The following is a 57,671-nucleotide window of genomic DNA, read 5'->3' on the forward strand; positions in this document are numbered from 1 at the left end:
GCGACAGCCGAGCAGCGCATGCTCGCTGGCGGCGTCGACCCCGACACCGTCGCGGGGGGGGGGGGGGGGGCCCCCCCCCCCCCCCCCCCCCCGGCGGGGGGGGGGGGGGGGCCCCCCCCCCCCCCCCCACTCGTGTCGAAAGGTTCTACTGAATGACGCAGGTACTCAGTCGCCGGGCGCTCAATCGCGCCACCCTCGATCGGCAGTTGCTGTTGCGCCGCTCCGAGTTGTCCGTCGTCGACGCGGTGCGGCACCTGGTCGGGCTGCAAGCCCAGACCCCCCACAGCTGGTACGTCGGATTGTGGTCACGGCTGGCCGGATTCGTCCCCGAACAAGCCGCCGAGCTGCTCACCGACCGCGAGCTGGTTCGCATTGCCTTGATGCGCTCGACGATTCACCTGGTCACCCCGGACGACGCCGGTGCGCTGCGTCCACTGATCCAACCTGTCCTGGATCGTGATCTCTACCGCAACCACACGCACGGCAAGCCCATCGAGGGCATCGACATGGCGAAACTGATGGCCGACGGTGTCGAGCTGCTCGCCCCGGAACCGTTGACCAACAAGCAACTCGGCACATTGCTCGGTAGGCGATGGCCGGACCGCGCGCCCGCCTCGCTGGTCTACGCCATCCGCAACCAGGTGCCCCTGGTACAGGTGCCGCCACGCGGCGTCTGGGGCCGCAGCGGGCCGATCGCGCACACCACCGCCGACGCGTGGATCGGCACCGACCACACCATTGTCCCTTCGCTCGAGCGCATGATCCTGCGCTACCTGGCCGCCTTCGGCCCCGCCAGTGTGAAAGACATGCAGATGTGGTCCGGCCTCACCCGACTGCGCGAGATTGTCGACCGGATACGGCCGAACTTGAAGACTTTTCAGGATCAACACGGCCAGCAGCTGTTCGATCTACCCGATGCGGTGCTCCAGGACTCCGACACTCCGGCACCGCCGAGGTTTCTGTACGACTTCGACAACGTCTTGCTCTCCCACGCGGACCGCACCCGTGTGATCACCGAGGAGCACGGCGAGCAGGGGTACCGCACCCAGCGCCCCGTTCCGCAGATCCTGCTGGTCGACGGATTCACCGCAGGCGACTGGACGATCAACCGGGACAACGGATCCGCGACGATCACCATCCGCCCCTATAGCCGGCCGTTCAGCACACACGATGCGGCCGCCGTCACCGAAGAGGCGCACGCGTTGCTGACATTCACCGACCCTGACATCGAGACCCGCAACGTCGTCCTCGACGGTCCCCGTCCGTGATCGGGCGGTTGCGCGCGAGATGGCATCCGGTCCATCGCTATCCGGATCTGTGGTCGACGAAGGCGTTGTCGGTGAGAACGGGAACGGTGCTATCGGCATCCCGTTCGATCGCGATGGCCACATCATCGGCGAAACCCATCGCGGCGAGTTCGCGGCCCGACGCACAGTCGGTGATCAGGGCGCCGACATCGGATGTTCCAACGAATACGGTTGCCGCCGTGCGTGCTTCGGGCGACGGCGTAGTCAGGCCGCGCTCGATCAGCGCGGCGGCGAGCGCACCGGCACCGAGCCAGTCCTCGAGCGCCGGACGCACAGTATCGGTGCCCGGCCAGTGCTCGCCCGCCGGGACGATCACGATCGGCTGATCGGGACTACCCCACTGCTGAGCCACGAGCCAGTCGGCGACCGCGCTGACATTGCGCAGACAAGCGGCGACGACCGGGGTCCCCGCGACGGTGGCGGCGATGGTGGAGCCGTTGGGTGAGGGCAGTACCAGCCGCGGCGTGAACGGTGCACGCCGGATCGCCGCCGGAGACAACGACCACGGACCGGTCTCCCGCCGTCCGACGGCGAGTTCGGCGGAGTTCTCCTCGGCAAACGCCCGCGCCGAATCATCGCGCCATCGATACGGGAACACCGTGGTGCCCGCGGCGGTAGCCACCGACACCGACGTCGTGAACGACAACACATCGATCACCACGAGGCACCCAGCGCCGGGCCCGAGTACCTCTGCCCCGACCAGCCCCCACTCCACCCGAATTCCGAACCCGTCCTGCCGTGCCCACTGCGGTGCCGATCGCACGCTGACCTCCCGATAGCCGAATCTGGAAGTGCACCACGGATATCGACGGCACGCCACCGCTGGTCTCCTGGCCGAGGTGTTCAGCGGAGATAGGACGGAGTGAGGTCGAGCATGGAGGGTGGGCGGAGGCGGCGGAGGGTGCCGTCGATGCTGGTGATGTAGAGGGACCAGGCGCCGGTGGTGGGGTCGGGGGCCAGGCGGGCTGAGGTGGGGCCGATGGGGGGTGGGCCGGGGAGTGGGCCTCGCGGGGTGGTCCAGCCGGTGGCGAGGGTGCACCAGGCGCCCGTTGCCGGGTCTACCTGGTAGACGCTGCCGGAGTAGTCGCCGGTGACGAAGGTGAGCCCGGCGGCGGTCACGTCGAGGTCGTCGAGTGCGGGGAAGAGGCCGTCGTTCACGGTGGCGATGGGGGTGGGGCGGTCGGGGGCGTCGAGCGGGACCCGCAGGAGTTGGGAGGTGAGGACGTCCTCGGTGATGACCGACCGGTGGTCGGGGGCGAGCGCGAGGCCGTTGGGGCGGGGAACGGGGGACCAGGCGAGGGTGAATTCGCCGGTGCTGGGGCGGTAGCGGCTGATGCCGACCGGAGGCCAGGGGACGGAGAGTTGGGAGATGAGCAGGTCGCCGTCGGGGAGCAGGAGCAATCCGTTGGGCTGCACCAGGTTCGGAAGCAGGACGGTGACTTCGCCGGTGCCGATGTCGAGTCGGCTCAGGGTGCCGCCGCCGTTCGGTGTGGTGCCGTCGCCGGTGATGAAGTAGAGGTCCTCGCCGATCAGTCGCAGCCCGGCGGGGTTATCCAGGCCGGTGCGGACGGTGGTGACCTGCCCGTCGGCGGCAACATGCAGGAGCTCGCCGCGCACGATGCCGCTCACGTAGAAGCCGCCGCGGCCGTCGTATTCGAGATTTTCCAAGCCGCCGAGATCGGCCGCCAGCACCTCGGCGTACCAACCGTCGGCGCACGACGGCGCACCGGCCTGTGCGGTACCCATCGGGCCGATCCCGAGGGCGGCGGCGACCGTGATTGCTGCTGCGAGACAACGGGTCCGCCGCCGACGGGTGGTGAGTTCATTCGATCGACCGCGCATGGTCGAAGCCTACTGCTCGACCGAGCAGGTGGCCGTTCAGTCGGTTACGGTGCGCAAGGCAGCGAGCAGATCGGAGGCATCGGCAGCGATCGCCGCGCGCTCCTCGGCGGTCAGTTCGACGGTGTCGAGTTCGGATTTCCAGTGCGCGAGCCGGTCGGTGTCCTCGGCGACGACGGCGAGCTCGGCGAGGGCAGCGTAGGCGCGGGCCCGGTCGAGCGCGGTCGCGGTGGCGCCGAAGCGGTGCAAGCCGGCTTCCATGGCGCGCGTCGCCGCGCGGTCGTCGTTCTTGAAATCGCGCAGGATGCGGGCATTGTCGAGAACCCGGGCCAGGCCTTGCAGCTCGCGCGAGCCGCCGTAGTCGAGTTCCATCGGCTCGTCGCGCTGGATCACCAGGACCGTGTTGCCGACCGGGTCGACCAGGGAGAACCGGGATTGACCAGGGCGGAACCTGGTGATCCGCGGACAACCCTTGCTCGGAATCTTGCCGTAATGGGCGCGCAATGCGGCGGTGTACTCGGCATGGCGCGCGGCCACGTCATCGACCATTACCAGCGCGCCCGCATGCTCCACCGGCAGCTCGATGCCCGGCGGAGCGGGTGCGAAATGCAGGGCGCAGCCGTGTTGTTCGATCGCGCCGTACACATAGGGGCGGGTTTGCTCGTGGGTCACGGTGTAGCCGAGCGCCCGGTAGAACTCGAGGGTGCTCGGCAGGTCGCCGCTCCACAGCAGGGGCACCGCGGTATCGGTCATCGTCGGCCTTTCGCCAGAGAGTCGATTCGCCTGCGAGGTTACGAAGAATTTCGCGAAAGCGCCCATGCCCTTTTCGGTCACCCGCGCCTTCTCCGAAGGCCATGTGCGGCTGCGGACCGGCTCGCGTCCGCGACCCTTAAGCTGTGGGCATGACGAACCGCCTCGGCGAACTGGCGACCGCGAACTACGTACTACTCACCACCTTCCGCAAGGACGGCACTCCCGTGGGAACGCCGCTCTGGGCGGTGGCTCGCGAGGACAAACTGCTTGTCTGGACGGTCACCGACAGCTGGAAGGTCAAGCGGGTCCGGCGCAACCCCGAGGTGACGGTGCAACCCTGCAATGTGCGCGGGGACGCGCACGGTGCCATCGTGACCGGCACCGCCCGGCTGCTCGACGCCGCCGAGACCGACGAGCTCCGGTCGGCGATCCGCCGGAAATACTGGCTGACCGGCCCGCTCGTGATCCTCGGCAGCAACCTGCGCCGGGGCAAGGCGGGCACGATCGGCATCGAGATCACTCCCGCCTGACTTGCGCTGATCCCATAGGTAGAACCGCCGGTATCGGATACTGTGGTTGCTCGGCAGCATTTGGCGAAGGGATCCACATGTCCGACAAACGCAACCGAGCCGTCATCGTCGCGGGAGCACGGACCCCGTTCGTGCGCGCGTTCACCGACTTCACTCGCCTCGACAGCATCGCCCTGGCCGGCGCGGCCGTCCGCGGGCTGATCGAGCGGACTCAGATCGCGCCCGGTGAGATCCAGTCCATCGTCTGGGGTGGGGTGGTCCTGCCGAGTCATGCGCCGAATATCGCGCGGGAGATCGCCCTCGACCTGAACCTGGACTTCGGTTGTGAGGGGTACACGGTCACCCGCGCGTGCGCGTCCGGTTTGCAGGCGGTGACCTCGGCAGCCGCGGCGATCGAACGCGGCGAGTACGACATCATGATCGCCGGTGGTAGCGATTCCACCAGTAACGCCGAGATCAAACTGCCGCAGAAGGTCGTGCACGCGGTCGCGCCGGTGGCACTCGGCAAGCCCACGCCGATGGACTACCTCGATGTGGTCCGACAGCTCGCGCCGTTCACCGACATCCTGCCGCGCCAGCCCAAGATCTCCGAGCGCACCACCGGCGAGGTGATGGGCGAGTCCGCGGAGAAGATGGCCCGCATCAACGGGATCTCCCGCGCTGATCAGGATGCTTTCGCCGCCCGCTCGCACCAGCGTGCCGCGGCCGCGATCGCCTCGGGACGATTCGATGACGAGGTCGTGCCGGTCACCACACCGTCGGGCACGCTGATCGAGACCGACGGCCTCGTCCGCGCGAACACGAGCATCGAGAAACTCGCCACCCTGAAACCGGTGTTCGAGAAGAACGGCACGGTCACCGCGGGCAACGCGAGCCCGCTCACCGACGGTGCGTCGGCGGTTCTGCTGATGAGCGAGGAGAAGGCGCGCGCCCTCGGGTTCACCCCGCAGGCCGCCTTCCGCTCATGGAGCTTCGTCAGCGTCGACCCCGCCGATCAGGTACTCATCGGCCCCGCGATCTCGATGCCGCGCGCCCTCGACAAGGCGGGCATGACCCTGGCCGACATCGACCTCGTCGACATCCACGAAGCCTTTGCCGCCCAGACTCTTTCGGTGCTGCGCATGCTGGAGAGCGCCGAGTGGGCCAAGGCTCGCCTCGACCGCGACGAGCCGGTCGGCACCGTGGATATCGACAAGCTGAACGTGCACGGCGGCTCGATCTCCCTGGGCCACCCTTTCGGCGCGACCGGTGCCCGAATGGTTACCACCATGGCCAACGAGTTGGTGCGCACCGGGAAAGAGACTGCGCTGCTGGGGATTTGCGCGGCCGGCGGGATCGGCGCGTCGGCGGTGCTCGAACGCGTCTAGCGGAGGTCAGGCGGGCGCACCGGGGCGGGGACGGTGCGCCCGGACGTCCACGGGACGTCCGTCGGGGTCGCCTGCGGTCATCGTCCACTGCGTGGGCAGGGTTTCGATCGGGCCGACCGGGAGGCCCGCCTCCACGAGGCGATCGCGAACCTCGCGCAGTTGTTCCAGCGTCCTCAGACGCAAACCCCATCCCGCGCGGCCGAGTGGATCGCGATCGGTGAGCGGCGCGGTCGTGGTCTCCACGAGCATCAGGTGGTCGGCGCCGCCGACATCGATGACGGCGATCCGCGGATCGGCCGGGGTAGCAGCCCGCTCGAAAGCCAGTGTCGCGCCGAGATATTCGGTGTAGTACCGCACGAGCCTGTCGAGATCGGCGGTGGTGAGCGTCAGATGATTGATTCCGAGGAGGTCAGGCATGGTCGTTCCAGACTAGCGGCGTAGCGCGGCGGAATATCGGCTCAGCGCGGCGGCGGCATCGAGCATGGCGAGGCCCTGGGCGGTGAGGGTGGCTTGCCAGTCGGTGAGTGCGGCCGCCAGCGCTTCGGTGCTGCCGGCGGCGCGGATCTGGCCGATGACGGCGGCGATGTGGTCGAGGCGGTAGTGGCCTCGGCGCAGGATGTGGGCCAGTTCGGCGTCGCGGAGGTCGGTGGGGCCGTAGTGGCGGTAGCCGGTGGCGGGGTCGCGGGTGGGCGTGAGGATGCCTGCTGCTTCCCAGGCTCGCACGGTGGCGGGGGTGACTCGGAGGTGGTGGGCGAGTTCGCCGATCGTTCTGGTGTTCTCGGAAAGTTCTGTGCGAGAGCTCGATTCGTCGATGAGGTGATCTACCGCTCGGCGGACCGAGGTGAGGGTCTCGCGGTCTCGGAGGAGTTGGCTGTGCCCGCGGTCGACGATCGTGAGGGCCTTGTCGAGGTCGTTCTCGTGGAGTGCGCGCATGATGCTGCCCGCAGTCGCGTGGCCGTAGGCGGTGATCAGGGTGAGGAAGGTGCGCAGCGCGCTCGCGTGCAGGTCGGTGTAGATCCGGTAGCCGGTGGGGGAGCGCTCGGCCGGAGGGAGGTAACCGTCCTGCTCGTAGTTGCGGATCGCCTGGGTCGAGAGGCCGTGCTCGCGGGCCAGGTCGGATGGTCTCAGGTTTCTCACTGGTTTGAGACTTTACGGGAGGAATGACAGAAGAATCCAGGTCATGTCTCCACCGTTGTTTCAACGATACGATTGATACACATGACTCAGAGAATGAGCGACTTCGTCCCTTCCTCCTGTGAACTGCTGGCGCTGGGGGAGCCCGCCCACCGCGAATCCGGTTTCGCGCTGCTCCGCAACGAGCTGTTCGCCCAGTTGGCCGAGCACGGATTCCGCTCGATCGCCCTGGAATCCGATCGTGTCGCCGCCCTCGCCGTGAACGACTACGTGCGCGGCGGGCCGGGCAGCCTCGACGACGTGCTGCGGTCAGGCTTGTCGCACGGCTTCGGCGAGATGGCGGCCAACCGTGAACTGGTCGCCTGGCTCCGCACGTACAACGCGGAGCGGCCCGCCGCCGAGCACATCACCTTCCACGGTTTCGACGCCGCCATGGAAACCATGAGCGCCCCCAGCCCGCGCCGCTACCTCGAATTCGCCCGCGACTACCTGGAGCTCGACCTCGACATCACCGACCTCGTCGGTGAGGACGAGCGATGGAGCCGCACCGAGGCGATCATGGATCCGGCCGAATCCCCGGGCGCCACCGTCGAGGCGGATCGGTTGCGGGTGCTGGCCGACGACCTACTCGTCACCATGTACTCCCGGGCGCCGGAACGGATCGCGGTCACCTCGTACGCCGAATGGCGCAGGGCCGCAATCCATCTCATAGCGGCACTGGGGCTGCTGCGCTATCACAGGCAGGCCGCGCAGCCGCTGGACGCGTCGGCACGCTGGTCTCGGCTCTCGGCCACCCGCGACGCCCTCATGGCCCAGAACCTCCTGGATATCCGCACCGACGAAGCCCGCCGCGGGCCGACCGTGGTCTTCGCGCACAATCTGCATCTGCGCCGCACCCCGAGCAGCATGCGAATGGGCCCGATGGATCTGACCTGGGCTGGTGCGGGGGAGATCGTCGGCGCACTCCTGGGTGACCGGTACGCGGTGGTGCTCGGCAGCCTCGGCCGCAGTGACATCCTCGCCCTCGGTGACCCCGCGCCGGGTACCTACGAACGCGCGCTGCAGGACGGCATCGAGACCTGGGGACTCACCCCCGCATCCGCCGTCGCGGTCGCCGGAACCCGCACCGATACGACTCCGGCGCAGGGCTACTTTCCGCTCGATGCCGACACCGTCGCCGGCGCCGACGCCATTCTGCACCTGAGCGTGGGCGAGCCGTCGTCCGACAACGGCTACGAGCGGTACCTCGATCACGCGCGCCGCGAGGCCGCTCACGCCATGGCAGCCCGGTCGTAGTGAGCGCGCGCCGCGCCGGTGTCGGTCAGATCGCGGTGTCGCGCACCAATTCCTCCAGGTAGGAGGCGACACCGTCGTCGTCGTTGGTCGGGAGCACCCGGTCGGCGAGCGTGATGACCTCGGGTACCGCGTTGGCCGGAACCAGCGCGGTACCCGCCCACGTCAGCATGGCCACATCGTTGAGCGCGTCGCCCGCGGCCGCCACCTCCGACCGGTCGATGCCGTCGAGCGCGCACAATCGGGCCAGGGCGCTGGCCTTCGACACGCCTTCGGCGGCCATCTCCATATACGCGGCACCGGAGTGGGTCAGCTCCACTCCGGTGATCCCGACCGCCACCGCCGTCCGGTACAGCTGCGCGCCGGGTAGCTCGGGATGACGGGCCACGATCTTCACCATCGCTTCGAGGCCGGTCGGCAAGGTCTCCGACAACTCCATGTCGTGCGGGTGCCGGTGATGATCGGTGAACTTGCACAGGGCGGCGTAGGCGGGCTCGGCGACGAACCGGGTCGCGCCGACGTTGGCGAAGACGACACCGGGAATCAGGTCGCGGATCTGCGCCATCACCGCGCCCGCCGCGCCGGTATCGATCGAGACGGTGTCGATGATCTCCGGTGTGCCGTCGGCGAGGTCGAGCAGCACAGCACCGTTGGCGCACACCGCCTTACCGCGGAAACCGCACGACTGCGCCAACTCGTGCACCGAATGGCGCGCACGCGCCGTCGCCCACACCACCTCGATGCCCGCCGCTTGCGCACCGGCCATGGCCTCGGCGGTGCGCGGTGAGACGGTGCGATCGGAACGCAGCAGTGTGCCGTCGAGGTCGGTGGCGAACATCCGGATACGAGTCACCCGGTCATGCTTTCACGCGCCGCGCCGCCGACCAGGACGGGTCGGGTCGGGCGTCGAGACGGGTTGGACCTTTCTCCGCCTTCGTGCCGGCAAGGCGCGAAGGCCGCCGATCGTTGCGTGCCGGTACCCGCTAGGTCGCTTGGCTCACCGAGGACATGTGAAAGTCGGGGATGCGCAGTGGTGGCATCGCGGTTCGGGTGAACCAGTCCTTCCATTCCCGGGGCAGGGTGATCTCGGTGGCACCCGCTTCCGAAACTCTGCGCAGCAGGTCGAGGGGACTCTCGTTGAAGCGGAAATTGTTGACCGCGCCGGTCACCTGACCGTCCTCGACGAGGTAGACACCGTCGCGGGTGAGGCCGGTGAGGAGCAGGGTGGCGGGGTCGACCTCGCGGATATACCAGAGGCACGTGAGGAGCAGGCCACGCTCGGTGCGGGCGATCATGTCGTCCAGCGACGCGTCGCCGCCACCGGTGAGCAGCAGATTCTCACCGGGAATCGTTGCGGGGGCGGAGAATTCGGCTGCGGTCGCGCGCGGATAGACCAGCGATTCGATGACGCCTTCGCCGATCCAGTCGACACGCTGGGCGGACAGACCGTTATCGAACACCGACAGCGATTCCGACGACGACGGAGTCGCCACGAACGGCCGGTATTCGAGACCGCCGGCAGTCGGGTCGGAGTACAGGGTGAGCGGAATGTCGCTGAGCCGCTCACCGATTCGCGTGCCACCGGCGCGGGAGAACGCGGTGTGGCCCTCGTGCGCGCCACGGCCCTCCATGCTCCACGCCAGATAGATCATCAGATCGGCGACCGACGACGGCGGCAACAGGGTCTCGTAGCGGCCGGCGGGCAGTTCGATGCGGCGCTTGGACCAGTCCAGGCGCCGCGACAGCTCGGTGAGCAGGCCCGGGGTGTCGACGTCGGTGAAATCGGCGGTGCCGACACCCACCCACGCGCTCGCCAGATCCTTGCCCTCGCCGCGCTTGCCGTTGACCTCCACCGAACCGGTGGGCTGACTGAACCGGCGCCGGACACCGGTCGAGGTGCCCAGCCAGGTGGTGTGCACCTGATGGTGGGCGAAACCGTAGAGGCGGTCGCTGCCGTCGAATCCGGTGGACAGGTCGCGCGCCAACCCGGCGAACACCTCGATCTCGGTGGCGCCGGGCGCCTGATCCCAGGTGGCGGTGTCGTCGTCGGTGGGTTCGAGCAACGGCATCGCGTCGCGGGCCGGGGCGGCCGTGCGAGCTGCCTCCTCACTGGCACGCACCACGGCTTCGATCTCGGTGGGATCGACGCTGGTGGAGCTGATGGAGCCGACCCGCGCGGTGTTCGGGCCGTCCCGGAACACCGAGATCACCGCCCACTCCCGTGAAATCGACGAGCCGTTGGTGGTCATCGAGTTGCCGGCCCACCGCAGCGACGCCTCGTGCGCATCGGTGACGATCACGATCGCCTCGTCAGCTTTCGACGCCGCCAGCGCACGCTCGACCACCGCGCCCGCCGGGAACAGACCCTCGTTCACTGACCGCCCTCCGTCCGGGTATTGAGAATGTTGACCCCGCGCACCAGCACCGACGGGCAGCCGTGGCTCACCGCCGCCACCTGACCGGGTTGTGCCTTACCGCAGTTGAACGCGCCACCGAGCTGCCAGGTGCTCGGTCCGCCGACCGCTTCCATCGACCCCCAGAAATCGGTGGTCGTCGCCTGGTAGGCGACATCGCGCAGTTGCCCGGCCAGCTCGCCGTCGCGAATGCGAAAGAATCGTTGGCCGGTGAACTGGAAGTTGTAGCGCTGCATGTCGATCGACCAGCTCTTGTCGCCCATGATGTAGATGCCGTCCTGCACCCGGGAGATGAGTTCCGCGGTGCTGGTGTCATGGTCGGGATCGGGCTGCAACGACACGTTCGCCATCCGCTGGATCGGAACATGGTGCGGCGAATCGGCATACGAGCAACCGTTGGAGCGGTCGAGGCCAAGCCGTGGGGCGAACACACGGTCGAGCTGGTAGCCGACCAGGACGCCGTCGCGCACCAGATCCCACTGCTGGCCGGCCACGCCCTCGTCGTCGTAGCCGACGGTGCTCAAGCCGTTGACCTGGGTGCGGTCGCCGGTGACGTGCATGATCGGCGTGCCGTAGCGCAGCGTGCCGAGCTGATCGGGAGTAGCGAACGAGGTACCCGCATAGGCGGATTCGTAGCCGATCGCGCGGTCGTATTCGGTGGCATGGCCGATGGATTCGTGGATCGTCAGCCACAGGTTCGTCGGGTCGATCACCAGATCGGTCGGGCCCGCGACGACGCTGGGCGCCTTCACCTTCTCGGCCAGCCAGGCGGGGATCCGGGCGAGTTCGCCGGTCCAGTCCCACGTTCCGTCGGCACCGGTGACGTACTCCCAGCCACGGCCCGCGGGCGCGGCGAGGGTGCGCATCGTCTCGAACACCCCCGAGGCGGAATCGACGGTGACAGCCTCCAACTGGGGGTGCAGGCGCACTCGCTGCTGGGTGATCGACGAACCCGCGGTGTCGGCGTAGAACGTCTGCTCCTTGACCTGCAAGACCGAGGCGGTGACATGGTCGACACCGTCGGCCGCGGACAAGCGCTCCGAATAGTCCTGCAGCAGCGCCACTTTGTCGGCCGTCGGCACCGTGAACGGGTCGAGGTCGTAGGCCGAGACCCACGAGACATCGTCATAGCGTGGCTCGTCGGCCAACTCGACTCGTTCCCGATTCAGCGCACGCAGCGCCCTTGCCACGGTCACCGCCCGGCGCGCGACCTCGGCGGCGATCTCGGGTGTGAGCGCGGCATGCGAGGCGAAACCCCAGGTGCCGTCCACGATCACGCGCACCGCCAGCCCCAGTTCGGTGGCGTCGGTGACCGCTTCGACGCGACCGTCGCGTAAGCGGATCGACTGGGTGACCAACCGTTGCACGCGCAGATCGGCATGCTCGGCGCCGGCCGCGCGCGCCGCCGACAGCGCGGCCTCGGCCAGGGTGCCGAGCCCGAGCGCGCGGAATTCCTCGTCCACATCTCTGGAAGTCGTGGTACTCACCGGGCCTACGCTAACCGGTGCCACCGACACATGTGCGCCGCAACCACATCCGGCTACGTCATGTCGGTCGATACATCCGCTGCTTGCCTGCATGTCGTGCAAGGACGCTCCGTGCGATTGTGTGCGAAAAGCCGCGTCCGGCAGCCGTTGCCGTGACGCGCGGACTGCGGTCCTCCCGCGAGCGGTGCTGGAAATGCCGTAGGGTGCCCGCCGTGCCGCCATCTGCCCTGCGCGATCGAAAAAGGGAACGAACCCGACGTGCGATCCTCGTGGCCGCCGTCGAATTGTTCGAGGCCAGAGGGTATGAGGAAACGACCGTTGCCGACATCGCGGCCGAGGCCGAGGTCGGCACCCGGACCTTCTTCAACTACTTCGCGAGCAAAGAAGAACTGCTCTTCCCCGAGAGCGACGAACGGGTGCGCGCGGCGGTCGCCGCCATCGCTACCCGACGGCCCGGCGAGCGACCGGTGGAGGTGTTGCTGCGGGCACTGCGCGCCGCGGGCGACAACCCCGGCGAACACCTCGTCGACGACATCAGCTCGCGAGTGGCCGCGCTGCGGGCGCGGGTCTCGCGGACTGTCCCCTCGGTGAGCGGTCGCGCCGCGCACGCGCAACTGGTCGCGCAGCGCGAGATCGCGCACCAGTTGCATATCGCGTTCCCGCACGAACTCGACGAGGTCGGCGCCGCGGCGCTGGTCGGTGCCGTGGTCGGCGCGGTGTCGGGCGCGCTGACCGTGCTGTTCCAGCAGCCTCAGCACGGCATCGACGACGGTGAACGACTACATCGCAAGATCCACGAGACCACCTCGCGGGTCCTGCAGCCCTGGCTCGCCGCCGCCGCGCCACCCGAACCGGTGCACTAGCCGAACTGCTGCCACCCCAGGCGGATCACCATCACCACCACGACGACCAGCAACACGATCCGGACGAACCCGGCGCCCCTGGCCAAGGCCATCCGCGAACCGATCAGCGCACCGGCGACATTCGCCACCGCCATGCCCGCGCCGAGACCCCACAGGATATGGCCGGTCGAGCCGAGGAACAGCAGCGCACCCACGTTCGACCCGCAATTGATCACCTTCGCCATCGCCGCCGCGCGCACGAACTCGGTGCCGAGCAGTGTCGCGAAGGTGATGATCAGGAAGGTGCCGGTCCCTGGTCCGAGCAGCCCGTCATAGAGGCCGATCAGACCGGCGGCGAGGCCGACCACCAGGAACACCTTGCGCCGCGTCGGTGGATGGGTGGCCATCGTCATGCCGATCGACGGTCGCATGGTCACGAACACCGCGACCCCGACGAGCACCACCATCACCAGTGGGATGAACAGGTCGCGGTCGATCAGCGACACCGCCGCCGCACCGCATGCGGCCGTGATCGCGGCGATCACCGCAGCGGGCAGGAGCACCTTCCATTGCATCGGCACCTTGCGCGCGAAGGTCGCCACCGCGGTCGCGGTGCCTGCGAGGGAGGCGAGCTTGTTGGTGCCGAGCGCGGTCTGCGGTGTGATGCCGGGGACGACGAGGAACAGCGTCGGCAGAATGATCAGCCCACCGCCGCCGACCACGGCATCGACCCAGCCCGCCGCCGCCGCGGCCACCAGCAGGACCGTCCAGTCTCCGAGTTGCACACGTCCAGGCAATCAAGATCACGACCGGAAAGCCAGCCGGGGCTACGCTGGGCCCCGTGCGCCGGTTCAGCCTGTGGCTACGCGGACGACCCATCGTCGCCGACTCGATTCTGGCGGGTTTGCTCCTGCTGCTCGATGCCCTCGGGGTGGGCGACGAACGCAACAAGGTCGTCTATCTGATCTTCTCGGTGATCCTGCCGCTGCCGCTGATCCTGCGCCGGGTGTACCCGCGTGCGGTGGCGGCGGCGATGCTGGTGCTGTCGTTGCTGAACACCCTGATCGGCTACCTGACCGATGATCAGGCGGCCGACCACGTCGCGCTGATCGGGCTCGGGGTGATGCTCTACACGCTCGTCGCCTACGTCGGCCGGCGTGACGGGCTCATCTATCTTGCCTTCGTCGCGCTCGACCTGGTGTTGTCGGTTTCGCTGCTCAACGAGCCGAGGGGCGGAGATCTGGCGATGGCCGCGCTCATCTACGCACTGTGCTGGACACTGGCCGAGTTCAACGGCGCCCGGCACGCGTATGACGCCGAGGTCGCGGCCCGCCTCGCGGTGGCCGATTACGACAAGGAGCGTCGAGCACACGAAGCGGTCGCCGCCGAACGCACCCGTATCGCCCGCGAACTACACGATGTGGTCGCGCACGCGGTGAGCGTCATCATCGTCCAGGCCGACGGCGCCACATACGCTCTGCGCCAAGACCCCGAAACCGCCGAACGCGCGCTTGCCACCATCGCGGGTACCGGTCGCGACGCCCTGCGCGAGCTGCGCCGCACCGTCGCGCTGCTGCGCACCGAGCACGCACCGGAACTGCTGCCACAACACGGCAGCGCGGGTATCGCGAAGCTGGCCCAGATGATGCGCGAGGCGGGCCTGGCCGTTGACCTCGAGTTGAGCGGTGAGCTCGACGACATCGCCCCCGAGGTGAGCCTCGGCGTGCACCGCATCGTGCAGGAATCGCTCACCAATACCCTGCGCCACGCAGGCGCGGAGCCGAAGGCGGTGGTCCGGGTACACCGGCGCGACGAGGACGTCCTCGTCGAGATCACCGACAGCGGCGGTGTCCCCGCGCAGGTGAGCCCTGGCACCGAGATTCCCGGCACGGGGATGGGACTGGTCGGGATGCGCGAACGGGTCGCGGTGCTCGGCGGCACCTTGACCGCGGGCAGGCTCGACGACGGCCGCTGGCAGGTCCGGGCGGATCTTCCGCTGCGCACCGAAACGGAGTGACCCCCGCGCTCCGAAAAAACCGAGGAACGCTGCGCGGCTGTGCCTATTAGGGTGGGGCAATGCCGATCAGCGTGCTCGTGGTGGACGATCAGGAACTCATGCGGATGGGCCTGAAAATGGTGCTCGGCGCGCACCCCGACATCGAGGTGATCGGCGAAGCGGGCAACGGTGACGAGGCTGTGCGGCGGGCGAGCGACCTGCGCCCCGATGTGGTGCTGATGGATGTGCGGATGCCGGTCGTCGACGGGGTGACCGCCACCGCGCGGATCGTGGCCGCGGGGGAGGGTGTGCGGGTACTCGTGATGACCACCTTCGACCTCGACGAACACGCTCTCGGTGCGCTGCGCGCCGGTGCGAGCGGATTCCTGCTCAAGGACACCCCACCCGAGGACCTCGTCTCGGCCATCCGCAGCGTCGCCGCCGGTGACGCGGTGGTGTCACCCAAGGTCACCAAGCGGCTGCTGGACCGGCTCGTCGCCGAGGACCCGGCCAGTCTGCGCGACCCGAAGATCCTCGACGTCCTCACCGCACGCGAACGCGAAGTGCTCGAACAGATCGCGGTCGGCCGCTCCAATGCCGAGATCGCCGCGGCGCTGTTCCTGTCGGAGGCGACGGTGAAAACACATGTCGGCCGGGTGCTCACCAAACTCGGCTTGCGCGATCGGGTGCAGGCGGTGGTGCTGGCCTACGAAACCGGGCTCGTGCGGCCCGGTGGCTGAACTCGTCGGGGCGCACGGGAGAAAAATCGGGCGCTCGTGCGTTGAAGGGATAGATCGTCCGAAAGGATCGCCATGACCGCCCTGCTGTTCGTCCTCTATCTCGTCGTCGAGATCGCCGCGCTCGTCGGTCTCGCCCAGCTGATCGGCATCGGCTGGGCGCTGGTCGTGCTCGTCGCGGTGTCCGGCGTGGGTTTGGTGCTGCTCGGGCGGCAGGGCAGGCGGGTGTTCGATCGGTTCCGGCGGGCCTCCCGCGGTGAGGTGACCGCCGAGAGCGCGGTGGCCGACGGGGTGATCGTCGCCACCGGATCGGTGCTGCTGTTCGTGCCGGGCCTGGTCACCGGACTCGTCGGCCTGCTCGCACTGTTCCCGCCGACCAGGGCGTTGCTGCGACCGGCACTGGAGAAGCTCGGTACCCGGCGCTTCGGTCCGCTGCCCTCGTTCGCGCCCTCGCCGTATCGTGGGATGGTCGTCGATGCCGACGGTGATGTGGTCGACGGCACCGTGGTCGGGCAGTGGTACGACGACGGTCACACCGCGGGCCCGCGCGCGCTCGGCTCCGCCTGAATCGAGACTGCCCCAACGGACTTGCCCGCTCCCGGCGGCGAAGGGTCTACAGTACCGACATGGCCACCGAGCAGATCACCGTCACGGTGAGCGAGGAACTGGCCGACGCGGTGCGTAGAGCGAGCACCGCTGCCGGACAGTCGATGTCGGACTTCACCACCGCCGCATGGCGGTTGGAACTGATCGCCGTGGAGGCGGGCGGGCACTGTCGGGCCGGGTTCGGCGACGCCGAAGTGCGCGCCGCACTGTCGCTGCCGACCTGACCTCGCTCGCCGCCGAGCGGAGACTGTCCCTGCCGAGGTGACGATCCGTCGATACGGCAGACTGGGGCACCGTGAGTACCCAGTTGCTGATCGGCGGTCGTTTCTACAGTTCCAGTTCCCCGGACGCGACCGCGATGGCGGTCACCGACGGCACCGTGGTGTGGCTCGGCGCCGAGGCGCCAGGGCGCGCGATGCATCCCGATGCGGAGATCATCGACCTCGACGGTGCGTTCGTGGCGCCCGCGTTCGTCGACCCGCACGTGCACGTCACCGCGCTGGGACTCCAGCTGACCGGGCTCGACGTGCGTGGCGCCGGATCCCTGGCCGAACTGCTCGAGACGGTCCGAGCGCACGCCGCGAACCAGCCGGACGGGGTGATCATCGGCGAAGGCTGGGACGACACCGGCTGGCCCGAACAGCGTCCGCCGACGGTCGCCGAACTCGACGCGGCCGCCGGTGCGGGCAGGCTCGTCTACCTGGCGCGCGTCGACGCGCATTCGGCCGTGGCATCCTCGGCGCTGCTCGACGCGGCCGGTGACCTCGGTGACGGATATCAGCGTGGGGACCTGCTGCGCGCCGACGCCCACCACCGGGTGCGCACGGTCGCACTCGCCGAACTCACTCGCGCCCAGCGTGATTCGGCCCGTAAAGCCGCTCTCGACACGGCGGCCGCACACGGCATCGTCGCGGTCCACGAATGCGCGGGGCCCGATATCTCCGGCCGCGACGACATCGCTGAACTGCTCGCTTTCGAACACGGCGTGGCCGTGCGGGCCTACTGGGGTCAGGCCGTGCGCACCGCGGACGAAGCGCGCGCGCTGCTCGACGAGCTCGGTGTGCACGCGCTCGGTGGCGACCTGTTCGTCGACGGCTCGCTCGGCTCGCACACGGCACTGCTGCGTGCGCCCTACGACGACGCGGCGGGCTGCGGCAAGAGCTTCCTCGACGAAGACGCGGTCGCCGCACACCTTCGCGCGTGCACCGAGGCCGGGATCCAGGCGGGCTTCCACGCGATCGGCGATGCCGCCATGGACACCGTCGTCGCCGGATTCGCCCGGGTGGCAGCCGAACTCGGTGGTCCGGCGATCGCCGCCCGCGGGCACCGGGTGGAGCACGCGGAGATGACCGACGCCGCCGCGATCGCACAACTCGCCGCGCTCGGCGTGATCGCGTCCGTGCAGCCCGGCTTCGACGCCGCCTGGGGCGGACCCGACGGGATGTACGCGACCCGCCTCGGCGCCGAGCGCGCCGCCGGGCTCAACCCGTTCTCGGCGATGGCGGCGGCGGGTATCTCCCTCGCTATCGGCTCCGACGCGCCCGTGACCGCCATGAACCCGTGGGAACAGGTGCGCGCGGCCGTCCACCACCGCACCTCCGGCCACGGACTGTCCCCGCGCGCGGCCTTCGCCGCCGCCACCCGCGGCGCCTGGCGCGCGGGCGGTGTGCGCGACGGCCTGGCGGGCACGCTGGTCCCCGGCGCACCGGCCTCCTACGCCGTGTGGGACGCGGGCGACCTCGTGGTCGCCGCGGCCGCCGACACCGTGCAGCGCTGGTCCACCGACCCCCGCTCCCGCGTTCCCGGCCTCCCACGCCTCGACCTGGGCGCCGACCTGCCGACCTGCCTGCGCACCGTGCACAACGGCACCACGATCTACACCGCCTGACCCGCCGTCGACGCCGCGCCAGCAACCGAATCACGGAGCAGCACACCATGATCGAACCCGCCACGGGCCATCCCGACGCTACGACTCCCGACGTCGCCGACACGGCCCGGGGCCAGCGCTACCCGATGTTGCTGCGGATGCTGGCGGCGACGGCCGGTGGTTTGTTGCTGTTCGGCAGCTTCCCACCCCGCCCGTTCTGGTTCCTCGCGCCGGTCGCCATCGCCCTGCTCACCGTCGCGGTGCGCGGGCCCGGCAAGCTGCGCGGCGGGTTCGGGTACGGAATGCTCGGCGGGCTGGCGTTTTTCGTGCCGTTGCTGCCGTGGACCGGGATCTATGTGGGGCCGGTGCCGTGGCTGGCGCTCTCGACGGTGTGCGCGGTGTACTTCGGGCTGTGGGGTGTGCTCGCCCGGTGGCTGAGCGTGCTGCCAGGCTGGCCGGTGTGGCTCGCGCTGGCGTGGACCGCGAGCGAATGGGTCAGGTCGAGTTTCCCGTTCGGCGGATTCCCTTGGGGGCGTGTCGCGTTCGGGCAAGCCGACGGCTGGTACCTGCCGCTGGCCGCCTATGGTGGTGCGCCGCTGGTCGGCTTCGGCGTCGCCCTCACCGGCACCGGTCTCGCCGCGTTGGCGCTGCGCCTGCGTGCCTGGGCACGCACTCCCGCGCCGCGCGCGAACACCCGCGCCGTGCGCACCGGATTTGCCACCGTCGTGGTGGCCGTGGCTGTCATGCCCCTGGCCGGAGTGATCCTGCGGCCGACGCTGCCGGCCCCGGACGCGGGCACCCGGACGGTCACGGTCGCCGCCATCCAGGGCAGCGTGCCGCGGCTCGGGCTCGATTTCAACGCCCAGCGCCGCGCGGTGCTGGACAACCACGTCCGGCGTACCGAGGAGCTGGCCGACGCCGTCACCCGCGGCGAGGCCGCGCGGCCCGACATCGTGATCTGGCCGGAGAACTCCTCCGACATCGATCCACTGCGCAATGCCGACGCCGCCGCCGAGATCACCGAAGCCTCGGTGCGGATCGGCGCCCCGATCCTGGTCGGCGCGGTCCTGGTGAACGGTGATCGCACGACCACCAACTCGGTGATCGTGTGGAACGGGACGGCGGGTCCGGGGGAGCGGCACGACAAGAAGATCATCCAGCCGTTCGGCGAGTACCTGCCGATGCGTGGTTTCTTCCGTTTGTTCTCTTCCTATGCCGACCGTGCGGGCTATTTCGTGCCGGGTAATGGTGACGGAGCGGTCACGGCCGCCGGCGTGCCGATCGGCGTGGCGACCTGTTACGAGGTCGCTTTCGATCGGGCATTCCGGGACTCTCTCGCCGCGGGCGCCCAATTGCTGACGGTGCCGACCAACAACGCCACGTTCGGTGAGAGCGAGATGACCTATCAGCAACTCGCCATGTCGCGGGTGCGGGCGGTCGAGCACGGGCGTGCGCTCGTTGTCGCAGCAACCACCGGGGTCAGCGGAATCATCACCGCTGACGGCGTGCTCATCCAGCATACCGAGCAGGTCGTCCCCGCCGCACTGGTGGCCCAGTTACCGTTGCGCGACACGACGACAATCGCTACCCGAATCGGTGCATGGCCCGAACTGGCGTCCGTTATCCTGACCGCGATCGGCGTCGGACTGGTGCTTCTTCGACGCTACAGGGCGAATCCGACGCAGGCAGTGCGAAGTTCGGACAATTCTGAATAAGCGGTTTGTTTCAACCCGGGGGAAGCGGCACGAAGTTGCTGCTACAGGGGTGTAATTCGTTGAGCTCGAAATAAATTCAGATCGGCAGCCATCCGGCTGCCGGAGTACTCCGAATCATGGGCGTGGAAAAGCCACGCCCTGGGCCGTCGTGTGCCCGGGCGCTGCTCGGGGAGTTGTGACACAAGGCAGAAACGGAGTGCTTGATGAGTTCTTTGGCCACCGACCACGTCAGCTCGAGCGTCACCGACGAGGACCCGGGCCAACCGTTCGCCCTCTCGCCCGGTCAGACAGCACTGTGGTACGCGCAACGGATCCGGCCCGACATTCCGCTCACCATCGCTCACTACGTCGAACTGCACGGCGATCTCGACGTCGGCAGGTTGCTGTACGCCGTGGAACGCTTCGGCGCGGAATCCCAGGTGGGACATGTCCGCCTACTCGAGATCGACGGCGTGCCCCACCAGCGGGTCGACCCGACTTGGCGGCCGGGCTGGGGCCGAATCGACCTGCGCGGCGAATCCGACCCACGGGCCGCCGCGCTGGCCTGGATGAACACCCACGCCAGCACCCCGGTCGATATGGAGCACGAACCCCTCACCATCAACGTGGTGTTGCGAATCGGTGACCTGGAATGGTTCTGGTACGAACGCGGGCACCACATCGTTATCGACGGTTACGGTGCGATGAACGCGCTCTCGCGCACCGCCGAGATCTACACGGCCGTCGGCGAGCAGCGCGAACCGTCGGTCTCCCGGGCCGCCGCGCTCGTCGCGCTCTACGCCGACGAATCCCGCTACCGCGAGTCCAGCCGGTTCCGGGCCGACCGCGAGTACTGGACCGAACAGCTCGCCGGCGTGGGCGAACCGATGACACTGTCGTCGGTCACCGCCGCGGGCGATACCCACGACGCGGGACGCCACCGTGCCACGGCAGTGCTCGACGCCGACCTCGACACCCTGCTCACCGACGCGATCGCCACGCACGGATCGGCCAACTCGGCGCTCATCGTCGCCGCACTGGCCGCCTACGTCCGCTCGGTCACCGGTGACTCCGATGTCGTACTGAGCCTGCCGGTTTCGGCCCGCACCACCGTCGCGCTGCGCCGTTCGGCGGGCGTGGTGTCGAACGTGGTGCCGCTGCGGGTCCGGTTCGACGAGCACACCACCGTCGCCGACGTCGTGCGCCAGACCGAACTGCAGATCACCGGCGCCCTGCGCCACCAGCGCTACCGCTCCGACGACATCCGTCGCGACTGCGGCTACTCCCGCGACGCGCGCGGCTTCTTCGGGCCGATGGTCAACATCATGTTGTTCCACGACGAGCTGAAGTTCGACGAAATCGCCGGTCAGCTGCACGTTCTCGCCACCGGCCCCGTCGAAGACCTCTCGATCAACATCTACAACGTCGACGGCGGCCGCATCCAACTCGACTTCGAGGCCAACCCGAAGCTCTACGGCGAGTCCGAGAACGCCGCCCACCACTCCCGCTACCTCGACTTCCTCGCGCGCTTCCTGGCCGCCGAGCCGACCACCCCCACCTACACGCTCACCGCGATCACCGCCGCGGAGAACGACAGTGTGTTGCGCGAGTGGAACGCCACCGAGATGCCGATGCAGGCCGCGACGCTGGTCTCGCTGTTCGAGGATCAGGTACGCCGTAGTCCGCACGCCATCGGTCTCGAATTCGCCGACCGCACACTCGGATACACCGAACTCGGCGACCGGGTGAATCAGCTGGCGCGCGAACTGATCGCCCGTGGCGCGGGCCCGGAGACCACGGTCGGCGTGTGCCTGCATCGCAGTATCGATCTGGTCGTCGGGATCTACGCGGTGCTCGCGACCGGCGCGGCCTACCTGCCGCTGGATCCCGATCACCCGGTCGATCGCATCGAAGCGGTAGTGGCACAGGCGCATCCGGTGTGCGTGCTCACCGCCGACCGCGACGGGGTCCGGCTGCCCGCGGGCGCGGTCCGGGTCGATCTCGACACTCTCGACGTCAGCGGCAACGACGTCGCGCCGATCACCGATGCCGACCGCACCGCGCCGCTGCGGCCCGATCACCTCGCCTACGTCATCTTCACCTCCGGCTCCACCGGTAAACCCAAGGGCGTCGGCGTCACTCATGCCGCGATCGTGAACCGGTTGCGCTGGATGCAGGCCGAATACCCCATCGACCACACCGACGCGGTCCTGCAGAAGACTCCTGCCACCTTCGATGTGTCGGTCTGGGAGTTCTTCTGGCCGCTGCAGGTCGGCGCGCGCCTGGTCGTCGCCGCGCCCGAAGGGCACCGTGACCCGGCCTACCTCGCCCGGATCATCACCGAAAGGGCCATCACCACAGCACATTTCGTGCCGTCGATGCTGTCGCTGTTCGTCACCGACCCGCGGGTGCGCGGCGGGGCGGGGCTGCGCCGGGTGTTCTGCAGTGGTGAGGCGCTGCCCGGCGCCACCGTCGGCGATTTCCATGCCGCGCTGCACGGTCCCGACGGTGGACCTGAGCTGCACAATCTCTACGGGCCCACCGAGGCCGCGGTCGACGTCACCTACTGGCCGTGCCCGGCCGACGCCACCACGGTGCCGATCGGTTCACCGGTGTGGAACACCCAGACCTACGTGCTCGACCCGCATCTGCGGCCGGTACCGCCCGGTGTCGTCGGCGAGTTGTACCTGGCCGGTGCGCAGCTGGCTCGCGGCTACCTGGGTCGCCCCGACCTGAGCGCCGACCGGTTCGTCGCCAACCCCTTCACCCCGGGGCAGCGGATGTACCGCACCGGCGACCTGGCCCGCTGGCAGATCGACGGCGGTGTCCTGGAATACCTGGGCCGCACCGACTTCCAGGTCAAGATCCGCGGACTGCGCATCGAACTCGGCGAGATCGAATCGGCGCTGCTCGCCCAGAACGGCATTGCCCGTGCGGTCTGCGTGGCCCGCACCGCTCGCACCGGTGACGACGAACTCGTCGCCTATGTGGTCGCCGCGAAGGGCGCTCACGCACCCGAACCCGCCGTGCTCCTCTCGGCACTGCGCCGCGGCCTGCCGTCCTACATGGTGCCCTCGGCGCTGGTCGTGCTCGACGAACTGCCGTTGAGCGCCAACGGCAAGGTCGATCGCAAGGCGCTGCCCGCGCCGGAGGTGGGTGTACGGGTCACCACCGGTGCCGCCGCGCCGCAGACCGAACTGGAATGCGCACTCGCGGAGATCCTCACCGAGGTTCTCGCCTTGGACGGCACCGCGATCGGTGTCGAGGACAGCTTCTTCGACCTGGGCGGCAACTCCCTGGTCGCCGCGCGCGCGGTCGCCCGGATCAACACCACCCTGGATGCGAACCTCACCATCCGGGAAATGTTCGAGTCACCCACCATCGCCGCGCTGGCCGGCTATATCAGCACCCATCGGCCCGAAACCTCCACGCCGAAACTGGTTCCCGCGCGCAGGCCCGAACGGGTGCCGTTGTCGCTGGCCCAGCAGCGGCTGTGGATCCTCAACCGGTTCGCCGAACACGCTGCCGCCTACAACATGCCGCTGGCCTTGCGGCTCACCGGGCATCTCGACCTCGATGCGTTGCGCGCGGGTCTGCGCGACATCCTCGACCGCCACGAGAGCCTGCGGACCAGTTTCCCCGAAGGTCCCGACGGTCCGTACCAGCTGATCCACCCGGCGGCCGGGGTGGAACCCGAACTCTCGCCGACCGACGTGTCCGCCGCCGAGATCCCCGCGCTGGCCGCGCAGATGGCGGGGCGCGGTTTCGATCTGCGGACCGAGACACCGTTGCGGGTCGCGCTGTACCGGGTCGGCGCCGAGGATCACCTGCTGCTGGTGGTGCTGCACCACATCAGCGGTGACGGCTGGTCGGTCGCCCCGTTGGCCAGGGACTTGATGGTGGCGGTGTCGGCGCGCGCCGGCGGTGCCGCACCCCGGTGGGCGCCGCTGCCGGTGCAGTACGCCGATTTCGCGATGTGGCAGCGGGAACTGCTCGGTGAGGAAACCGACCCCGAAGCGCCCATCGCCCGGCAGCTCGGGCACTGGCGCGGCGCGCTGGCCGGGCTGCCCGATCAGCTCGACCTGCCCCTCGATCGGCCGCGGCCACAGCAGCGTGGCACCGGCGGGGACACCGTCGAATTCGTGATCGATGCCGAAACTCGGCGTGCCGCAGCCGAACTCGCGACCGGTCGCGGGGTGAGCATGTTCATGGTGCTGCACGCGGCGCTGGCCACCCTGCTGGCCCGGCTGTGCTCGAGCACCGACGTCACCATCGGTACGCCCATCGCGGGCCGGTCCGATCCGGCGCTGGACGAGCTGGTCGGCATGTTCGTCAACACCCTGGTGTTGCGTACCGACGTGGACCTAGGCGCCGGGTTCGACCGCATCCTCGACCTGGTTCGCGAGGCCGACCTCGATGCCTTCGCCAACCCCGACGTGCCGTTCGAACGGCTCGTGGAACTGGTCAACCCCGATCGCTCGACCACCCGGCACCCGCTGTTCCAGGTGATGCTGTCCTACGACCGCACCCCCGAACTGCGCGTCGAATTGCCCGGTGTCACAGCGGAACTGGTGCCGATCGAGGTCGGCGTCGCCAAGTTCGACCTGCAGCTCGAGGTCCGCGACAACCACGACGACGGGCCGCTGCACGCCGAATTCGGCTTCGCCACCGACGTTTTCGATCGCGCCACGGTGGAGGCCATCGCCCGGCGTTTCACCAGGCTGCTGGCCGCGGCCGTCGCGACCCCCACGACGGCCATCGGCGACCTCGACGTGCTCGACCGCCGCGAGATCGCCCGGCTGGTTCCGGTGGCCGGTGCACCGGCCGAACCGGCGGGCACGCTGGCCCGGCTGCTCGGCGACACCGCGCAACACCTGCCCGACTCGGTGGCGGTGCGCTACCTCGGCTTCGACACCACCTACCGGGAACTCGACGAACGCTCGAACCGGTTGGCGCGCAGCCTGATCGCGCACGGTGCCGCACCCGAAACGGTGGTCGCCGTCGCGCTGCCGCGCAGCCTCGAGTCGATCATCGCCATCTGGGCGGTCGCCAAAACCGGCGCCGCGTACGTGCCCGTCGACCCCGCCTACCCGGCCGAGCGCATCGCGCACATGGTCGGTGACTCCGGCGCGACGCTCGGGCTCACCCTGCCCGAACACCTCGCCGGGCTGCCCACCGGCACCGGAAAGCATCGTCGGGCACCGGAATGGATGGTGTTCGGGACGGCCGATTTCGAGGCCGACTGCGCGGTGCGTTCGGCCACTCCGCTCTCCGATGCCGACCGCAGGCACCCGATGCGGGCGGGTCAGCCCGCGTACCTCATCTACACCTCGGGCTCGACCGGTACCCCCAAGGCCGTCGTGGTCACCCACGCGGGTATCGCCTCGCTCGCCAGCGAACAGATCCAGCTGTTCAAGGTGACCGACCACGCGCGCACCATGCACTTCTCCTCGCCCAGCTTCGACGCCTCGGTGCTCGAACTGCTGCTCGGGTTCGCCGCGGGTGCGACGATCGTGGTTGCCCCGGCCGACCTCTACGGTGGTGCGGAACTGGCCGCTTTCCTGCGCTCGGAACGCATCACCCACGCGTTCATCACCCCCGCCGCGCTGGCCACCGTGCCCCCGGGCGACTTCTCTGCCCTCGGCACGGTCATCGTCGGTGGTGAGGCCTGCTCGGACGAGCTCGTCGACGCCTGGGCCACGAAGTATCGGATGCACAACATGTACGGCCCGTCGGAGGCCACCGTCGCGGTCACCGCGAGCGCGGCCATGGTGCCGGGGGAGCCGGTGCCGCTCGGCGCGCCCGTGCGTGGCATGCGCTTGTTCGTCCTCGACGGCCGGATGAACCCGGTGCCGCCGGGGACACCGGGCGAGCTGTACGTCTCGGGGCCGGGCCTGGCCCGCGGGTACCTCGGCAAGCTGGCACTCACCGCGCAGCGATTCGTCGCCAACCCACACGGACGAGTCGGCGAAAGAATGTATCGCACAGGCGATCTCGTGGTCGCCGACATGACCGGACGCCTGCGCTTCCTCGGCCGCGCCGACGACCAGATCAAGATCCGTGGTTTCCGCATCGAGCTGCGCGAAATCGACCATGTGCTGCGCGAACACCCGGGCGTGCGGTCCGCGCTCACGGTCGTCCACGTCGACGAGCAGGGCCAGCAGCGGCTCGCGTCCTATGTCACCGCCGACGGCCCGATCGACCCGGCCGCCCTGCTCGACACGGCCCGCGGCAGGCTGCCCGGCTACATGGTGCCCGCCGCGCTGGCGGTGCTCGACGCGATGCCGGTGACCCCGGCCGGCAAACTGGACCGAAAGGCGTTGCCCGCACCGGAATTCGTGGTCAACGGTGGGTCGCGCGCGCCGCGCACACACCTCGAGATGCGGGTAGCCGCGGTGTTCACCGAGATTCTGGGCCGCCAGATCCCCGGTGCCGAGGACAGCTTCTTCGACATCGGCGGCAACTCGCTGCTGGCCACCCGGCTCGCTGCCGCGCTGCACGCCGATTTCGAGGTGGACCTGCCCGTCCGGCAGATCTTCGAGGCGCCGACGGTGGCGGGCATCGCCCGGCTGATCACGGAAGCGCCCCGGACGCAGCGGGTGGCGCTGGCGGTACACACCCCGCGCCCGGGACGCATACCACTGTCGTTGCCGCAGCAACGGCTGTGGTTCCTGAACCGATTGTCCCCCGAATCGAGCGCCTACAACATCGCTTTCGTCTTGCGAATCGGCGGAGATCTGGACGTCGACGCACTGCGGGCTGCCCTCAGCGACCTGGTGGAGCGCCACGAAGTACTGCGCACGGTCTTCCCCGAAGATCTCTCCGGCGCGCAGCAGGTGATCCTGCCGCTCGCACAGGCCATGCCTGCGGTCGAGGTCGTCGACACCGCACCGGATCAGGCGCACGCGGCGCTGACCGCGCTCGCGCGCAGGGGCTTCGACCTCACCCGGCTGACGCCGTTGCGAGTGTCGTTGCAGCGCACCGCATCCGACGAGCACCTGCTCGGCGTCGTCGTGCACCACATCGCCGCCGACGGCTGGTCGCTCGGCCCGCTGACGCGCGACCTCGCCCTGGCCTACGTGGCCCGGACCGGCGGCACCACGTCCGAGCGCGCGCCACTTCCCGTGCAGTACGCCGACTTCAGCCTGTGGCAGCGGTCGGTACTCGGCACCGAGGACGATCCGGACAGCATCACCGCCACCCAGCTCGCGTTCTGGCGCGAAACCCTGTCCGAGCTGCCCGACGAGTTGCCGCTGCCGTTCGACCGCCCCCGCCCCGTCGAACCGACGGGGACGGCGGGCACCGTGACCTGCGAGGTCTCGGTGCCGCTGCAACACGCACTGGACGAGCTGGCCAGCGACACCGGTGTGAGCCAGTTCATGGTGGTGCGCTCGGCGCTGTCGGTGCTGCTGCGCAGCGTCACCGGCGGACGCGACATCCCCATCGGTACCCCGGTCGCCGGGCGCACCGACATCCAGCTCGACGACCTCGTCGGCATGTTCGTCAACACCCTGGTCCTGCGCTCCGATGTCGACCCCGGCCGCAGCTTCACCGAACTGCTGCACGCCGACCGCGACGCCGAGCTGGCCGCCCTCGCGCACGCCGATGTGCCGTTCGAGCGCGTCGTCGACGCGCTCGGCCGGGAGAGCAGGGCGAGCAACCGGCACCCGCTGTTCCAGGTCGCGCTGAGCATGCAGGACAACCGCACACCGTCGCTGGAACTGCCCGGACTGCGGCTGGCCGCGCAAGAGCTCGACATCGCCCTGGCCAAGTTCGACCTGGAACTGCGGGTCGCCCCCGCCGACGACGACGGGCTGCGGTTCGAGTTCGTCTACGCCACCGAACTGTTCGACGCCGCCACCATCGAGACCCTCGCCGACCGGTTCGTGCAGATCCTGACCCAGGTGACCGCCGACCCACGGCAACTGGTGTGCGATCTGGACCCGCTCACCGTGCTCGAGCACCGAGACCACGTCCCCGCGCAGGGACCGGCCCCCGTCACGCCGGTCGTCCTGGCCGACATCCTCGAGCGTGCCGCGGCGAAGTATCCGCACCGGCCCGCGCTGCGGTGGTTCGCCGACGGCAGCGTCGCCGGGGAAGTGGGCGAGCTCGACTACGCCGAAGTCGCGAGCCGGGCACACCGTCTCGGCCGCGCGCTGATCGCCCGTGGCATCGGCACCGGCGACCGGGTGGCGGTCGGTCTGACCCGTTCACTGGACTGCGCCCTCGCCATCTTCGGCGTCGCGGCCAGTGGTGCGGCGTTCGTCCCCGTCGACCCCCGCTATCCGGCCGACCGGGTGCGGCACATGCTCACCGACTCCGGTGCCCGCGCGGTCATCACCGCCCGCGCCGACGCGGACGCGCTGCGCGAGGCCGCCGGGCCGATCGACACCCAGTGGTTGCTGATCGACGGCGACGAGCTGAACACCGAGCTGGCAGGCTACGACGACGTCCGGATCAGCGACGCCGAGCGGATCCGTCCGGTGCGCACCGCCGACCTGGCCTATCAGATCTACACATCCGGTTCCACCGGCCTGCCCAAGGGTGTGACCGTCACCCACGGCGGTCTCACCAGCCTCGCGCTCGACCTGCGCGAACGCATGGGTCTTGACCGGTTCTCCAGAACGTTCTTCTTCTCCACGCCCAGTTTCGACGTCTCGGTGCTCGACATGCTCCTCGCCGTCTACTCGGGCGCCGAAATGGTGATCGGCCCGATCGACATCTACGGCGGTGACGAACTCGGGGCCCTGCTGGAACACGAACAGATCACCCACACCTTCCTGACGCCCGCGGTGCTGGCCTCGATCGATGCCACCCGCTGGCCGCTGCCGATGCTGCGCGGCCTGATGGCCGGTGGCGAGGCGGTACCCCCGGACCTGGTGCAGAACTGGGCACCGGGTCGGCGGTTCGTCAACGCCTACGGGCCCACCGAGTTCACCGTCATCGCCGCGATGTCGGAGCTGCGGGTCGGTGTCCCGGTAGCCATCGGAACGCCCGTGCGCGGTTCGCGGGCCCTCGTCCTCGACGAACGGTTGCGGCCGGTCGTCACCGGGGTACCTGGCGAGCTCTACATCGGTGGCGCGGGCATCGCCCAGGGCTATCACGAGCGCTACGGCCTGACCGCGGGACGATTCATCGCCGACCCGTTCGGCCCGGCGGGCAGCCGGATGTATCGCACCGGCGACGTGGTGCGCTGGACCGCGGGGGGTGAGATCGACTACCTCGGTCGCAGCGACCACCAGGTCAAGGTGCGCGGTTTCCGGATCGAACTCGGCGAGATCAGCGCCGTCCTCGGCAGCCACCCCGAGGTCCGCTTCGCACACACCGAGGTTCGGCGGATCGCGGGCGATGATCGGATCGTCGCCTGGATCCAGCTGAACGAGGGCATCGACCCGGCCGAACTGGCGGGGGTGAAGCGTCACGCGATGGTCCGGCTGGCCGGGCACATGGTGCCCGCGTCGCTGAACCTGATCGACCGGGTGCCGCTCACACCGGTCGGCAAGCTGGACCGCACCGCGCTGCCGGAACCGGAATTCACCGCCGCGGCGGGGCGGGCACCACAGACCGACGCCGAGCGGACGGTCGCGCGGGTATTCGAGGATCTGGTCGGGGCGAGCGAGGTTCGCGCCACCGACAGCTTCTTCGACATCGGCGGCAACTCGCTGCTGGCCACTCAATTGGTGGCCCGCCTGGCCGCGGCCAGCAATGTGCGCCTGGAAGTGCGCACCGTGTTCGCGGCGCCGACCGTCGCCGAACTCGCCGCGCTCATCGAATCCGGACCGTCCGGCGACGAACACCGGCCCGACCTGGTGCCCCAGCAGCGGCCGGAGCGGATCCCGCTGTCCGCGGCGCAGCGCCGGCTGTGGTTCCTCAACCGCTTCAACGCCGGCTCCGCGGGCGAGACCAACTCGTCGGGGGCCTACAACATCCCGGTCGTGCTGCGTCTGCACGGCACCGTCGACCTCGATGCACTCATCGCCGCTTTGCACACGGTGCAACGTCGGCACGAGACGCTGCGCACGGTGTTCCCGGAAAGCTCAGGGGAGCCCGAGCAGTTGGTGCTCGACCCGGCGATCGCCGCCGTCACGCTGTTCCACGCGACGGCCACCGCGAGCGAGGTCGACACCGCGGTGACCCGTTTCGTCACCCCGGGATTCGACCTGTCGGCCTCGGTGCCGATGCGGGCGGCGCTGATCAGCGTCGACCACACCGGGCAGTCGGCACCGGCCAAGGCCAAGTACGCCGTGGCGCGTTCGACGGAGCACGTGCTGGTGCTGGTCGTGCACCACATCGCGATGGACGGCTGGTCGCTGGAGCCGCTCGCCGCCGAAGTAGCCGCCGCCTACCGTGGCATCCAGACCGGTGAACCGTTCGGCGAACAGATCCCGGAGATCCAGTACTCCGACTACACCCTGTGGCAGCAGGAACTCCTCGGCACCGAGGACGATCCGGACTCGCTGGTCAGCAAGCAGCTCGACCATTGGCGCGGCGTGCTCGACGGCCTGCCCGAACTGCTCACCGTGCCCGCCGACCGGTCGCGCCCGCCGGTGCCCTCCTATCGGGGCGGCACCGTCGACTGCGCGGTCGACGCGGCGACCCACCGGGCGCTGCGCGGCATCGCCACCGCGAACAACGTCAGCATGTTCATGGTGCTGCACGCGGCACTGGCGGTCCTGCTGCACCGGGTGACCGGCACCTCCGACATCGCCGTCGGCACCGCCAGCGCGGGCCGCGGGCATCCGGCGCTCGACGCGATGATCGGCATGTTCGTCAACACCCTGGTGCTGCGCACCGAGGTGGCCGACGAGCGCGCGTTCGTCGACCTGCTGCGCACCGTCCGCGACGGAGACCTCGACGCCTTCGCCAATGCCGACCTGCCGTTCGAACGGCTCGTCGAAGTGGTCAATCCGGCGCGTTCCCAGGCGCATCACCCGCTGTTCCAGGTGATGCTGTCGGTGCGCAACAGCCCTGTGCGGATGCTGGAACTGCCCGGCCTGCGGATCGAAGCGGTCGACGCCGACGCCGGTGTCGCCAAGTTCGACCTGCAGTTCACCTTCACCGAAACCCAGACCGACAACCGGGTGGGCGACGGCATCAGCCTGTCGGTGAACTTCGCGGCCGACCTGTTCGACGAGGTCACCGCGCGCAAGCTCGGCGACCGTCTGGTCCGGCTGCTCACCGCCGTGGCCGCCGACCCGAACACCGCGGTGGGCGACCTGGCATTGCTCGACGCGGTCGAGTGGACCGCGCTCGCGCCGGTGCACGGCACCCGCGCCGAGCAGGCGGTGACGCTGCCCGCGGTCTTCGGTGCCGCCGTCGCTCGTTCCCGCGACGGTGTCGCGCTGTGCGCCGGCGACACAGTGGTCACCTACGACGCGCTCGACCGGTGGACCAACCGGCTCGCCCGGGTCCTCATCGGTCAGGGTGTCGGGCCGGAAACCCTGGTGGCACTGGGTATTCCGCGTTCGGTGGAATCGGTGGCGACCATGCTGGCCGTCGCCAAGGCGGGTGCCGCGTTCGTGCCGGTCGACCCGAATTACCCGCCACAGCGGATCAGTCACATGCTCACCGATTCCGCTGCGGCACTGGGTTTGACGCTGCTCGAGCACCGCGATCTGCTGCCCACCGACACCCGCTGGCTGGTCCTGGACGACCCGCAGACCCGGGCCAGCGTGCTCGGCACCGACGACTCGCCGATCACCGACGCCGATCGGCTTCGCCCACTGCGCCTGCACAATCCGGCGTACGTGATCTACACCTCGGGCTCCACCGGTACACCGAAGGGTGTCGTCGTCACCCACGGTGGTCTGTCGAACTTCGCCGCCGAGACCGCCGACCGGTTCGATGTGCGTCCCGGCAGCCGGGTGCTGCACTTCGCCACCCCGAGCTTCGACGCCGCGATGCTCGATATCCTGTTCGCGCTCGGTGGTGCGGCGACGCTGGTGATCTCCCCGGTCGGGGTGGTGGGCGGCGAGGATCTGCGGCAGGTGTTCATCCGGGAACGGATCACCCACGCGTTCATCACCACCGCCGCGCTCGGCACCGTCGATCCGTCTGGCGTGCACTCGCTCGCCCACGTACTCACCGGCGGTGAGGCGCTACCGCCGGACCTGCTCGCCCGCTGGGCGCCGGGGCGCAATTTCTACAACGTGTACGGCCCCACCGAGACGACCATCGTCACCTTGATGCCGCAACCGATGAGCCCGCAGGGGCCGATCACCATCGGTGGGCCGATCCGCGGTGTCGCGGCGACGGTGCTGGACCGGCGACTGCATCCGACACCCATCGGTGTCACCGGTGAACTGCAGTTGGCCGGCTCGGCCCTGGCCCGCGGCTACCTCAACCGGCCGGGTCTCACCGCCCAGCGGTTCGTCGCCGATCCCTATGGCGCACCCGGCGAACGGATGTACCGCACAGGCGATCTGGTGCGCTGGCGGAAGGGCACGAAGTCGGCGCTGGACGTGGAGTACGTCGGCCGCACCGACCATCAGGTGAAGGTCCGCGGTTTCCGGATCGAACTCGGCGAGATCGACGTCGCGTTCGCCCGGCACGCCCATGTCGAGCTCGCGCTCACCATCGGGCACACCACGCAGGCCGGCGCGACCGCCCTGGTCTCGTACGTGAAGGCGCGCAACGGGACCGCACCGAGCGTGCCCGAACTGCTCGAGCACGTCGCCGCGCACGTGCCGAACTACATGGTCCCGCAGGCGATCATGCTGCTCGACGAAGTGCCGCTGAGTCCCGTCGGCAAGCTCGATCGCGCCCGGCTGCCCGAGCCGGTGTTCATCGCGGCCGGTGGTTACCGCGCACCGGTGACCGCCGCCGAGACAGCGCTGTGCACGGTGTTCACCGAGGTGCTCGGGGTCGAGCGGGTCGGCGTGGACGACGGGTTCTTCGAACTCGGCGGCAACTCCCTGCTGGCCACCAAAGTCGTTGCGGCACTGCGTGAGCAGGGCTACGAGATGCCCGTCCAGATGATGTTCGGCGACGCCACCCCCTCGGCCATCGCGGCCAAGCTCGACGACATCGACCCGGACGCGGTGATCGAGGCGGCGACCAGCCCGGTGCTGGCCATCCGCCCGTCCACCAGCCCGCACGACACCCCGCTGTTCTGCGTGCACCCGGCGATCGGTCTGGCCTGGTGCTACGCGGGTCTGCTCGCCCATCTCGCCCCGCAGCGCCCGGTGTACGGCCTGCAGGCCCCGCACGTGTCCGGCGACGATGGCTTCACCTCGATTCCCGAGGCCGCCGGACACTATGTCGCCCATATCAAGTCGATCCAGCCACACGGGCCCTACCACCTGCTCGGCTGGTCGCTCGGCGGCCTGATCGCGCAGGAGATCGCCGTTCAGCTGCAAGACGCGGGCGAAGACGTCGAGCTGCTGGCGATGATGGACAGCTACCAGCTCGGCGACCGCTGGCTCGACACCTCGATGCCGAGTGTCGCCGATATCCTCGGCGAGTTCGGCGCCGATCTGGTCGACGGCGCACCGTTGCCCGCCGACCTCGACCTGCACGAAGCGGCGGATCTACTGCGGGCACAGGCGGGCCCGTTCGCCGCGCTCTCGGTGGACCACCTGCAACGCCTCTACACGGGGTACGCCGACGGCACCGTCATGGCCAACCGGTTCCGGCCGCGCACCTTCGACGGCGACCTCGTGTTCTTCACCGCCGTGGCGGACGAGATCAACGCCGCCGATCCGAGCCGGTGCGCGCAGGCCTGGCAGCCCTTCGTCACCGGCAACATCCATAACCACGACCTGCCCTGCAGGCACGCGGCGATGACCACACCGGAATCGCTGGCGGTGATCGGCCCCGTGCTGCATCGCCACCTCGACGCCGTCCCGGAGATCACCGTGTGCGGCACCGGCCAGAAGGAGATGCGACCGTGAGCCTCGCGGTAGAAGTACGCGGCCTTGCCAAGAGTTACGGCAAAGTGCGCGTACTGAAGGAGATCGACCTGGAGATCCCGGCGGGCACCGTGCTGGGTCTGCTCGGACCCAACGGCGCGGGCAAGACCACCACGGTGCGGATCGTCACCACACTGTTGCGGCCCGACGCCGGTTCGGTGCGGGTCGCCGGTATCGATGTGTTGGCCGACCCGGCCAGCGCGCGCACCAGGATCGGGTTGTCCGGCCAATACGCGGCGGTCGACGCGAACCTGACCGGCTACGAGAACCTACGCATGGTGGCGCGGCTGTACGGCATGGGCCGCAAGCAGTCCGTCGCCCGCGTGGAGGAACTGCTCACCGCGTTCGGACTCGACCACGCGGCGGGCAGGCGGGCAGGCACCTACTCCGGTGGCATGGCGCGTCGGCTCGACCTGGCCGGCGCGCTGGTGGCGCGGCCGCCGGTGGTGGTGCTGGACGAACCGACCACGGGCCTCGATCCGCGCGGTCGCCTGGACATGTGGCAGGTGATCGGGGATCTCGTCGACGACGGCACGACCGTCCTGCTCACCACCCAGTACCTCGAAGAGGCCGACCTGCTCGCCGACCGGATCACCGTTATCGACAAGGGCACGGTCATCGCCCGCGGTTCCGCCGACGAACTCAAGACCTCCATCGGCGGTGACCGGCTCACCGTCACCCTGGCCGCCGGGCAGAGCCCGTGGCCCGCGGTCACGGTCCTGCAGCAGGTCGGCGTCGGCGAGCCCATCCACGAACCCGGCAGCGACGAGGTGTCGGTGGTCGTCGGTAACGGGTCACGCACGATGGTCGAAGCGCTGCGCCGCCTCGACGACGCCGGCGTCTGCGTCCTCGACGCGAACGTCGTACGCCCGACTCTCGACGATGTCTTCCTTTCCCTCACCGGCACCCCGGCGGCGCCGATCCCCGAACCCGAAACCGACGACGTGCAAGAGGAGGTCCTGTCGTGAGCGAGCGCAGCGAGCGGTTGATAGACACTGCTGCCATGGCAGTCATGCCGGAGCCGAGTGTCAGCGAGGTGCGGGCATGAGCGCTCCCGACGTCACCGTGGACGAGTACGAAACTCGCGATCTGCCGATCCAGCCGAACACCCCCCGTCCCTCCGCTTCCGAGGAGCGGGAACCACGGGCCCGGTTCGTGCGTGACAGCGCGATCGTCGCCTACCGCAACCTGCTGACCATCCTGCGAGTGCCGACGCTGCTGGTCACCGCCACCATCCAGCCGCTGATGTTCGTGTTCCTGTTCGCCTACATCTTCGGTGCCTCGCTCGGCGGCGACCAGTACCGGGAATTCCTGCTGGCGGGCATCTTCACCCAGACCGTGGCGTTCAATGCCGCGTTCACCACCGTCGGGCTGGCCGGTGACCTGCAGAAGGGCATCATCGACCGGATGCGGACGTTGCCGATGTCGCGGCTGGCGGTCCTGATGGGGCGCACCCTCTCGGACCTTGTCGTCAATATCGTCAGTTTGGGCGTGATGTCGATCTGCGGGTACATCGTCGGGTGGCGCATCCACGGCAGCGTCGGCGACGCGGTGATCGCGTTCGCGATCATCTTGCTGTTCGCGTTCGCGATGTCGTGGGTCGGCGCGCTGACCGGTCTGGTCTCCCCGACGGTGGAAGTGGCACAGAGCGCTGGGCTGATATGGCTGTTCCCGCTGACGTTCATCTCCTCGGCGTTCATCTCCGCCGAGACGCTGCCGGGCCCGCTGCGCGCCATCGCCGAATGGAACCCGATCACCGCGGTCTCGGCAGCGGGCCGCAAGCTCTTCGAGAACGACTCACCCCCGAGCTTCGTCCCGGCGACGGGCTGGGCGGCCGAGAACTGCATCCTCTACGCGATCATCTGCTCGCTGGTCATCCTCGCCATCGCGATGCCCGCGGCACTACTGCAGTACCGCAAGGTCGCCAGTCACTGAATTCTTGGCGCGCCGAGAACGCCGAAGGCCGCCTTCCCGAATCGGGTAGGCGGCCTTCGGCGTCGTGTGTTCGAACTTCTACCCGCGGCGACGGGTCTTCAGGAGGTCGAGGCGCTCCTTGAGCAGTTCCTCGAGCTCTTCCTTGCTGCGACGTTCCAGCAGCATGTCCCAGTGGGTGCGCGGCGGCTTGACCTTCTTGGTCTCCACGGAGGTGCCCTCCATGAGCTGACCTTCTTGGCCGTTGCGGCACAACCAGGTGGGCGGGATCTCCGCGTCGTCGGCGAACGGGACGTCGAACTCCTCACCGTTGTCGGTGCGGTAGCGGGCGATCCGGCGCGGGGCCAGGTCGTGGTCGCGATCGGTCTCGTAGCTCACCGCTCCGAGCCGGCTGCCCCGGAGTACGCGATCTGCCATGTGTGCTCCTGTATTTTTTGGCGGCCGGGGCCGCGGTTTTCGGCGCTGAACTCCGCCTCTTCCCTCCCTACGGGTACTCCTTCGTCGCACCCTTCGGTCAGTCCATCGGCGGAGGCGCGCCGAAAACAGGTCTTGGTATTACTTCAACGCACGGGAAGTCTGAACTGTTCCATTGTAGTCGCAGGGCCTTCACGTCCGAGCTACCCCCGAATCAGCGCCCGACGGTAGTTCGGTACCGAGGGGGTGCCCGCTCAGCGAGACCTGAACCGGCGAATCGCTTCGCGGGCCGATAGGGTTTCCGATCATGTCGCGCAGTCGCCTGCTGTCCTGCCTGTGGTGCGGGCGGGAGATCGTGGATTCGGAGTCGGGTCGGCGTCGCCGCTATTGCCGCCAATCGTGTCGCCAACGTGCCTATGAGCACCGCAGCAGTCTCAAGGGGACCGGGATCCCCGAGGACGCGGTCGTGCTCACCGCGCAGGAGGCCGCCGATCTTGCCGATCGGTGGTTCGCGGCGCGGTGTGCGGCCGAGGATGTGGCGACGGCGGTGGGGGAGGGTGCCTCCCCGGCGGAGTTGTCGGAGTTGAGCGCGACCCTGGTGCAGTTGGCCCGGGAAGCCGAACGGCTGCGCTGAACGCGCGAAATCCCGTGTTCCCCACGGTAATCAGTGGGAACACGGGATGGGTGGGCGACAACGGCGCTAGGTCGACAATGTCTCTCTGGCGCGCAGGTACACGGCCGTGACGCCCCCTGCGACGAAGAGCGCGAGGGCCGCGGCGGCACCGGCGGTCGCGAGGTCGGGGCTGGTGATGGCCTGTCCGCGCAGGGCCTGCCACGCCACGAGCGTGAGCAAGCCGAAGTAGCCGAGGACGGCAACCACGAGCAGGGCGGCGCGGGTCTTTTCGGTGCGCAACCAGGGGTAACGGGGCGCGAGGGCGACCAAGACGACGGCGAGCAGCAGCAGGACCTGGATGCCGTGCAGGCCGACGAAGTGCGGGATGCGCAGGTCGCCGCCGATGGTGCTCCAGTGGGTGATCGGCATACCCGCGGCACTGTCACGTGCGGTATCGCCGGGCCGCACCGTGTGCCCGGCGACCAGCCCCACCACGGTGCCGTCCGCTTGGCGGACGAGCTGCGGCCCGGTGAACCCCATCAGGTACCCGAGCGCCATCCCGGTCACCGCCAGCCACAGCCCGGCCTTCAACGCGATCCGGGTCGGCCGATCGGCGAGTTTCTGCCAGGAAATGATCACCGCCAGGACAAGATTCGCGAGGAACAACCCGGGCACACCGGAGGCGAACACTTGCTGTCCGATCTCGTTGACCGGGTCGGTGGAGTCGTTGAAATGGCTGAACGTCCCGCGCGCCGCCTGCATCGCGATGAACCCCACATCGGCGACCCCGGTGATCGCGAAGACGGTGCCCAGCCACCAGGTGGCCCGCCGCCCGCGATGCGGCAACCGCAGAATCCAGGCCAGGGTCACGCCGTAGAGGGCGAAGGCGAGGCCGAACTTGGCCGGCTTGAGCCACACCGACTCGCCGACCAACAGCCGGTCGTCCACCACCATCCCGACGATCGACACCACGACCAGCGCGGCCATGAGCGCGGAATTCACCAGCAGCGGGCCGTGCCAGGGAGCACGGTCGGTGCCATCGCGCGCAGTGCGGAAACCGATGCGGGACAGAGTCTGGGTGAGGTCGATCGTCGCCATGAATCGAAGGTAGAAATCCGGTGCGCCACACCACGTCCCGCTGCGGAACGGTTCGATTCCGATACCCGGGTACGGGTCGGCCTACCCCAGTTCTAGGGGTTGTCTCAGATTCCCATGCGCCAGATGGCGGCATCGACCGCGCGGGGCGATACGAGCGCGAGGGCCTGCAGGACACGGGTGTAGGTCGGGTACAGCTCGACCGGGCGGGTCCGGATCGCGGTGGTGATCCAGTCGGCGGCCTCCTCGGCCGACAGTGCCGCCGCGTCGGCGTATTTGCCGGTGGGCGCGATCATCTCCGTGCGCACCAGCGGGTAGCCGATCGTGGTGACGTGCACGCCGCGGCGCCTTGTCTCCGCGCCGAGACTGCGTCCGAACGCGCCGAGCGCCGCCTTCGACGCGTGATAGGCGGTGAACAGCGGCATCGACCCGGCGGCCACACCCCACGTCGCGACATTGACGATGTGCCCGGCGCCCGCGTCGAGCATCGACGGCAGCAGCCCCATCGTGAGCCGCGTCGCCCCGAAGTAGTTCAGTGCCATGGTGCGCTCGTAATCGTGGAACCGGTCGGTGGTGTCGGCGGCCCCGCGGCGGATCGAACGGCCCGCGTTGTTCACCAGCACGTCGACGGTCCCGAACTGCTCGAGCAGAGCTTTGGCCAGTGCGTCGTTCTGCTCGGCGTCGGCGAGGTCGCAGGTGATCATCTCGGCGTCGCCGCCTTCGGCGCGGACCGCATCGCGCACCTCGGCGAGCGGTTCGGCATTCCTGGCGACGAGAACCACCCGCGCGCCCTCCCGGCCGAGAGCGTGCGCCGCGGCTTTGCCGACGCCCGACGAGGCTCCCGTGAGCACCACAGTCTTCCCGGCGATCTCCTGCCGCTCAGCACGGACCAATCGGGCGATCATGCCGGGGAGCGCGGGCGGGTTGAGCAGCACCGATTGTGCGACTTCGGCGAACACGGGGTCTCCTGTCGTGTCGAGCGGCGGGTCAATTTACTGAATAGTAAATTACAAAGTGGGCAATTGGGTGTCAACCGGCGCTGGGTCGAATGGTTGGATAAATGGGTGAGCACAGCCGGTACCAAGGGCGTCCCGCGCCCCGAGCGCGAACAGCAGATCCTCGACGCCGCCGTCGCCGAGATCGGCCGCGTGGGTTACGCGGGGCTGTCCCTCGCCGACGTCGCCCAGCGCGCGGGGGTGTCCAAGCCGCTGGTCTACACCTACTTCCAGTCCAAGGACGGGCTCTACATCGCCTGTGTGGACCGGGCGGCGGCTGTCCTGTTCGACGCGATCGAATCAGCCATCGCCGGAGCGGGTGGTCTCACCAAGGCCGAACGCACCCTCGACGCGATCTTCGTCGCGCTGGAACCGCGCCCGCACGACTGGACCGTGCTCTTCGACCGCTCCCACCCCGATGACGGACCCGCCGCCGACGCCGTCCGCGCCGCACGCCGCCGGATCGCCGCCCAAGCCGCCCGCGGTGTCGCCGACGCCATCGGTGCCGTCGACCTCACCGACCCCACCGACCTGTCCGCGCTGACCGACGTCTGGATGGGCGCGGTGACCTCGCTGGTCCTGTGGTGGTTACGCCACCCCGACCAGACGGCCACCCAGATGACCGCCCGCAGCCACCGCCTGATCGACGCCCTCCTAGCGTCCCCACGGTGACCGCGCACCGCACCCCGGCTGTAGCCGGAGTGCGGATTCGCTTGTCCAACAGTTGTTTACGAAGCGAACTCGGTGGCCGAACCGACCGGCGGGAGCAATTCCGCGAGTAGGGGGGCCCACTCGTATCGGCGTTCGGGGAAGCAGCGCTCGAGCAGGTCCCGCATGATCGACGGTGCGATGGAGGCGCCGGGGGAGGCACCGAGCAGACCGGCGATGCTGCCGTCCGCGCCGGTGACCAGTTCGGTGCCGAATTCGAGGACTCCGCCGCGCCGGCGATCGGGTTTCACCAGTTGGGCGCGTTGCCCGGCGTTGACCAAGGTCCAATCGGCGGGGTCGGCGGTCGGGTAGAAGCGTTGGAGTTGCGCGAACTTGCGCCGGGGTGAGGCCAGTAGTTCGGTCACGAGGTAACGGACCAGATCGAAATTCCGCAGGCCGACCGCGACCAGCGGGACGATATTGTGCGGGCGCAGGGTGGTGAACAGGTCGGTGAGTTTGCCGTGGCGCAGCAGGCGGGTGCTGAACGTGGCGTAGGGGCCGAACAGCAATGCGCCCGCGCCGTCGACCTCGCGACGATCCAGGTGCGGCACCGACATCGGCGGTGCGCCCAGCGCCGCCTGGCTGTAGACCTTGGCGTGGTGCTCGGCGACGACCTCGGGATTGTCGGTCCGCAGGAACTGCGCACCCAGCGGGAACACCCCGTACCCCCGCACTTCGGGCAGACCTGCCCGCTGCAACAGCCGCAACGCGTATCCGCCCGCGCCGACGAACACGAACCGGGCCCGCACCTGGAACCGCCGTCCACTGTCGAGATCGCGCCCGCGCACGGTCCACAGCCCGTCTTTGCCTCGGGTGAGTCCGGTGATCTCGCGATGCATCCGGACCGCATTGCCCGCCGAACGCATCGTCGACAACAACGACCTGGTCAGCGCCCTGAAGTCGACATCGGTGCCCGCGACGTGCCGGGTGGCCGCCATCGCGTCGCCGTCGGCGCGGCCGCGCACGAGCAGCGGCGCCCAGTCGGCGATCACCGCACGGTCCTCGGTGTATTCCATCTCCGCGAACGCCGGCAGTTCCCGCAGCGTCGCGTACCGCTGCCGCAAGTAGGCGATATCGCGCTCGCCGAATACGGCCGTGACGTGCGGTGTCGGGGTAAGAAACGTGGCGGGCTCCAGCTCGCCGCGGTGCGCCAGTGCGGACCAGAACCGGCGCGAGAGCGCGAACTGGTCGGCGATCCCGGCCGCCTTGGCGCCATCGCTCGCGTCGGGCATGTAGTTGAGCTCGCACAGCCCCGAGTGCCCCGTGCCCGCGTTGTTCCACGGATGACTGCTCTCGGCCGCCGGTTCGCCGAGGCGCTCGAACAGTGCGATCGACCAGTCCGGCGCGAGAGTGCTCAGCAGCGCCCCGAGCGTGGCCGACATAATGCCGCCACCGATCAGCACCGCGTCGAGAATGTCGTCGCCACTGCCGGATTCGAGCGGTGTGGGTGTGGTGTCGTTCATGGTCGAACCTCCCGTGAGCTGTGTACCGCTATCGTCACGCCGGGAGTAGTGATCCGTCCAACACGGAATCGCCAAATATATGATCCGAATATGGATGATTCAACGGAGTTGGGCGCGCATACGCTGGCTCCGCTGCTGTCTGCCTTCGACGCGGCGGCCGAAGAAGGTCACTTCACCCGGGCCGCCCAGCGGCTCGGGGTGCCGCAGTCTTCGCTCAGCCGCCGCATCAAAACAATCGAGCAGCTACTCGGCGTGACCTTGTTCCAGCCGGTCGGGCGCGGGGTCGCCCTCACCCCGGCTGGCCGCGACCTCTATGAACGAACACGTGGACTGGTGCGCGCACTCGACGACGCGGTGCACCGGGTGCGTGCCGACGCCGACCCTGACAGCGGGCTGGTGCGGTTCGGGTTCCCGCTCACGCTGGGCCCGATCAGTATTCCCTCGCTGCTCGCGCAGTTCCACACCCGCGCGCCGCGGATCCGGCTGCACCTGGTCCAGGCACACGGCGAGGCATTGGCCGAGCAGGTGCGCGACGGCAGGCTCGACCTCGCGGTGATGATCCCGCCGCCCGCCGACCTGCCGACCGTCGACCTCGGACGTCAGCGCATCGACCTGCACGTCTCACGCACGCATCCACTGGCCCGGCGCACCCACATCGACCTCGCCGAACTGGCCGACGAGACGTTCATCGCGAACCCGCCCAGCTATCAGCTGCGCACTCTGCTCGACACCTGGTGTGCCGCAGCGGGTTTCACACCGCGAGTGGTGTTCGAGATCACCGAGTTCGAAACCCTGCGCGCACTGGTCGCGCTCGGGCAGGGGGTCGCGCTGCTGCCCGCCGCCGAGGTCGCCAATCCCGACCTGGCGGTGATACCCATCGATGGCGAACGCGACCGCGAGGTCGGTCTGGTCTCGGGAGACCATAACTCGACGCTCGCGGTCGCGCGGCTTCGGGAATTTCTGATCGCGCGCCGGGCGGCGATCAGTGGATGAGCGAGGGATCAGTCCTGGGCGACGCCGGCATCGATGCCACGCGCGGCGAGCCACGGGTGGGGATCGATCGGGGCGCCGTAGAGCGAGCCGTCCGGCACATGCACCTCGTAGTGCAGGTGGGGGCCGGTGGAGTTGCCACGGTTACCGACGGTGGCGATGGTCTCACCGGCACTGACGTGCTGACCGACCTGAACCAGGATGTCGTTCACGTGGCCGAACACGCCGATGGTGCCGTCATCCTGCTGGACGCGGACCCACAGGCCGAAGCCCGAAGCCGGACCGGCCTCGATCACGGTACCGTCGGTGACGGCGAAGATCGGTGCGCCGATCGGGTCACCGAAGTCGATGCCGTTGTGCGCGGTGCCCCAGCGGGCGCCGTAGTAGGAGGTCAGCCTGCCGGTGACCGGGCGAACGGTCTGCGGGCGCGGGGGCGGCGGGGGAGCGAGGACCGGCAGCGGCGGCAATTCCAGGCCGACCGCTTCGCGGTGCTCCTCCCACGCGATCGGGGCGGACGCGGGGGTCTCGCCCTGCGGGCCCTGGGCCTCGGCGGGGGTGTACGCGGTGAAGCGGTACGGCGACTGGCCGGTGTTGATGGCCTCGGTGGCATCCGCGGCGATCGTGGTAGTGGGGACAGGGCTCTCGGGCTCACTGAAAGTGGCGACGGAGGTACCCACGAGTGCGGACAGGGCCACCGCACCCGCGACCACGCCTCCCCAACGACCTGCGAAGGCGTCGGAGACTCGAGCAGATAACGGGTTGGTCACGAACATGTTTATGAACGTAGCTAAACCGTAACCTTCGCGGCCAATCCTGTGGTCGCGATCACGAAGCGCTATAACCCCAGTTGATCTATAACAATACCCTAACGAATAGCCAACATCCTTGGACTCACCGGGTGAAATTCCCCTGCTCAAGATCGTTGCCGAAACTCCGCATCCCGGGGACACTGATTCAGTGGCCGCTAACGGAGTCCGTGCCATCACGGCGTTATCCGATCCCACCCGGCGCGCGATCTTCGAATCGTTGCCGCAGGGTCCCCGCTCGGTGGCCGACCTCGCCGCCGCCACCGGAATCACCAGCTCAGCCGCGTCTCAGCACCTGCGTGTCCTGCGTGAGGCCCACCTCGTCCGCATGCGCCGCGACGGCAACCGGCACCTCTACTCGCTTGACCCCCGCGGCCTCAACGACGCCCGTGACTATCTCGACAAGTACTGGCCCAGCGCGCTGGCGGCCCATGCCGCCGCGCTACGGGACGCGGCCGATGCCGACCCGGCTCAGCCCACGCGGCGGTAGCGCGACCTGCCGGATTCGGCCCATGCCTGCTTGGCCAGTTGCATATCGACCGCTGAGATCACCTCGGGCACCCCGATCCGCAGCAAGCCGGGGTCGGGCGACAAGCCGTCCGGATCGCCGACCTGTCCGGCCCACAGCACGGCATGCCTGCCGAGCAGGTGTGCGGGCGGGCCGCCCCGGCGCGGCGGCGTCGGACCGAACAGCAGGACCGTGCGGGTGCCGAACGCCGTCGCCAGATGTGCGACACCGGTATCGCCGCTGATCACGAGGGCGGCCTCGGCCACCGTCGCCGCGAGATCGGTGAGGTTCTGCCGACCCGCGAGGACCCGGTCGTCGGGCAAGCCCGCCTGCGCGGCCACCTGTCGAGCGATGTCGTGCTCGAACGGGTCGCCCGTGAGCACCACGTCGCGGCCGAGCACCAGCAGGTGCCGCACCACCGCGGCGAACCGCTCCGGCGGCCACCGCCGCGCGGGCGCACCCGCGCCGATGTGGACGACGATGCAATCGCGACGGCTGATGGAGGCCACCGGTGGCACCAGCCCGAGGTTGCGTCGATCCGCGTCGATGCCCTCGCCCTCGAGCAGTCGGCACCACCGGTCGACCACATGCGCTTCGGGATCCCAGCGCGGACCGGCGAGCTTGGGCAGGGCGGGTGTGCGGTGACCGATGATCCGCGCGGCCCCGGTATCGGCCAGTGCTCGCGCGCTGGCGCCGTCGGGACCGTGCAGGTTCACCGCCAATTCGGGCGCGGGACCATCCCAGATCAAGGCGGCCGGATCGGCGGTGGCGACGAGTTCGTCGACCGAGGAGATCAGGTCGACGATCTGCTCCAGTCGATGTGGCGCCGCCAGGACGATCCGGCTCTGTGGTTCGGCCCGGCGCAGGGCACGCAGAGCCGGGACCGCGGAGAGAAGCTCACCGAGGCCCCGAGCTTGCAGCACGAGTACAACCGACACATTCTTCATCTACCCGGGACTGTCGCGGACCAAACTTTCGCGAGGGCAACGATGTGGTGGCCCGCTTCCCGGCCCACGCGGCGGGCCATGCGCGATCGCGACACGATCACAGCGCCAGCTATTTTCCGGATAACCAGAGCGACCGGGCATAACATCACGTTATGACGACAAATACCGTGCTGGGGAGCCCGTTGACGGCTCTTGCCAAGAAGACCTGGCAAACAATTCTGGTCACCGGCCTCCTCGCGGTGGTCCTCGGGATCATCGTGCTGGTGTGGCCCGGTCCGTCACTGCTCGTGGCGGGCATCCTGTTCGGCATCTACATGGTTGTCAGCGGCATCTTCCAGCTGATCGCCGCCTTCACCCATCTGCCGAGCACGAGCTTTCGCGTGTTGTCCTTCATCAGTGGTGTGCTGTCGCTGATCATCGGTGTGTTCTGCTTCCGCGACGACCTCGCCTCGATTATGTTGCTCGGCTTGTTCATCGGCATCAGCTGGCTGTTCCGTGGCGTCGCCGTCCTGTTCGCCGCCATCTCGGAGTCGGGCGTCCCCGGCCGTGGCTGGCAGATCTTCTACGGCCTCATCAGCGCGCTGGCCGGTGTCATCCTGATCGTGTGGCCGATCACGTCGCTGGCCACCCTGGTCTGGGTCGTCGGCATCTTCCTGATCATCATCGGTGTCATGGAAATCATCACCGCCTTCGGCGTCAAAAAGGACGCGCACCTGCTGGACCAGCAGGTGGGCTGAGCTCCCCACGGAAAAGTTCGTCTGAACCGGCCGGTGCCTTCGGGCACCGGCCGCTTTCGTCTGAACTAGGCTTCGAAACCATGGAATTCGTGTACAACCTGGTGGTCGTCAGCCATCTGCTCGGCATGGCCGCGGTGGTCGGTGGCTATGTCGCGTCGCGTCCGGTGGTGTCGGAGCTGATGGTGTGGGGTGCTCGCGCGCAGCTGATCACCGGCGTGATCCTGGCCGGGATGGCCTCGGGAATCGACTCGCTCGACAAGGACCCTGACACGACGAAACTGGCTGTGAAGCTGGTTGTCGCGGTGGCGGTGGCCGCGTTCGCCGAAATGGGCAGGGGTGATGCGAAGCGGGGCAAGCAGATCGACTGGATGACCGACGCCGCCGGTGGCCTCGCCATCGTGAACGTGCTGGTCGCCGTGCTGTGGACCTGACCGCCGTGCAATTTCTCGGCATCCACCACATCGCGATCATCGCCACCGATTACGTCCGCTCGAAGCGTTTCTATACCGAAACCCTCGGCGGCGCCGTGCTGGCCGAGAACTACCGGGCCGACCGCGATTCGTGGAAGCTCGACATCGAGTTACCCGGCGGGGTTCGCGTCGAACTGTTCTCGTTCCCCGACCCGCCCGCACGTCCGAGCAGGCCGGAAGCGGCGGGCTTGCGGCACCTGGCGTTGGCGGTCACGAGTGTGCCCGCTGCCCTGCGCGAGCTGCGGGCACGCGGCGTCCGGACCGAAGAACTGCGCACCGATGAACACACCGGCAAGCAGATGGCCTTCTTCTTCGATCCGGACGACCTGCCGCTCGAGCTGTACGAGGCGTGATCAGTCCGTCGCGCGGGCCCGCCGGGCCAATTCGACCGTCGCCGCGCGCAATTCGCTGATCTCCGACAGCGGCGCGGCGTAGCCGACCCTGGTACGCGCCACACCGCGGGGGGATTCCACGCGCAAGTCGAGGCCGTAGCGGTCGGCGCGCTCGCAGGTGGCGGCGATGGCGTCGGGAAAGCCGCCGAGCTGCTGGGCCATCGCCAGCAAGGCTTCGGCATGGTCGGCGTTGAGGTGCGCGATGCCGGGCCCGGCGTGCGCAACGATCGGATCCGGCTGTGCGGCAAGGTAATCGGCGGCCGAGGCCGAATCCATCCGCCCGTACCCGCCGACCCAGCGCACCCGTTCGATCCGCAGCACCCAGAGCGTGAAGTCGCTGTAGTCGATGTAGTACTTGGCCGCCGGGATCGCCGTCAGGTGGGCCGCACGGGCCGCTTCGGCTTCGGCGCCGGTGGGCCGTTCCACGAAACCCGCGAGGGTGATCCGGGTGCCTGCCAGCGGGTCGGCCGGGATGTCGGGCGTGACGATCGCGATGCTGGCGCGGGGATCGGCGGCCAGGTTGCGGCCGTGTTCGGCCAGACGTGACACGCTCAGCACCGGAGCGCCGTCGAGCAATCCGTAGGTGATGAACGACGCCCATGGTGCGCCGTCGGCGGTGAGGCTCGCCAGGGTGCCGGTATTGGTGCCCGCCGCGATCGTTCTGGCTTCTTCGGCCGGCGAGGGGCGGGCCTCGTTGGCCAGGGGAGCGGTCGGCAGCGGAATGGCAGGTGCGTCGCCCGGGTCGCCGTGGTCGAGAGTCATGGCCACAGCGTATCCACCTGACGCGGGCGGCGGGGCATGCTCGTCAACCAACTGCGCAGTGCCTCGTAGACAGCATCGTGATTGAGCAGGCTGAAGTGGTTCGCCGCGGGGATGTGCAGGCCGTTGACCGCGTCGAAATCGAGGCGCCTGGTCCGGCCGCGCCCCGACCCGCTTCCGCTGAGAACCATGCCGTCGCCGATGATCACGCCGAGCGGATGCTTCGGGCTGTGAGTGATGGTCGTGGTGACGAAGTAGTGCTCGGCGCCGGGGAGCAGCGGCACTTCCTTGACCGCTCGCGCGCGCAGGGTGTCCACGTGGAGGTCGCGCCAGTCCTCGTCGACCAGCGAACCCTGCCGCAGGTCCCGGATGCCCGCGCTGCGCCTACGCAACAGTGTGCTCAGCGGCCGGGTCTCGGGCAGGAGATCGAGTGCGGCCGACGTGTAGTGCACGAACTGTTCGAGTGGCGCACCGTGGTGCGGTGAACCGAGGCACACCACCTGTCGCACCGATCGCACCCACTTCTGGCCCGACTCCTCGGCTTGATGGCAGGCGCTGCGCATGACCAGTCCGCCCATCGAGTGCCCGATCAGGCAGATCTCGTGCACCGGCATCGGCCAGCTGTCGACCAGGCGTGACAGCAGAGCGCTGAGCTGGGCGGCGTTCTCGGAGATGTGCAGGCCGGAATTGAAGCGAACGAAGACCGGGGTGTAACCGAGGTCGTCTTCCAGGCGCTCGCCGTAGGTGGGGCGGTTACCGAGGCGCCAGGCGTGTTCGGTCTCCACGAGTCCGTGCAGGAGCACGACGAGCCGCGTCGTCGGCACCGGGACATGGGCGGCGAACTGTTCGGGCGGAACCGGGACACCGTCGACACGAAAGGTCATGGGGGAGGCGAGGATCGGCTTCTCGTCCGCCAATGTGTCACCGATCAGCCCTTGGATCGCGGCCAGCACGCCGGCACCCCACACGGTGCGCGACGGTGCGGTGAGGCCGGGCAGCTGGATCGCGCTCGCGACCTCGCCGACCACGAAGCCGGTGCCGCTGACGGCCGCGTACACGCCATCGGTGATGGCGTCGTGCACGATCTTCACCGGAGCCGCCGCGGGCCCCACGCCTAACCGCACCGCCGCGAACACCCGATCGGAGATGGCGCGGTGGATGGCCGCGATCCCGTCGACCGCGCCGACGAACTCGTCACCGGCGAGGCGTGTGAGCGCCTGTACTTCGGCCTGGGATTGGGGGAGCTGCTCCGTCACAGGCCGAGAGTACAACTGTGCACTGAAAGGCGTTGGGTTCGGGGCAGCTTCGAGACCTGCGACGATGCCCGGCATTCGGGGCTGGGGCAGGTCACAATGAACATCGTGATACTTCGATATGCGCATCAACTTATGTGGCAACAGCAGTATGACTGGAAGGACCGGCTGCGCCGGCCGGCTCGGGACGGCGGGGAGCCCCGCCGTCCCGGCGATCACGGCCGGTGCATGATCGCGTACCAGAGCGCGCCCATCGTGCCGAGCACGAACAGGGGAGAGATGACCCAGGTCTCGACCCGATTCCCGGTCCGCTCGATCAGCGGCACCCGGGTGCGCAACGGAAACGGCCACAGCAATCGGCAGCCCCGATCCGTCAGGCAGTCACCGAGCAGGTGTGCCAGACATCCGAGACCCACGCAGATCGGGAGCCACACCGGCCGGTCGACGATCCAGTGGTCGACAGCGAAGGTCCCCGCCGTCGCCAGCACGATCACCGTCCCGTAGGTCCGAACGCTCTTGCCCGGCGGGCACAGGTGCAGCGAACGCACCGCCAGCGCGAGGAGGAAGAACACCAGGCCCAGCGTGAACGGCCTACCGAGATAGTGCTCGCCCGCCCAGGTCGCCGCGACCGCGGCAACGACGAACAGCAGCGAATGCGTGCCGTGGCGATGTCCGCCCGACACCCAGGAGATCAACCGGCACAGGTGATGTGACACCGGGCCGAGCACGTGCGAGATGGTGCCGTTGGGATGATCCGCGTCCGGCAGCAGCGCGGCACCCGCGGTGAGCAGCGTGCCCATGATGAGTTCGGCGATGCCGAATTTCGTTGTGTCGCTGTCGAACAGCGGGAAAGCGGCGACTGTGAGCGGTAGCGCGGCGGCAGTACCGGCCCAGGCCAGCGCCCCGCTCGTCGCATGTGAATGTCCTAGCACCCCGCAACGTTAGAGTACGTCACGACTTCGGCGCATATGCCGTGGACAGCGCTGGAATGCGGGGCGCACCTACATCGTTGGGGCAGGGGAGCAACCTGACGAGAGGACCATGATGAACGCTTTCAACGACCAGGTGATCGCCGAGTACCGCGACAACACCAGTCGCGAGATTCCCGTCTTCGCGGTGTACCGAACGAGTTAGGCGTGCCTCCGCATGCGCGCCGGCCATGCGCAGCTGAGGAACGCCGCGCGTCTGCGTCGATTAGTCGCGCGCTCGAGCGGAATGGTTGCCGGGGTGGGTGAGCTGCTGGTTCTATCGGCCGGGTGACCGAAACCATCGACGTGCCACGCATCGTCCACGCCTCCAGAGAGATCGCGGCGAGCCCCGCCGCGATCTTCGACCTGATCGCCGATCCCGAGCAGCAGCCGCGCTGGGACGGCAACGACAACCTCGCGCAGGCGAGCGCGGGCCAGCGGGTCCGCGCGGTCGGTGACGTGTTCACCACCACGCTCACCAACGGTGCCGACCGCGACAACCACATCGTCGAGTTCGAGGAGGGCCGCCGCATCGCGTGGAATCCGTCCGAGCGCGACAAGACCCCGCCCGGACACCTGTGGCGCTGGGAACTCGAGCCGATCGACGAGACCCACACCCGGGTGACCCACACCTACGACTGGACCGCACTGCACGACGAGCTGCGTCAGGTACGGGCCAAGGCCACCACAGCCGACAAGCTGCAGGCGTCGGTGGACCGGCTGGCCGAGCTAGCCGAGTCCTGACCAACAGCGAAACACCCTGCGCCGCAGGGTGTTTCGCTGTTCGGATCAGGCTGTGACGTCGAACCGGTCCAGGTTGCTCACCTTGGTCCACGCGGCGACGAAGTCGTGGACGAACTTCTCCTTCGCGTCGTCGGTCGCGTAGGCCTCGGCCACGGCTCGCAGCTGCGAGTTGGAGCCGAAGACCAGGTCGACCCGGCTACCGGTCCAGGTGACCGCGTTGGAGGCGCGGTCGCGGCCTTCGTAGACGTTGTCGTCGGTGGTCGACGGTGCCCACTCGGTACCCATGTCGAGAAGGTTGACGAAGAAGTCGTTCGTCAACGCACCCGGGGTCTGAGTGAAGACGCCGAGCGGCGAGGACTGGTAGTTCGCGCCGAGCACGCGCAGACCACCGATCAACACGGTCATCTCCGGCGCGCTGAGCGTGAGCAGGTTCGCCTTGTCGATGAGCAGGAACTCCGCGGGGATCTGCGCGTCCTTGGACACGTAGTTGCGGAACCCGTCGGCCTGGGTCTCGAGCGCGTCGAACGACTCGACGTCGGTCTGGGCCTGGGTCGCATCGGTGCGGCCTGGCGTGAACGGCACCGTCACCGGGAAACCGGCGGCCTGAGCGGCCTGTTCGACACCGACCGCACCGCCGAGGACGACCAGATCGGCGAAGGACACCTGCGCACCGCCGGTGGCGTTGAACGTGTCCTGGATGCCTTCGTAGACGCGCACCACCTGGGCGAGCTCATCGGGCTGGTTGACCGCCCAGCCCGCCTGCGGCTGCAGCCGGATCCGGCCACCGTTGGCACCGCCGCGCTTGTCGCTGCCACGGAACGACGAGGCCGCTGCCCACGCCGTCGTGACCAGCTGGGCGATGGACAGTCCCGCGGACTGGATCTGGCCCTTGAGGGTAGCGATCTCGGTGTCGCCGATGAGCGGGCCGTTCTGGGCGGGAACCGGGTCCTGCCACAGCAGCTCCTCGGACGGGACCAGCGGGCCGAGGTAGCGCGCGATCGGGCCCATATCGCGGTGGGTGAGCTTGTACCAGGCGCGGGCGAACGCGTCGGCGAACTCCGCCGGGTTGTCCAGCCAGCGGCGGGTGATCGGCCCGTAGATGGGGTCGAGCCGCAGCGACAGGTCGGTGGTCAGCATGACCGGTGCGCGCTTGCGGCCCGGGATGAACGGGTCGGGCACGGTGTCGGCGCCCGCGCCGTCCTTCGGGATCCACTGGTGCGCGCCCGCCGGGCTCAACGTCTTCTCCCACTCGTACCCGTACAGGGTCTCGAGGAAGTTGTTGTCCCAGGTGATCGGCGTGCTGTTCCAGATGCCTTCCAGGCCACTGGTGATGGCGTCCTCGCCGACGCCGGTGCCGAAGCTGCTCTTCCAGCCCAGCCCTTGCTGTTCCAGCGGCGCGGCTTCCGGTTCGGCACCGACCAGATCGGCGTCGCCCGCACCGTGGGTCTTGCCGAAGGTGTGCCCGCCGGCGATCAACGCGGCGGTCTCCTCGTCGTTCATCGCCATCCGGGCGAAGGTCTCGCGGATGTCGATGGCGGCGGCGATGGGATCCGGATTGCCGTTGGGGCCTTCGGGATTGACGTAGATCAGGCCCATCTGGACCGCGGCGAGCGGACGGTCGAGGTTGCGTTCACCGGTGTAGCGTTCGTCGCCGAGCCAGGTGCGCTCCGGACCCCAGAACACATCTTCTTCGGGCTCCCACGCGTCCACGCGACCGCCACCGAATCCGAAGGTCGGCAAGCCCATCGACTCGAGCGCGACATTGCCGGTGTAGACGATGAGGTCGGCCCACGACAGCTTGCGGCCGTACTTCTTCTTCACCGGCCACAGCAGGCGGCGCGCCTTGTCCAGGCTGGCGTTGTCGGGCCAGCTGTTGAGCGGGGCGAAACGCTGCAGGCCCGCGCCCGCGCCGCCGCGGCCGTCACCGACCCGGTAGGTACCCGCGGAGTGCCAGGCCATCCGGATGAACAACGGGCCGTAGTGGCCGAAGTCGGCGGGCCACCAGGACTGCGAGGTCGTCATGACCTGCTCGATATCGGCCTTCACCGCGGCCAGGTCGAGGGTGGCGAATTCGGCCGCGTAGTCGAAGTCTTCGCCCATCGGGTTCACCGCGGGCGGATTCTTCTGCAGCAGTGTGAGATTGAGCTGGTTCGGCCACCAGTCACTGTTGGCACCACGCGCGTCGGTGGACGCGAACGGACGATGCATGACGGGGCAACCACTGTCACCGGGTTCCGTTTGGGCTTCCGCGATAGGTGGGTGTTCCTCGGGCACGGTGAATCCTTTCAGGAGAGTGATGGTGATGTCGTGCAGTCGGGGCACCGGCCCCAGTAGATGACCTCGGCTTCGTCGACGACGAAACCGCGGTCGTCGAAGGGAGTCAGACAGGGCGCGTCGCCGACAGCGCACTCGACATCGACGATCACCCCACAGGACCGGCACACCAGGTGATGATGGTTGTCACCGACGCGCGTCTCATAGCGCGCGACGGTGCCCATCGGCTGGATCCGCCGGAGCAGTCCGGCGGTGGTGAGTGCCCGCAGGACGTCGTAGACGGCCTGCTGGCTGACGGCCCCGAGGGTGGCTCTGACTCGGCTCAGAATGGTGTCCGTGTCGGCATGCGGATGCTGGTGCACTGCGGTGAGCACCGCCAGGCGTGGCGCGGTGACGCGCAGTGAGGCTGCGCGCAGCATCTGTTCGAAGTCCGATATTGTGGACACATTCCAGATTATGACTCATTCCAGATTGTGAGGCAAGGTTTCCGGGCTGACATTTTGCGCGTTTCGCGCGATACTGGGCGAGAAGACCGGTCGGGGAGACCGGTCAATGAGTCCGGGGTGGGAACGATGTCGAATCGCCAATGGTATGCCGCGTCCGCGATCGCGGTGGCCGTTCTGGTAGCAGGGTGTGGGAGTTCGGGGGAGTCCGTCGACGCGGCGCCGACGAGCGGTTCCGCGAAGGCGACCACGACGGTGCGCACCACCACCCCCGCGCCGCCGGTGCTGAATCGGCGCGGTGCGAATGGTGCGGTGGTCCAGCAGGACGGGCTGGTCGGCGCGGGCAAGCTCGACATCGTCAACGGCAACAGCGACGACTTCGCGGTGGTGGTGACCAACGGTGATCCCAAGAGGCCACAGGCCACGATCTACGTGCAGGGCAATTCCAACGCCACGCTCAACGGTATCGACGGCACCTACTACGTCTATCTGAAGACCGGCAAGGACTGGGACGAGGCGGCGCTGGCCTTCACCCGCGAGCGCGAATTCCAGAAGTTCGACGACCCGTTCGACGGTGACTCCGACTGGGAGATCACGCTGCAGCCCTCGATCGGTGGCAACGCCAGCACCAGCGACGTACCCTCCTTCTGACCGCCGCGAAAGGCCACAGATCTGTGAACTGTGCCAAGGAATGCCCGGTCCGCCTGCGCGTCGACTAGCCTGCCGGGTGTCCGTTCCCCGAACGAAGGTGATTCATAGTGACTTCCGTAGTCGACGCCCCGCTCGTCGATGGCCCTGACACCGCGTCGAAGGTAGGGCACTACTACCGAGTCGAGGGCGTCTACGAGGTCGGCCGCGAGAAGATCCGCGAGTACGCGCGCGCCGTGCAGGACTTCCACCCTGCCCACTGGGAGGACGAGGCGGCTGCCGCGCTCGGCTACTCGGGCCTGGTCGCGCCTCTGACGTTCGTCTCGATTCCGGCGATGGCGGCCAACAAGCTGCTGTTCGAATCGGTGGTCGTCGGCTACGACATGTTCGTGCAGACCGAGCAGGTCTTCGAACAGCACAAGCCGATCGTGGCCGGTGACCGCCTCGTGGTCGACGTCGAACTGTCCTCGGTGCGCACGATCGCGGGCAAGGACCTGATCACCGTCACCAACACCTTCGTCGACGAACTCGGCGAGACCGTGCACATCATGCACACCACGGTCGTCGGCATCACCGGCGACGACGGCGTCTCGCCCGAGATCACCGCCGCGGTGGAGAACATCATGCTCCACGGGGTCAGCATCTTCAGCGCCGAGAAGAGCGCGGCCGTGGAGACGACCCTGCGTCCCGAGGGCGAGGTGCCGCTGTCTGTCGAGGGCGCCGCCCGTGTCCCGAACACCGCGCTGTCCTTCGACGAGCTCACCGTCGGCGCCGAACTGCCGCTGCGCGATGCCCGCGTCTCGCGTGGCGACCTCGTCAACTACGCCGGTGTGTCCGGCGACAACAACCCCATCCACTGGGACGAGAAGATCGCCGAGCTGGCCGGTCTGCCCGACATCATCGCCCATGGCATGCTCACGATGGGCCTTGGCGCGGGCTTCGTGTCCACCTGGTCCGGCGACCCCGGCGCCGTCACCCGCTACGGCGTGCGCCTGTCGAGCCCCACGATCGTCAGCCGGGAGGGCGGCGAGGTCGAGTTCACCGGCCGCGTGAAGTCCCTCGATCCCGAGACCCGCTCGGCTGTGATCGCGATCACGGCCAAGTCCGGCGGCCGCAAGATCTTCGGCCTCGCCACCGCGAACCTGCGCTTCCGCTGAACCCGGCGCGGTGGACCCGAACTAGTGATCGGGTTCACCGCGGCGCGGCGGCGACCTCGGATGGCGTTGTGGCGTGCGGGGTTTCGGCCTCGACCGGGCTCACCCGCACCCACGTGCTGTTGACCGCCGACGCGCCCGAAAGCGAATCGGTGCGGGCCGGGTCGTGCAACAGGTTGACATTGGCGCCCGGCAGCGCCGCCGCGACATTCCAGCCGACCCCGGGTTCGCGATGTCCCCATCCGTGCGGGATCGCGACCACTCCGGCGCGAATATCGCCGCTGATCTCCACCGGAACCACGATCGAGCCGACCGGGGATTCGATCGTCGCCGGATCGCCGTCGGCGAGGCCTCGGGCGGCGGCGTCATCGGGGTGGACGAGCACGGTGCAGCGGTCGCGGCCCTTCACCAGCGACGGGATGTTGTGTAGCCAGGAGTTGTTGCTGCGCAGGTGACGTCGTCCGATGAGCTGCAGGTCGTAGCCGGGCTCGGCCGCGGTCGTGTCGTCGAGAACCGTGCGCATCGCCGCCAGGAAATCCGGGGGTGTCAAGTGTGTCCTGCGGTCGCTGGTGCCGATCAGTTCGGGCAGCCGCGGCTGCAAGGGCCCGAGGTCGACACCGCCCGCCGCATCACGAATCTTGCTGAGTGTCAGCCCGTTTCGTCCGCGTCGCAGGACGCCGTAGGGGCCCGCCGCGACGGCTGCCGCGGTCAACCGCAGGGGGCTGAACTGTTCGAACACGGCATTGAGCGCGCGTCCGGTGAACCGTCGGACCGGCAGCGGCACCACTTCGGTCACCAGTCGTGCCAGGATCTGCCAGTCCTCCAGCCCATCGGCCGGTGGATCGAATACCTTGGCGTCGTAGCGGGCGTTGTTGCGAACGCTGAACATCGGGAACAGCAGGCTCAGTTCCTCGCGCTCCAGCGCCGAGACCGGTGGCAGGATGAAATCGGCGTGCCGGGTCGTCTCGGTGACGTACATGTCGACGGCCACGTAGCAATCCAGTGATTCCAGCGCGGCATCGAGCTTGTCCGCCTGCGGTGTCGAGAGCACCGGATTGCCCGCGTAGGTGATCATCGCCTTGATCTGGCCCGGTCCGGCGGTGCGGATCTCCTCGGCGAGCACCGCGACGGGCAGTTCGCTGCGGAACGACTTGTGCGCGCCGGATCGGTCGGTCCACGCGCCGTGTCCCATCGGCAGGTACTTCGCGTACCGGGCGGCATCGACGACGGGTGTCGCGAACATCTGACCGCCCGCGCGATCGAGATTTCCGGTCACCGCGTTGATCGTGTTGACCAGCCAGTGGGTGAGCGTGCCTGTTACCTGCTGGCACACCCCGATCCGCGCGTACAACACCGCCGACGGCGCCGCCACGTGGTCACGGGCCAGCCGTGTGATGGTCTCGGCATCGACGCCTGCCAGCGGCGCCATTCGCTCCGCGGTGGTATCGGCGACCAGTTCGGCGAGCTCGTCCCAGCCGGTGCAGAGCGCGCGCACCGCCCGTTCGTCGCACAGTTCCTCGGTGATCAGCACATGCAGCATCGCGAGCAGCAGATATTCATCGCCGCCGGGACGAACCGCCACGTGTTCGTCTGCCAGCCGGGCGGTTTCGGTGCGACGCGGGTCGATCACGACGACGGTGCCGCCCCGGGCGCGGACTGCCCTGATGCGCGATTTCGCGCCGGGCATGGTGGTGATCGATCCGTTGGATACCGCGGGATTGGCGCCGAGCACCACCAGCCGGTCGGTGCGGTCGATATCGGTGATCGGCATGAGAACATTCGAACCGAACATCCGCCACGCGACGAATTCCTGGGGAAACTGGTCGATCGAGGACGCGGAGAAGAAATTGCGGGTCAGCAGGACGGCCCGAAGCAGCGCTCCGTACATCACCGAGGAACTGTGCGCGGCCGGGTTACCGATGTACATCCCGATGGCGCTGGGACCGTGCGCCGACCGCACCGCGCGCAAACGCTGCCCGATCTCGCGAAATGCCTCGTCCCAGCCGACCGGTTGGAAGGTGTCGCCGACGCGGCGCATCGGTGTCCGCAGCCGGTCCGGATCGTGGTGCAGACCGCCCATGGCTGTCGCCTTCGGGCAGATATAGCCCTTGGACAGCACGTCGTCGGGATTTCCTGCGATGCGGGTTACCCGCGAATCCTCGACCGTGACCAGAATTCCACAGTGTGCCTCGCACAGTGTGCATTGCCGTGCAGTTGTCGTGCTGTCCACAGCTTTTCCCCCACTCCCCGCTGAACCCGCTCACGCCACGGTAGCGCGACCGGAGGGCCCGGCAGATCCGTCTACGGGCGGATTTCCGGGCCGCCTGACGATCGGGCGTAACATCGTTTGCGATACGAAGGGCCTTCATTCCGCTCAGGCTAGGAGCAGATTCGATGCGTTCTACAGTTCTTCTCGGCCTCGCGGCTGCCGCGGTCACGGTCGCCGCGATCGCCGGGCCGGCCACCGCCACCGCCCAACCCACCTATTACGACCCGGTCATCACGCCGTGCAGTCACCTGTTCCGCACCCCGCTCGAGCTGCCGCGCCCCGGCACCGATGTGTACTGGAGCCCGTTCGGTACGTCGAACATCGTCTGCTTCGACGACGGCACCGGCATGGAGAACTACTACCAGCGAGATCCGTGGGGGCGCTGGCACGACATGAACGAACTCGCCCCCGGTCACTTCTTCTACGTCATCTTCGATTCCTCGGTGCCAGACCAAGCGTCGTGGGGCTGACCGAGGGACGCGGCCGGCGACATCGTGGTCGCCGACCGCTCGGGTCAGGCGGAAACCGCCGCACCCCCGGTGTTCTCGGTCGCCGGAGGAGTGACGCTGGGCGATTCGGCCGGTGGCGCGGTCTGCGATCCGGACCGCACGGCGAAGCCGATGAGTCCGGCGAGGACCGCGACGCCGGCGGTCACGTACCAGGCGTGCTGGAAGGCGTCGAGCGTGGCGGCCGGGGTGTCAGGGGTGCCGAGCATGGCTACCAGGACCGCGACGCCGATGGCGAGACCGAGTTGGCGGGCCATGCTCAGGACGGCCGATCCTGTCGCGAAGCGTTGCGGGGGAAGGGTTCCCGCGCCGACGGCGAACGCGGTCGGCAAGGTCAGTCCCACGCCGAGACCGGTCAGCAGCATCCCGCCGAGTAGCCCGCCCACATAATCCGGTGCCAGTTCGGCCGCGCGTGCCCACCACAGGAGTCCAGCGCCGAAGGCGAGCCCGCCCGCCGCGATCACCGGGCCCGCGCCGATTCGGGCGATGAGCTTGCCCGCGGCGATGGCGACGAACGGCACGACCAGTGGGCCGGGCGCGATCGCCAGCCCGGTCTGCAAGGCCGACCACCCCCACACGTTCTGCGCCCAGAGCGTGACCGAGAGCAGCATGCCCGCGAACGCGATCTGGAATACCAGCGAATTCGCCCCCGCGAGAACGAAATTCGGGACCCGAAGCAGGGCGGGGTCGATGATCGGGCTGTGGTGGCGAGCCGAGCTCACCGCGAAGACCGCGCCGAGAACGACCGCGACACCGAACGCGGCGAGAACCCCGGTGGCGGTCCAGCCCCACTCCGGACCTTGGACG

At 68.7% G+C, this 57,671-nt stretch carries 47 protein-coding genes (1 of these 47 running past the window's edge); 25 read left to right on the forward strand and 22 right to left on the reverse strand.

Going from position 1 to position 57,671, the window contains the following annotated elements; translation table 11 throughout:
- Positions 1-152: 152 nt before the first annotated feature.
- Positions 153-1,268 carry a winged helix DNA-binding domain-containing protein gene (locus ACFXKN_RS25240; protein ID WP_378951894.1) on the forward strand — a complete coding sequence of 372 codons (1,116 nt, stop codon included), beginning with the start codon at positions 153-155 and terminating at the stop codon, positions 1,266-1,268.
- 37 nt (positions 1,269-1,305) lie between these two features.
- Here ACFXKN_RS25240 and ACFXKN_RS25245 read toward each other — a convergent pair whose 3' ends face one another.
- From ACFXKN_RS25245 to ACFXKN_RS25255, 3 genes are all read right to left on the reverse strand, one after another.
- Entirely contained in the window at positions 1,306-2,070 is a 765-nt protein-coding gene (locus tag ACFXKN_RS25245) for a 2-phosphosulfolactate phosphatase (protein WP_378951891.1), read from the reverse strand.
- An 80-nt stretch (positions 2,071-2,150) separates the two neighbouring features.
- The gene (locus ACFXKN_RS25250) at positions 2,151-3,149 is read right to left on the reverse strand and encodes a hypothetical protein (protein ID WP_378951888.1); all 999 of its coding nucleotides are present in this window, start codon (positions 3,147-3,149) and stop codon (positions 2,151-2,153) included.
- Positions 3,150-3,185: 36 nt separating this feature from the next.
- A complete protein-coding gene (locus ACFXKN_RS25255) occupies positions 3,186-3,899 on the reverse strand; it encodes a glyoxalase (RefSeq protein ID WP_378951885.1) in 714 nt (237 codons plus the stop codon).
- A 149-nt stretch (positions 3,900-4,048) separates the two neighbouring features.
- Here ACFXKN_RS25255 and ACFXKN_RS25260 point away from each other — a divergent pair, with 149 nt between their 5' ends.
- Together ACFXKN_RS25260 and ACFXKN_RS25265 are read left to right on the forward strand one after the other, a co-directional pair.
- Positions 4,049-4,429: a PPOX class F420-dependent oxidoreductase gene (locus ACFXKN_RS25260; protein ID WP_378951882.1), complete on the forward strand. Its 381-nt coding sequence runs from the start codon at positions 4,049-4,051 to the stop codon at positions 4,427-4,429.
- A gap of 77 nt (positions 4,430-4,506) precedes the next feature.
- On the forward strand, positions 4,507-5,796 hold the full coding sequence (locus ACFXKN_RS25265) for an acetyl-CoA C-acyltransferase (RefSeq protein ID WP_379433977.1): 1,290 nt from the start codon (positions 4,507-4,509) through the stop codon (positions 5,794-5,796).
- Between the two features lie 6 nt (positions 5,797-5,802).
- On the opposite strand, the gene ACFXKN_RS25270 is transcribed toward ACFXKN_RS25265, so the two are convergent.
- On the reverse strand, positions 5,803-6,213 hold the full coding sequence (locus ACFXKN_RS25270; protein ID WP_379433978.1) for a VOC family protein: 411 nt from the start codon (positions 6,211-6,213) through the stop codon (positions 5,803-5,805).
- A gap of 12 nt (positions 6,214-6,225) precedes the next feature.
- A complete protein-coding gene (locus ACFXKN_RS25275) occupies positions 6,226-6,933 on the reverse strand; it encodes a MerR family DNA-binding transcriptional regulator (RefSeq protein ID WP_378951873.1) in 708 nt (235 codons plus the stop codon).
- Positions 6,934-7,014: 81 nt separating this feature from the next.
- On the opposite strand from ACFXKN_RS25275, the gene ACFXKN_RS25280 reads away from it, so the two are divergent.
- Positions 7,015-8,226 (forward strand): erythromycin esterase family protein, encoded by a 1,212-nt coding sequence (locus ACFXKN_RS25280; RefSeq protein WP_379433979.1) that lies wholly within the window; start codon positions 7,015-7,017, stop codon positions 8,224-8,226.
- 25 nt (positions 8,227-8,251) lie between these two features.
- Here the strand turns inward: ACFXKN_RS25280 and ACFXKN_RS25285 are convergent, their stop codons facing one another.
- The 3 genes from ACFXKN_RS25285 to ACFXKN_RS25295 all read right to left on the reverse strand — a co-directional run bounded on the left by ACFXKN_RS25285 (position 8,252) and on the right by ACFXKN_RS25295 (position 12,124).
- Positions 8,252-9,076 carry an HAD family hydrolase gene (locus ACFXKN_RS25285; RefSeq protein WP_379433980.1) on the reverse strand — a complete coding sequence of 275 codons (825 nt, stop codon included), beginning with the start codon at positions 9,074-9,076 and terminating at the stop codon, positions 8,252-8,254.
- Between the two features lie 130 nt (positions 9,077-9,206).
- The gene (locus tag ACFXKN_RS25290) at positions 9,207-10,586 is read right to left on the reverse strand and encodes a metallopeptidase TldD-related protein (protein WP_378952051.1); all 1,380 of its coding nucleotides are present in this window, start codon (positions 10,584-10,586) and stop codon (positions 9,207-9,209) included.
- A gap of 8 nt (positions 10,587-10,594) precedes the next feature.
- Positions 10,595-12,124 carry a TldD/PmbA family protein gene (locus tag ACFXKN_RS25295; protein WP_379433981.1) on the reverse strand — a complete coding sequence of 510 codons (1,530 nt, stop codon included), beginning with the start codon at positions 12,122-12,124 and terminating at the stop codon, positions 10,595-10,597.
- Between the two features lie 212 nt (positions 12,125-12,336).
- On the opposite strand from ACFXKN_RS25295, the gene ACFXKN_RS25300 reads away from it, so the two are divergent.
- Entirely contained in the window at positions 12,337-12,987 is a 651-nt protein-coding gene (locus ACFXKN_RS25300; protein ID WP_378951861.1) for a helix-turn-helix domain-containing protein, read from the forward strand.
- On the opposite strand, the gene ACFXKN_RS25305 is transcribed toward ACFXKN_RS25300, so the two are convergent.
- Complete coding sequence (locus tag ACFXKN_RS25305) at positions 12,984-13,751, reverse strand: sulfite exporter TauE/SafE family protein (RefSeq protein ID WP_379433982.1); 768 nt, start codon at positions 13,749-13,751, stop codon at positions 12,984-12,986. The two genes, ACFXKN_RS25300 and ACFXKN_RS25305, sit on opposite strands and share 4 nt — an antisense overlap.
- A 56-nt stretch (positions 13,752-13,807) precedes the next feature.
- Between ACFXKN_RS25305 and ACFXKN_RS25310 the strand changes: the two genes are divergently transcribed.
- The 9 genes from ACFXKN_RS25310 (at position 13,808) to ACFXKN_RS25350 (ending at position 35,711) form a co-directional block, all read left to right on the forward strand.
- Entirely contained in the window at positions 13,808-14,983 is a 1,176-nt protein-coding gene (locus ACFXKN_RS25310) for a sensor histidine kinase (RefSeq protein ID WP_378951846.1), read from the forward strand.
- Between the two features lie 59 nt (positions 14,984-15,042).
- Positions 15,043-15,702 (forward strand): response regulator, encoded by a 660-nt coding sequence (locus ACFXKN_RS25315; RefSeq protein ID WP_378951843.1) that lies wholly within the window; start codon positions 15,043-15,045, stop codon positions 15,700-15,702.
- Positions 15,703-15,774: 72 nt separating this feature from the next.
- On the forward strand, positions 15,775-16,266 hold the full coding sequence (locus ACFXKN_RS25320) for an FxsA family protein (protein WP_378919777.1): 492 nt from the start codon (positions 15,775-15,777) through the stop codon (positions 16,264-16,266).
- A gap of 59 nt (positions 16,267-16,325) precedes the next feature.
- Complete coding sequence (locus ACFXKN_RS25325; protein ID WP_378951837.1) at positions 16,326-16,529, forward strand: hypothetical protein; 204 nt, start codon at positions 16,326-16,328, stop codon at positions 16,527-16,529.
- A gap of 71 nt (positions 16,530-16,600) precedes the next feature.
- Positions 16,601-18,193 (forward strand): amidohydrolase, encoded by a 1,593-nt coding sequence (locus ACFXKN_RS25330; RefSeq protein ID WP_379433983.1) that lies wholly within the window; start codon positions 16,601-16,603, stop codon positions 18,191-18,193.
- Positions 18,194-18,318: 125 nt separating this feature from the next.
- The gene (gene lnt / locus ACFXKN_RS25335) at positions 18,319-19,887 is read left to right on the forward strand and encodes an apolipoprotein N-acyltransferase (RefSeq protein WP_379433989.1); all 1,569 of its coding nucleotides are present in this window, start codon (positions 18,319-18,321) and stop codon (positions 19,885-19,887) included.
- Positions 19,888-20,090: 203 nt separating this feature from the next.
- The gene (locus ACFXKN_RS25340) at positions 20,091-33,758 is read left to right on the forward strand and encodes an amino acid adenylation domain-containing protein (RefSeq protein WP_379433984.1); all 13,668 of its coding nucleotides are present in this window, start codon (positions 20,091-20,093) and stop codon (positions 33,756-33,758) included.
- Positions 33,755-34,744, forward strand: coding sequence for an ATP-binding cassette domain-containing protein (locus tag ACFXKN_RS25345; protein WP_378951828.1), 990 nt, complete (start codon positions 33,755-33,757; stop codon positions 34,742-34,744). Before ACFXKN_RS25340 ends, ACFXKN_RS25345 begins: the two co-directional genes overlap by 4 nt.
- A 76-nt stretch (positions 34,745-34,820) precedes the next feature.
- Positions 34,821-35,711, forward strand: a complete 891-nt coding sequence (locus ACFXKN_RS25350) for an ABC transporter permease (protein WP_378951825.1) — start codon at positions 34,821-34,823, stop codon at positions 35,709-35,711.
- Positions 35,712-35,789: 78 nt separating this feature from the next.
- Here ACFXKN_RS25350 and ACFXKN_RS25355 read toward each other — a convergent pair whose 3' ends face one another.
- Positions 35,790-36,125, reverse strand: coding sequence for an RNA polymerase-binding protein RbpA (locus ACFXKN_RS25355; RefSeq protein ID WP_067453486.1), 336 nt, complete (start codon positions 36,123-36,125; stop codon positions 35,790-35,792).
- Positions 36,126-36,429: 304 nt separating this feature from the next.
- Between ACFXKN_RS25355 and ACFXKN_RS25360 the strand changes: the two genes are divergently transcribed.
- Positions 36,430-36,756 carry a hypothetical protein gene (locus ACFXKN_RS25360; RefSeq protein WP_378951822.1) on the forward strand — a complete coding sequence of 109 codons (327 nt, stop codon included), beginning with the start codon at positions 36,430-36,432 and terminating at the stop codon, positions 36,754-36,756.
- A gap of 66 nt (positions 36,757-36,822) precedes the next feature.
- On the opposite strand, the gene ACFXKN_RS25365 is transcribed toward ACFXKN_RS25360, so the two are convergent.
- Both ACFXKN_RS25365 and ACFXKN_RS25370 read right to left on the reverse strand, forming a co-directional pair.
- Positions 36,823-37,833 (reverse strand): hypothetical protein, encoded by a 1,011-nt coding sequence (locus tag ACFXKN_RS25365; RefSeq protein ID WP_379433985.1) that lies wholly within the window; start codon positions 37,831-37,833, stop codon positions 36,823-36,825.
- A 104-nt stretch (positions 37,834-37,937) separates the two neighbouring features.
- On the reverse strand, positions 37,938-38,789 hold the full coding sequence (locus tag ACFXKN_RS25370; protein ID WP_378951815.1) for an SDR family oxidoreductase: 852 nt from the start codon (positions 38,787-38,789) through the stop codon (positions 37,938-37,940).
- 105 nt (positions 38,790-38,894) lie between these two features.
- On the opposite strand from ACFXKN_RS25370, the gene ACFXKN_RS25375 reads away from it, so the two are divergent.
- Positions 38,895-39,497 carry a TetR/AcrR family transcriptional regulator gene (locus ACFXKN_RS25375; RefSeq protein WP_378951812.1) on the forward strand — a complete coding sequence of 201 codons (603 nt, stop codon included), beginning with the start codon at positions 38,895-38,897 and terminating at the stop codon, positions 39,495-39,497.
- 56 nt (positions 39,498-39,553) lie between these two features.
- On the opposite strand, the gene mqo is transcribed toward ACFXKN_RS25375, so the two are convergent.
- Positions 39,554-40,996, reverse strand: a complete 1,443-nt coding sequence (gene mqo / locus ACFXKN_RS25380; RefSeq protein WP_378951809.1) for a malate dehydrogenase (quinone) — start codon at positions 40,994-40,996, stop codon at positions 39,554-39,556.
- Between the two features lie 90 nt (positions 40,997-41,086).
- Between mqo and ACFXKN_RS25385 the strand changes: the two genes are divergently transcribed.
- On the forward strand, positions 41,087-41,989 hold the full coding sequence (locus ACFXKN_RS25385) for a LysR family transcriptional regulator (RefSeq protein WP_378951806.1): 903 nt from the start codon (positions 41,087-41,089) through the stop codon (positions 41,987-41,989).
- 8 nt (positions 41,990-41,997) lie between these two features.
- On the opposite strand, the gene ACFXKN_RS25390 is transcribed toward ACFXKN_RS25385, so the two are convergent.
- Entirely contained in the window at positions 41,998-42,759 is a 762-nt protein-coding gene (locus tag ACFXKN_RS25390) for a M23 family metallopeptidase (RefSeq protein ID WP_378951803.1), read from the reverse strand.
- Between the two features lie 184 nt (positions 42,760-42,943).
- Here ACFXKN_RS25390 and ACFXKN_RS25395 point away from each other — a divergent pair, with 184 nt between their 5' ends.
- On the forward strand, positions 42,944-43,282 hold the full coding sequence (locus ACFXKN_RS25395; RefSeq protein ID WP_378951800.1) for an ArsR/SmtB family transcription factor: 339 nt from the start codon (positions 42,944-42,946) through the stop codon (positions 43,280-43,282).
- Here the strand turns inward: ACFXKN_RS25395 and ACFXKN_RS25400 are convergent.
- Complete coding sequence (locus tag ACFXKN_RS25400; protein ID WP_378952045.1) at positions 43,264-44,238, reverse strand: glycosyltransferase family 9 protein; 975 nt, start codon at positions 44,236-44,238, stop codon at positions 43,264-43,266. The two genes, ACFXKN_RS25395 and ACFXKN_RS25400, sit on opposite strands and share 19 nt — an antisense overlap.
- Positions 44,239-44,399: 161 nt before the next feature.
- Here ACFXKN_RS25400 and ACFXKN_RS25405 point away from each other — a divergent pair, with 161 nt between their 5' ends.
- From ACFXKN_RS25405 to ACFXKN_RS25415, 3 genes are all read left to right on the forward strand, one after another.
- Positions 44,400-44,984, forward strand: coding sequence for an HdeD family acid-resistance protein (locus ACFXKN_RS25405; protein ID WP_378951797.1), 585 nt, complete (start codon positions 44,400-44,402; stop codon positions 44,982-44,984).
- An 80-nt stretch (positions 44,985-45,064) separates the two neighbouring features.
- Complete coding sequence (locus ACFXKN_RS25410) at positions 45,065-45,415, forward strand: hypothetical protein (protein WP_378951794.1); 351 nt, start codon at positions 45,065-45,067, stop codon at positions 45,413-45,415.
- Positions 45,406-45,807, forward strand: a complete 402-nt coding sequence (locus ACFXKN_RS25415) for a VOC family protein (protein ID WP_378951791.1) — start codon at positions 45,406-45,408, stop codon at positions 45,805-45,807. Before ACFXKN_RS25410 ends, ACFXKN_RS25415 begins: the two co-directional genes overlap by 10 nt.
- On the opposite strand, the gene ACFXKN_RS25420 is transcribed toward ACFXKN_RS25415, so the two are convergent.
- From ACFXKN_RS25420 to ACFXKN_RS25430, 3 genes are all read right to left on the reverse strand, one after another.
- A complete protein-coding gene (locus tag ACFXKN_RS25420; RefSeq protein ID WP_378951788.1) occupies positions 45,808-46,608 on the reverse strand; it encodes a HugZ family protein in 801 nt (266 codons plus the stop codon).
- Positions 46,605-47,861, reverse strand: coding sequence for an esterase/lipase family protein (locus tag ACFXKN_RS25425; protein WP_378951785.1), 1,257 nt, complete (start codon positions 47,859-47,861; stop codon positions 46,605-46,607). The genes ACFXKN_RS25420 and ACFXKN_RS25425 overlap by 4 nt, the downstream gene beginning before the upstream one ends.
- A 212-nt stretch (positions 47,862-48,073) precedes the next feature.
- Entirely contained in the window at positions 48,074-48,790 is a 717-nt protein-coding gene (locus ACFXKN_RS25430; protein WP_378951782.1) for a metal-dependent hydrolase, read from the reverse strand.
- Positions 48,791-49,114: 324 nt separating this feature from the next.
- On the opposite strand from ACFXKN_RS25430, the gene ACFXKN_RS25435 reads away from it, so the two are divergent.
- Positions 49,115-49,570 (forward strand): SRPBCC family protein, encoded by a 456-nt coding sequence (locus tag ACFXKN_RS25435; RefSeq protein ID WP_378951779.1) that lies wholly within the window; start codon positions 49,115-49,117, stop codon positions 49,568-49,570.
- Between the two features lie 45 nt (positions 49,571-49,615).
- Here ACFXKN_RS25435 and katG read toward each other — a convergent pair whose 3' ends face one another.
- Both katG and ACFXKN_RS25445 read right to left on the reverse strand, forming a co-directional pair.
- Complete coding sequence (gene katG, locus ACFXKN_RS25440; protein ID WP_378951776.1) at positions 49,616-51,844, reverse strand: catalase/peroxidase HPI; 2,229 nt, start codon at positions 51,842-51,844, stop codon at positions 49,616-49,618.
- Positions 51,845-51,855: 11 nt separating this feature from the next.
- On the reverse strand, positions 51,856-52,290 hold the full coding sequence (locus tag ACFXKN_RS25445; protein WP_378951772.1) for a Fur family transcriptional regulator: 435 nt from the start codon (positions 52,288-52,290) through the stop codon (positions 51,856-51,858).
- 126 nt (positions 52,291-52,416) lie between these two features.
- Here ACFXKN_RS25445 and ACFXKN_RS25450 point away from each other — a divergent pair, with 126 nt between their 5' ends.
- Positions 52,417-52,938, forward strand: coding sequence for a hypothetical protein (locus ACFXKN_RS25450; protein WP_378951769.1), 522 nt, complete (start codon positions 52,417-52,419; stop codon positions 52,936-52,938).
- Positions 52,939-53,045: 107 nt separating this feature from the next.
- Positions 53,046-54,092, forward strand: coding sequence for a fused (3R)-hydroxyacyl-ACP dehydratase subunits HadA/HadB (locus ACFXKN_RS25455; protein ID WP_378951766.1), 1,047 nt, complete (start codon positions 53,046-53,048; stop codon positions 54,090-54,092).
- A 34-nt stretch (positions 54,093-54,126) separates the two neighbouring features.
- On the opposite strand, the gene ACFXKN_RS25460 is transcribed toward ACFXKN_RS25455, so the two are convergent.
- Entirely contained in the window at positions 54,127-56,319 is a 2,193-nt protein-coding gene (locus ACFXKN_RS25460) for a molybdopterin oxidoreductase family protein (RefSeq protein WP_379433986.1), read from the reverse strand.
- A 164-nt stretch (positions 56,320-56,483) separates the two neighbouring features.
- Between ACFXKN_RS25460 and ACFXKN_RS25465 the strand changes: the two genes are divergently transcribed.
- On the forward strand, positions 56,484-56,828 hold the full coding sequence (locus ACFXKN_RS25465) for a hypothetical protein (RefSeq protein WP_378951760.1): 345 nt from the start codon (positions 56,484-56,486) through the stop codon (positions 56,826-56,828).
- A gap of 44 nt (positions 56,829-56,872) precedes the next feature.
- Here the strand turns inward: ACFXKN_RS25465 and ACFXKN_RS25470 are convergent, their stop codons facing one another.
- Positions 56,873-57,671, reverse strand: partial view of an MFS transporter gene (locus ACFXKN_RS25470; RefSeq protein WP_378951758.1) — the 3' portion only. The gene runs 653 nt beyond the window's last position; 799 of the gene's 1,452 nt are visible here — the last part of the coding sequence; its start codon lies off the right edge, out of view; its stop codon occupies positions 56,873-56,875.

The organism is Nocardia sp. NPDC059195, from assembly GCF_042754695.1.
GTDB lineage: Bacteria > Actinomycetota > Actinomycetes > Mycobacteriales > Mycobacteriaceae > Nocardia.

Excerpts from the sequence above, each read along its gene's own strand:
- ACFXKN_RS25260 (WP_378951882.1), top strand. The coding sequence starts at position 4,049 with ATGACGAACCGCCTCGGCGAACTGGCGACCGCGAACTACGTACTACTC.
- ACFXKN_RS25450 (WP_378951769.1), top strand. The coding sequence starts at position 52,417 with ATGTCGAATCGCCAATGGTATGCCGCGTCCGCGATCGCGGTGGCCGTT.
- ACFXKN_RS25325 (WP_378951837.1), top strand. The coding sequence starts at position 16,326 with ATGGCCACCGAGCAGATCACCGTCACGGTGAGCGAGGAACTGGCCGAC.
- ACFXKN_RS25420 (WP_378951788.1), bottom strand. The coding sequence starts at position 46,608 with ATGACTCTCGACCACGGCGACCCGGGCGACGCACCTGCCATTCCGCTG.
- mqo (WP_378951809.1), bottom strand. The coding sequence starts at position 40,996 with ATGAACGACACCACACCCACACCGCTCGAATCCGGCAGTGGCGACGAC.
- lnt (WP_379433989.1), top strand. The coding sequence starts at position 18,319 with ATGTTGCTGCGGATGCTGGCGGCGACGGCCGGTGGTTTGTTGCTGTTC.
- ACFXKN_RS25265 (WP_379433977.1), top strand. The coding sequence starts at position 4,507 with ATGTCCGACAAACGCAACCGAGCCGTCATCGTCGCGGGAGCACGGACC.
- ACFXKN_RS25240 (WP_378951894.1), top strand. The coding sequence starts at position 153 with ATGACGCAGGTACTCAGTCGCCGGGCGCTCAATCGCGCCACCCTCGAT.
- ACFXKN_RS25250 (WP_378951888.1), bottom strand. The coding sequence starts at position 3,149 with ATGCGCGGTCGATCGAATGAACTCACCACCCGTCGGCGGCGGACCCGT.
- ACFXKN_RS25465 (WP_378951760.1), top strand. The coding sequence starts at position 56,484 with ATGCGTTCTACAGTTCTTCTCGGCCTCGCGGCTGCCGCGGTCACGGTC.
- ACFXKN_RS25270 (WP_379433978.1), bottom strand. The coding sequence starts at position 6,213 with ATGCCTGACCTCCTCGGAATCAATCATCTGACGCTCACCACCGCCGAT.
- ACFXKN_RS25315 (WP_378951843.1), top strand. The coding sequence starts at position 15,043 with ATGCCGATCAGCGTGCTCGTGGTGGACGATCAGGAACTCATGCGGATG.
- ACFXKN_RS25340 (WP_379433984.1), top strand. The coding sequence starts at position 20,091 with ATGAGTTCTTTGGCCACCGACCACGTCAGCTCGAGCGTCACCGACGAG.
- ACFXKN_RS25280 (WP_379433979.1), top strand. The coding sequence starts at position 7,015 with ATGACTCAGAGAATGAGCGACTTCGTCCCTTCCTCCTGTGAACTGCTG.
- ACFXKN_RS25320 (WP_378919777.1), top strand. The coding sequence starts at position 15,775 with ATGACCGCCCTGCTGTTCGTCCTCTATCTCGTCGTCGAGATCGCCGCG.
- ACFXKN_RS25390 (WP_378951803.1), bottom strand. The coding sequence starts at position 42,759 with ATGTTCGTGACCAACCCGTTATCTGCTCGAGTCTCCGACGCCTTCGCA.
- ACFXKN_RS25360 (WP_378951822.1), top strand. The coding sequence starts at position 36,430 with ATGTCGCGCAGTCGCCTGCTGTCCTGCCTGTGGTGCGGGCGGGAGATC.
- ACFXKN_RS25355 (WP_067453486.1), bottom strand. The coding sequence starts at position 36,125 with ATGGCAGATCGCGTACTCCGGGGCAGCCGGCTCGGAGCGGTGAGCTAC.
- ACFXKN_RS25365 (WP_379433985.1), bottom strand. The coding sequence starts at position 37,833 with ATGGCGACGATCGACCTCACCCAGACTCTGTCCCGCATCGGTTTCCGC.
- ACFXKN_RS25385 (WP_378951806.1), top strand. The coding sequence starts at position 41,087 with ATGGATGATTCAACGGAGTTGGGCGCGCATACGCTGGCTCCGCTGCTG.
- ACFXKN_RS25405 (WP_378951797.1), top strand. The coding sequence starts at position 44,400 with ATGACGACAAATACCGTGCTGGGGAGCCCGTTGACGGCTCTTGCCAAG.
- ACFXKN_RS25350 (WP_378951825.1), top strand. The coding sequence starts at position 34,821 with ATGAGCGCTCCCGACGTCACCGTGGACGAGTACGAAACTCGCGATCTG.
- ACFXKN_RS25410 (WP_378951794.1), top strand. The coding sequence starts at position 45,065 with ATGGAATTCGTGTACAACCTGGTGGTCGTCAGCCATCTGCTCGGCATG.
- ACFXKN_RS25255 (WP_378951885.1), bottom strand. The coding sequence starts at position 3,899 with ATGACCGATACCGCGGTGCCCCTGCTGTGGAGCGGCGACCTGCCGAGC.